At 54.1% G+C, this 57,671-nt stretch carries 44 protein-coding genes (2 of these 44 only partly in view); 18 read left to right on the forward strand and 26 right to left on the reverse strand.

Annotated features, from left to right (window positions below; translation table 11 throughout):
• The 3 genes from K0H81_RS08830 to K0H81_RS08840 form a co-directional block, all read right to left on the reverse strand.
• Positions 1-563: the 5' portion of a DUF938 domain-containing protein gene (locus K0H81_RS08830; protein WP_220060607.1), read on the reverse strand. 37 nt of this gene lie to the left of the window's left edge; only the first 563 of its 600 coding nucleotides appear in the window; its start codon is at positions 561-563; the stop codon falls past the left edge of the window.
• A 115-nt stretch (positions 564-678) separates the two neighbouring features.
• On the reverse strand, positions 679-2,757 hold the full coding sequence (locus tag K0H81_RS08835) for a bifunctional 2',3'-cyclic-nucleotide 2'-phosphodiesterase/3'-nucleotidase (protein ID WP_220060608.1): 2,079 nt from the start codon (positions 2,755-2,757) through the stop codon (positions 679-681).
• 311 nt (positions 2,758-3,068) lie between these two features.
• Positions 3,069-5,249, reverse strand: a complete 2,181-nt coding sequence (locus tag K0H81_RS08840) for a M3 family metallopeptidase (RefSeq protein ID WP_220060609.1) — start codon at positions 5,247-5,249, stop codon at positions 3,069-3,071.
• Positions 5,250-5,513: 264 nt separating this feature from the next.
• Here K0H81_RS08840 and K0H81_RS08845 point away from each other — a divergent pair, with 264 nt between their 5' ends.
• Together K0H81_RS08845 and K0H81_RS08850 are read left to right on the forward strand one after the other, a co-directional pair.
• Positions 5,514-7,229 (forward strand): dipeptidase, encoded by a 1,716-nt coding sequence (locus K0H81_RS08845; protein WP_220060610.1) that lies wholly within the window; start codon positions 5,514-5,516, stop codon positions 7,227-7,229.
• A gap of 120 nt (positions 7,230-7,349) precedes the next feature.
• Positions 7,350-8,921 (forward strand): methyl-accepting chemotaxis protein, encoded by a 1,572-nt coding sequence (locus K0H81_RS08850; RefSeq protein ID WP_220060611.1) that lies wholly within the window; start codon positions 7,350-7,352, stop codon positions 8,919-8,921.
• Between the two features lie 84 nt (positions 8,922-9,005).
• Here the strand turns inward: K0H81_RS08850 and ggt are convergent, their stop codons facing one another.
• Positions 9,006-10,736, reverse strand: a complete 1,731-nt coding sequence (ggt, locus tag K0H81_RS08855) for a gamma-glutamyltransferase (RefSeq protein WP_220060612.1) — start codon at positions 10,734-10,736, stop codon at positions 9,006-9,008.
• A gap of 168 nt (positions 10,737-10,904) precedes the next feature.
• Here ggt and K0H81_RS08860 point away from each other — a divergent pair, with 168 nt between their 5' ends.
• A complete protein-coding gene (locus tag K0H81_RS08860) occupies positions 10,905-12,233 on the forward strand; it encodes a GNAT family N-acetyltransferase (RefSeq protein WP_258406426.1) in 1,329 nt (442 codons plus the stop codon).
• Positions 12,234-12,271: 38 nt separating this feature from the next.
• Here the strand turns inward: K0H81_RS08860 and K0H81_RS08865 are convergent, their stop codons facing one another.
• From K0H81_RS08865 to K0H81_RS08875, 3 genes are all read right to left on the reverse strand, one after another.
• Entirely contained in the window at positions 12,272-12,889 is a 618-nt protein-coding gene (locus K0H81_RS08865) for a LysE family translocator (protein WP_011865954.1), read from the reverse strand.
• A 124-nt stretch (positions 12,890-13,013) separates the two neighbouring features.
• On the reverse strand, positions 13,014-14,054 hold the full coding sequence (gene hppD, locus K0H81_RS08870) for a 4-hydroxyphenylpyruvate dioxygenase (RefSeq protein ID WP_144203123.1): 1,041 nt from the start codon (positions 14,052-14,054) through the stop codon (positions 13,014-13,016).
• Between the two features lie 91 nt (positions 14,055-14,145).
• Positions 14,146-15,306, reverse strand: a complete 1,161-nt coding sequence (locus K0H81_RS08875; RefSeq protein WP_220060613.1) for a homogentisate 1,2-dioxygenase — start codon at positions 15,304-15,306, stop codon at positions 14,146-14,148.
• A gap of 154 nt (positions 15,307-15,460) precedes the next feature.
• Between K0H81_RS08875 and K0H81_RS08880 the strand changes: the two genes are divergently transcribed.
• A complete protein-coding gene (locus K0H81_RS08880) occupies positions 15,461-16,366 on the forward strand; it encodes a LysR family transcriptional regulator (protein ID WP_220060614.1) in 906 nt (301 codons plus the stop codon).
• Between the two features lie 89 nt (positions 16,367-16,455).
• On the opposite strand, the gene K0H81_RS08885 is transcribed toward K0H81_RS08880, so the two are convergent.
• Positions 16,456-16,800 carry a hypothetical protein gene (locus tag K0H81_RS08885; RefSeq protein WP_220060615.1) on the reverse strand — a complete coding sequence of 115 codons (345 nt, stop codon included), beginning with the start codon at positions 16,798-16,800 and terminating at the stop codon, positions 16,456-16,458.
• A 355-nt stretch (positions 16,801-17,155) separates the two neighbouring features.
• Here K0H81_RS08885 and K0H81_RS08890 point away from each other — a divergent pair, with 355 nt between their 5' ends.
• Positions 17,156-17,533: a DUF6508 domain-containing protein gene (locus K0H81_RS08890; RefSeq protein ID WP_220060616.1), complete on the forward strand. Its 378-nt coding sequence runs from the start codon at positions 17,156-17,158 to the stop codon at positions 17,531-17,533.
• A 117-nt stretch (positions 17,534-17,650) separates the two neighbouring features.
• Here K0H81_RS08890 and K0H81_RS08895 read toward each other — a convergent pair whose 3' ends face one another.
• Positions 17,651-17,878, reverse strand: coding sequence for a PGPGW domain-containing protein (locus K0H81_RS08895; protein WP_011865948.1), 228 nt, complete (start codon positions 17,876-17,878; stop codon positions 17,651-17,653).
• Positions 17,879-18,098: 220 nt separating this feature from the next.
• Between K0H81_RS08895 and K0H81_RS08900 the strand changes: the two genes are divergently transcribed.
• Positions 18,099-18,875, forward strand: coding sequence for a substrate-binding periplasmic protein (locus tag K0H81_RS08900; RefSeq protein WP_220060617.1), 777 nt, complete (start codon positions 18,099-18,101; stop codon positions 18,873-18,875).
• Between the two features lie 87 nt (positions 18,876-18,962).
• On the opposite strand, the gene K0H81_RS08905 is transcribed toward K0H81_RS08900, so the two are convergent.
• Positions 18,963-19,370: a YccF domain-containing protein gene (locus K0H81_RS08905; RefSeq protein WP_220060618.1), complete on the reverse strand. Its 408-nt coding sequence runs from the start codon at positions 19,368-19,370 to the stop codon at positions 18,963-18,965.
• A gap of 229 nt (positions 19,371-19,599) precedes the next feature.
• On the opposite strand from K0H81_RS08905, the gene K0H81_RS08910 reads away from it, so the two are divergent.
• Positions 19,600-20,526 carry a 1-aminocyclopropane-1-carboxylate deaminase/D-cysteine desulfhydrase gene (locus tag K0H81_RS08910; RefSeq protein ID WP_220060619.1) on the forward strand — a complete coding sequence of 309 codons (927 nt, stop codon included), beginning with the start codon at positions 19,600-19,602 and terminating at the stop codon, positions 20,524-20,526.
• 149 nt (positions 20,527-20,675) lie between these two features.
• On the opposite strand, the gene K0H81_RS08915 is transcribed toward K0H81_RS08910, so the two are convergent.
• The gene (locus K0H81_RS08915) at positions 20,676-20,849 is read right to left on the reverse strand and encodes a hypothetical protein (RefSeq protein ID WP_011865944.1); all 174 of its coding nucleotides are present in this window, start codon (positions 20,847-20,849) and stop codon (positions 20,676-20,678) included.
• A 491-nt stretch (positions 20,850-21,340) separates the two neighbouring features.
• Here K0H81_RS08915 and K0H81_RS08920 point away from each other — a divergent pair, with 491 nt between their 5' ends.
• Positions 21,341-22,954, forward strand: coding sequence for a mechanosensitive ion channel family protein (locus K0H81_RS08920; protein ID WP_220060620.1), 1,614 nt, complete (start codon positions 21,341-21,343; stop codon positions 22,952-22,954).
• 108 nt (positions 22,955-23,062) lie between these two features.
• A complete protein-coding gene (locus K0H81_RS08925) occupies positions 23,063-24,016 on the forward strand; it encodes a chemotaxis protein CheV (protein ID WP_220060621.1) in 954 nt (317 codons plus the stop codon).
• A gap of 54 nt (positions 24,017-24,070) precedes the next feature.
• On the opposite strand, the gene K0H81_RS08930 is transcribed toward K0H81_RS08925, so the two are convergent.
• Both K0H81_RS08930 and K0H81_RS08935 read right to left on the reverse strand, forming a co-directional pair.
• The gene (locus K0H81_RS08930) at positions 24,071-24,769 is read right to left on the reverse strand and encodes a hypothetical protein (protein WP_220060622.1); all 699 of its coding nucleotides are present in this window, start codon (positions 24,767-24,769) and stop codon (positions 24,071-24,073) included.
• A 57-nt stretch (positions 24,770-24,826) separates the two neighbouring features.
• Positions 24,827-25,201: a DUF2750 domain-containing protein gene (locus K0H81_RS08935; protein ID WP_409928975.1), complete on the reverse strand. Its 375-nt coding sequence runs from the start codon at positions 25,199-25,201 to the stop codon at positions 24,827-24,829.
• A gap of 254 nt (positions 25,202-25,455) precedes the next feature.
• On the opposite strand from K0H81_RS08935, the gene K0H81_RS08940 reads away from it, so the two are divergent.
• The 4 genes from K0H81_RS08940 to K0H81_RS08955 all read left to right on the forward strand — a co-directional run bounded on the left by K0H81_RS08940 (position 25,456) and on the right by K0H81_RS08955 (position 28,676).
• Complete coding sequence (locus K0H81_RS08940) at positions 25,456-26,643, forward strand: lytic murein transglycosylase (RefSeq protein WP_220060623.1); 1,188 nt, start codon at positions 25,456-25,458, stop codon at positions 26,641-26,643.
• Positions 26,644-26,926: 283 nt separating this feature from the next.
• Positions 26,927-27,799: a WYL domain-containing protein gene (locus K0H81_RS08945; RefSeq protein WP_220060624.1), complete on the forward strand. Its 873-nt coding sequence runs from the start codon at positions 26,927-26,929 to the stop codon at positions 27,797-27,799.
• A 74-nt stretch (positions 27,800-27,873) separates the two neighbouring features.
• The gene (locus K0H81_RS08950; RefSeq protein ID WP_220060625.1) at positions 27,874-28,356 is read left to right on the forward strand and encodes an FKBP-type peptidyl-prolyl cis-trans isomerase; all 483 of its coding nucleotides are present in this window, start codon (positions 27,874-27,876) and stop codon (positions 28,354-28,356) included.
• Positions 28,357-28,451: 95 nt separating this feature from the next.
• A complete protein-coding gene (locus tag K0H81_RS08955; RefSeq protein ID WP_220060626.1) occupies positions 28,452-28,676 on the forward strand; it encodes a DUF3389 family protein in 225 nt (74 codons plus the stop codon).
• A 151-nt stretch (positions 28,677-28,827) separates the two neighbouring features.
• Here the strand turns inward: K0H81_RS08955 and K0H81_RS08960 are convergent, their stop codons facing one another.
• Positions 28,828-29,835, reverse strand: coding sequence for a glutathione S-transferase family protein (locus tag K0H81_RS08960; RefSeq protein ID WP_220060627.1), 1,008 nt, complete (start codon positions 29,833-29,835; stop codon positions 28,828-28,830).
• 177 nt (positions 29,836-30,012) lie between these two features.
• Between K0H81_RS08960 and K0H81_RS08965 the strand changes: the two genes are divergently transcribed.
• The 3 genes from K0H81_RS08965 to K0H81_RS08975 all read left to right on the forward strand — a co-directional run bounded on the left by K0H81_RS08965 (position 30,013) and on the right by K0H81_RS08975 (position 33,833).
• Complete coding sequence (locus K0H81_RS08965) at positions 30,013-30,687, forward strand: alpha/beta hydrolase (protein ID WP_220060628.1); 675 nt, start codon at positions 30,013-30,015, stop codon at positions 30,685-30,687.
• Positions 30,688-31,291: 604 nt separating this feature from the next.
• Complete coding sequence (gene ushA, locus K0H81_RS08970) at positions 31,292-32,995, forward strand: bifunctional UDP-sugar hydrolase/5'-nucleotidase UshA (RefSeq protein ID WP_220060629.1); 1,704 nt, start codon at positions 31,292-31,294, stop codon at positions 32,993-32,995.
• A gap of 400 nt (positions 32,996-33,395) precedes the next feature.
• Positions 33,396-33,833: an Hsp20 family protein gene (locus tag K0H81_RS08975; RefSeq protein ID WP_011865932.1), complete on the forward strand. Its 438-nt coding sequence runs from the start codon at positions 33,396-33,398 to the stop codon at positions 33,831-33,833.
• A 361-nt stretch (positions 33,834-34,194) separates the two neighbouring features.
• On the opposite strand, the gene K0H81_RS08980 is transcribed toward K0H81_RS08975, so the two are convergent.
• The 10 genes from K0H81_RS08980 to rmuC all read right to left on the reverse strand — a co-directional run bounded on the left by K0H81_RS08980 (position 34,195) and on the right by rmuC (position 53,575).
• The gene (locus K0H81_RS08980) at positions 34,195-35,199 is read right to left on the reverse strand and encodes a D-alanine--D-alanine ligase (protein ID WP_220060630.1); all 1,005 of its coding nucleotides are present in this window, start codon (positions 35,197-35,199) and stop codon (positions 34,195-34,197) included.
• Positions 35,200-35,326: 127 nt separating this feature from the next.
• On the reverse strand, positions 35,327-36,265 hold the full coding sequence (locus K0H81_RS08985; protein ID WP_220060631.1) for a hypothetical protein: 939 nt from the start codon (positions 36,263-36,265) through the stop codon (positions 35,327-35,329).
• The gene (gene recD / locus K0H81_RS08990; RefSeq protein WP_220060632.1) at positions 36,262-38,322 is read right to left on the reverse strand and encodes an exodeoxyribonuclease V subunit alpha; all 2,061 of its coding nucleotides are present in this window, start codon (positions 38,320-38,322) and stop codon (positions 36,262-36,264) included. Before recD ends, K0H81_RS08985 begins: the two co-directional genes overlap by 4 nt.
• Entirely contained in the window at positions 38,319-41,978 is a 3,660-nt protein-coding gene (gene recB, locus K0H81_RS08995; protein ID WP_220060633.1) for an exodeoxyribonuclease V subunit beta, read from the reverse strand. The genes recD and recB overlap by 4 nt, the downstream gene beginning before the upstream one ends.
• A 1-nt stretch (position 41,979) precedes the next feature.
• Positions 41,980-45,582 carry an exodeoxyribonuclease V subunit gamma gene (gene recC, locus K0H81_RS09000; protein WP_220060634.1) on the reverse strand — a complete coding sequence of 1,201 codons (3,603 nt, stop codon included), beginning with the start codon at positions 45,580-45,582 and terminating at the stop codon, positions 41,980-41,982.
• 218 nt (positions 45,583-45,800) lie between these two features.
• Positions 45,801-47,843, reverse strand: coding sequence for a transglutaminase TgpA family protein (locus tag K0H81_RS09005; protein WP_220060635.1), 2,043 nt, complete (start codon positions 47,841-47,843; stop codon positions 45,801-45,803).
• Entirely contained in the window at positions 47,833-48,813 is a 981-nt protein-coding gene (locus tag K0H81_RS09010) for a DUF58 domain-containing protein (RefSeq protein WP_258406427.1), read from the reverse strand. Before K0H81_RS09010 ends, K0H81_RS09005 begins: the two co-directional genes overlap by 11 nt.
• A 27-nt stretch (positions 48,814-48,840) precedes the next feature.
• The gene (locus K0H81_RS09015) at positions 48,841-49,752 is read right to left on the reverse strand and encodes an AAA family ATPase (protein WP_220060637.1); all 912 of its coding nucleotides are present in this window, start codon (positions 49,750-49,752) and stop codon (positions 48,841-48,843) included.
• A gap of 318 nt (positions 49,753-50,070) precedes the next feature.
• Positions 50,071-52,008, reverse strand: a complete 1,938-nt coding sequence (locus K0H81_RS09020) for a transglycosylase SLT domain-containing protein (RefSeq protein WP_220060638.1) — start codon at positions 52,006-52,008, stop codon at positions 50,071-50,073.
• Between the two features lie 91 nt (positions 52,009-52,099).
• Complete coding sequence (gene rmuC, locus K0H81_RS09025) at positions 52,100-53,575, reverse strand: DNA recombination protein RmuC (RefSeq protein WP_220060639.1); 1,476 nt, start codon at positions 53,573-53,575, stop codon at positions 52,100-52,102.
• 181 nt (positions 53,576-53,756) lie between these two features.
• Between rmuC and msrP the strand changes: the two genes are divergently transcribed.
• A complete protein-coding gene (msrP, locus tag K0H81_RS09030) occupies positions 53,757-54,782 on the forward strand; it encodes a protein-methionine-sulfoxide reductase catalytic subunit MsrP (protein WP_220060640.1) in 1,026 nt (341 codons plus the stop codon).
• A 38-nt stretch (positions 54,783-54,820) separates the two neighbouring features.
• On the forward strand, positions 54,821-55,438 hold the full coding sequence (gene msrQ / locus K0H81_RS09035; RefSeq protein WP_220060641.1) for a protein-methionine-sulfoxide reductase heme-binding subunit MsrQ: 618 nt from the start codon (positions 54,821-54,823) through the stop codon (positions 55,436-55,438).
• Here the strand turns inward: msrQ and K0H81_RS09040 are convergent.
• Complete coding sequence (locus tag K0H81_RS09040; protein WP_220060642.1) at positions 55,435-56,793, reverse strand: GGDEF domain-containing protein; 1,359 nt, start codon at positions 56,791-56,793, stop codon at positions 55,435-55,437. The genes msrQ and K0H81_RS09040 overlap by 4 nt on opposite strands.
• Positions 56,794-56,807: 14 nt before the next feature.
• On the reverse strand, positions 56,808-57,671 hold the 3' portion of the coding sequence (locus K0H81_RS09045; protein ID WP_220060643.1) for an ABC transporter substrate-binding protein. 117 nt of this gene lie beyond the right edge of the window; the window shows 864 of its 981 coding nt (coding positions 118-981); its start codon lies beyond the right edge, outside the window — the gene reads right to left on this strand; it ends in the stop codon at positions 56,808-56,810.

Consider the following 57,671-nt stretch of genomic DNA (forward strand, 5'->3'; position numbering starts at 1 on the left):
ATCTCATGGTCGGCTAGCAGATTGAGGCCTGCAGCTTCGGCGAGTTCAGTTATCCATTCTATGTCACGGATGCCACTGTGGATGTTGCGATGCTTGAGCCAGATATCGAACTGGCGATTGCTATCGCTGGTGTATTGGTTGTTGTAGTTGAAGGGGCCGTAGACGCAGAGGCTGCCAGTATCGCTGAGGTGACGATCAACACCTCTGAAGAAATCGGTCACCATGGCCTCGCTCATAATGTGCAGTGTGTTGGCGCTAAAGATGCCGTCGACCTCTCCCTGTGCCAGTGGCCAGGGGGCGGTGACATCCAGGCTGACGGGCTTTGCGATGTTATCGCCGCCCTGCAGGGCGATTCGCTTCTCGAGTGGCTCGATAAATCGCGGCTGATCGCTTGGGCACCAGGTGAGATGGGGCAGGTGCGCCGCAAAGAATACCGCGTGTTGGCCCGTACCGCTGCCGACCTCAAGCACTCGCCGTGTGGTCCTAAAGCTCTGTTTCAGTACCGCCAGAATAGGCGCTTTGTTGTTTTCGCAGGATTGTGAGGGCAGTTGGCTGAGAGACATAATGCATGTTGATTGTGGGCAGTGAGTGTCAATCTACGATATTTCAGCGCCTGTTCGCAAGCCAATAAAAAAGCGCCCGCAGGCGCTTTTAACTATGAGGCTCTTTACAGCGTGATCATTTCGCGACGGGATCGTTGGTTAGATCGATGCGGTAGATGGCAAAGCCAAGGGCATCAGGCTCGGTCAGCTTTTCCATCTTGCGCAGCTGGTTGTCGCTGATGAACTTGTCGGCCTTGTCGCTGTTCTGAGTCTCGAAGCGGATGTCCAGCGCCACCTGAGTGTTGATGGTCTTGAAGTCCCAGTTGTAGTCGGCTCTTGGGTCGACCATGCCATCATAACCACCCTGATCGTTTGGCTTGGATTGCGCCGTGATATAGGCGGCCAGCGCCTCACGGTTGGTGTCTGGCAGCTCCATCACCACATACTCTGAGCCCGTACCGGCAAACTTGCCGCCAAAGGCGCGGTAGTTGTTAGAGGCTACGATAAACTCCTGGGCGCTAAGCGCATCACCTGTTAACACCTCGCCTGTTGGCGTGGTGTAGGCCAGATCGACGATACGCTGGGCGTTCTCGTTGCCAGCAATAACGGCGCAGTTACGGTCAAACTTGCTTGGCTGAGTGACATCTATCTTATAGGTCACGCCGTCGATCACATCGAAGTTGTAGGTCGGATGGCCATTCCAGTTGATCAGTGACTGAGGCTCGCTCGAGCTTGGATCTATTTGATTGAACTGGTTGGCACTACACTCTAACCAGTCTTTCAGCTCGACGCCTGTGATCTTCACCGCCACCATAGTATTAGGGTAGAGATAGAGATCGGCGGCGTTCTTAAAGGTCAGATCGCCGGCATCCACCTGCACGAACTGCGAGGCATCGGCCTCGGTGGCGTGACGCCCACCCGCCTTGAAGGGGGCCGCTGCCGAGAGGACTGGGATCCCCTGCAGCGATTCGGGTAGCTTGGCGCTCACCTGGGCAATCTGAGCATCCGAGACGATTTGTACCGTAGGATCATCCTGTACCAGAGTCAGGAAGCTATACATATCCGCCGCGGCGACCCCTATGGGTTGATCCACGAAGGCCAGGGTGCCTTGATGCTCAAGCTCGACCGCATCGTGAATATCTTTATCGGCGTCTACCAGGGCAACCTTGTTGGCGCCATCATAGATGGGACGCGCCTCAGTCTGGGCATCGGTTACCGACCAGGTGCCATCTTTGAGGGTCAGCTTAAGATCCACCACCCCTAAGTTGTCGCCCCAGCGGCCCGGCATGACGGCGGCCACACCGTTGAGTAGACCCTTCTCCACATCGGTATTGGGCAGATCGGCATAGTTGGCGTGTGGGAAGATAGAGTGGCTATGGCCGAACATGATGGCGTCAATGCCTTCGACATTGGTCAGGGCGAAGGTGGCGTTCTCGGCCATGGCATCGCCTGGGTTTTCCGTCGAGCCAATGCCAGAGTGGGGGATGGCGATGATCACATCGGCGCCCTCGGCCTTCATCTTAGGCACGAACAGCTTGGCTGTCTCTATGATATCTTTAGCTTCGACCTTACCGGTCAGATGCTGCTTGTCCCACAACATGATCTGTGGCGGCACGAAGCCTATGTAACCTATCTTGATGGTGTGTTCACGCCCCTGAGTGTCGATAACCACTTTTTCCTTGATCAGGTAAGGGGTAAACAGGTTGTCGCCTTTCTTGATGTCATTCCAGCAGTCATCGGCCGCGCAGTAGACGTTGGCGTTGATATAGGGGAACTCGGCGCCGCTGAGGGCCTTCTCTAGGAACTCCAGGCCGTAGTTAAACTCATGGTTACCTATGTTGGCCACCTCATAGTCTAAGGTGTTCATCGCCTTGTAGGCCGGGTGAACATCGCCTTCATTCAGGCCGATCTTGGCCATGTAGTCGCCCATGGGGCTTCCCTGAAGCAGGTCACCGTTATCCACTAGCACGAAGTTAGTTGCCTCTTTACGGGCGGCGTGGATCAGGCTGGCGGTGCGCGCCAGGCCTATGGTGGGATCGACCTTAGACTGGTAGTAGTCATAGTCCATGATGTTAGTGTGCAGATCTGTGGTTTCCAGTACCCTGAGCTCCACGTTTGCCGAGGTGATCGTATCCTCATCATCATCGTTCCAGCTACAGGCGGTGAGTCCGATACTCGATGCGATAACCACGGCTAATAGTTTTTTATTAAACATATCCATCAATCTCTATTAATTATTGTTTGACCCCGAAGCCGCTGTTAATTTCAGTTGGGCTTCATTTGTGCGGCAAGGCCTTGTTCAGGCTTATCTTTGGCCTGCTTAACCCCGAGTGCCGCTTGGCGAATTATAGAGAGATGAAATGTAAAAACTGTGACAGTAAGCGACTGTTTATGTGACAGTTTGTATCGACTTGCTATGGATTGGTGAATTCCTGAGCGAGTTGCGTGAAAAATGCGCAAGCTCGCGGTTTGATGGGATAAAAAAAGCACGCCGGAGCGTGCTTTTTTTAGATTGACGAGTGCTTCTTACTTGGCGAGAAGGCCACGACTGCGAAGCAGCGGCTCGATGCCCGCTTCCTTTCCGCGGAACTGCTTGTAGAGCAGCATAGGATCTTCGCTGCCACCTTGAGACAGTACGTTGTTTCTGAAGGCGTCGGCGGTTGCCTTGTCGAAGATACCGTTCTCTTTGAAGGCCTCGAAGGCATCGGCGCCCAGGATATCAGACCATAGGTAGCTGTAGTAACCGGCAGAGTAACCACCCGAGAAGATGTGTGAGAAGTAGGTGCTGCGATAGCGCGGCGCGATCTCCTCGATAAGGCCCATCTTGCTCAGGGAATCGGCTTCAAACTTGGCGGCATCCTTAGGCTCGAAGTCGCTCAGGGTGTGCCAGTCGAGATCCAGCTTGGTGGCCGCCATATATTCAACCGTGGCAAAGCCCTGGTTGAACTTGCTGGCCGCTTGGATCTTCTCAACCAGCGACTGAGGGATCACTTCGCCCGTCTTGTAGTGTTTGGCAAACTGCGCCAGTACTTCTGGTTGGGTCATCCAGTTTTCCATCACCTGTGATGGGAACTCTACATAGTCACGTGGCACTGAGGTGCCCGCCTGTGAGCGATACTCGACGTCCGACAACATGGCGTGCAGGGCATGACCAAATTCGTGGAATAGGGTGCTGGCCTCATCGAAGGTGAGCAGCGCCGGCTCGTCGCCCACAGGACGTGGGTAGTTGAGTACGTTGACGATAATTGGCTTAGACTCGACCCCATGCATTCTGTACTGCTTGCGATAGGCGTTGGCCCAGGCGCCACCACGTTTGCTGTCGCGCACATAGTAGTCGCCCAGGAAGATCGCCATCAGGGAGCCATCTTTGTCATACACTTCCCAGGTACGAACTTCGTCGTTGTACTTAGGCAGATCGGTGCGCTCTTTAACTGTGATGCCGTAGAGACGGTTGGCGGTGTAGAACACGCCTTTCAGGGTGTTTTCCAGCGAGAAGTAAGGACGGGTCTCCTGCTCGTTGAAGCTGTACTTGGCCACACGGATCTTGTCGGCATAGTACCACCAGTCCCAGGCCGCCAGCTTGAAGTTACCGCCTTCGGCGTCGATCAGCTCCTGCATAACGGCGACTTCTGCCTTGGCTTGACCAAGGGCTGCCGGCCAGACCTTGTCTAGCAGGCCGTAGACATTTTCAGGGGTCTTGGCGGTGCGCTCTTCTAGCACGAAGTGAGCGTGACTCTTATAACCCATCAACTGGGCGCGCTCGGCGCGCAGGGCAGCCATCTGAGCCAAGATCTTCTTGTTGTCGTGGGCGTTGTTATTGTTGCCACGCTCAACGTATCCCTTGTAGATCTTCTCACGCAGCTCGCGGTTGTCGGCGTAGGTGAGGAAAGGGGTGATAGATGGACGCTGAGTGGTGAATACCCATTTGCCCGGATGGCCTTTCTTCTCAGCGGTTTGCGCGGCGGTGTTGATCACATCCTGCGGCAGACCTTTGAGATCGGCGGCGTTGTCGATCACCAGCTCGAAGGCGTTGGTTTCGGCCAGCAGGTTATCGCCAAACTCCAGGCTAAGCTTGCCGATCTTCTCGTTCAGGGCTCTGAGTTTAACCTTGTCGGCATCGCTTAGGTTAGCGCCGCCGCGAGTGAATGACTTGTAGGTATCTTCCAGTAGCTTCTGCTGTGCGGTATTAAGCGCCAGGCTATCGCGCTGGTCATATACGGCCTTGACGCGCTTGAACAGCTGGTCGTTGAGTAGGATGTCGTCACCGGCGGCAGACAACATAGGCGAGATCTCTTTGGAGATCGCCTGTAGCTGCTCGTTGGTGTCGGCACTGGTCAGGTTATAGAAGACGCTGGCCACTTTAGTGGTGAGATCGCCGGCAAATTCCATGGCTTCGATGGTATTGGCGAAAGTAGGGGCCGCCGGGTTATCGATAATGGCCTGGATCTCAGCCTTGTGCTGGGCGATACCCGCCTTGAAGGCCGGCAGGTAGTGCTCTGGTTTGATCTTGTCGAAATCTGGCATACCCAGGAAGGTATCGTAGGGCTTGAAGAAGGGGTTGCTGGCGTTGTTGTCTATGATGTGCTGCGCGACCACGTTGGGTGCGACTTCCGCTTCCTGGCTGCTACCTTGCTGGGCGCTACAGCCGCCTAAGGCGATGGCGAGTGCCATGGCCGACACGATTGGCTTGAGGGTCAATCCCTTCATAGTTAAATTCCCCGATGATTGGCTTGTTTTAGGCCGCGATCTGGCGTCACGACTCGTTAAGCGGCCAAATTGACCGCAAATATCTGCACTTAAATTGGCTTAAGCGGCGACATTAAACTGCTCATTATCAGGTTTCTGACGGTTAAATCTATCGATTTTGTGTTTTGTTTGTAACAAATGTTTTGAGTTGGCTGTTTTTGCACCCTAGATGCACATAAATGTGGCAAAATGCGTCAATTCGACGTTAAAAATGATAATAACAAGATGACCCTTAAACTCTCCCTTAAAACCGCCGGCGCCATTAGTCTATTGCTGTGCAGCGGCTTAACTTTTGCCGCGTCTCAAGCCGATTCACAGCCTAGTGCCCAAGCCGATTCAGCTGTAAGTGCTAAAGCCCCTCTACAAGCCGCACCTAAGATCTCGTCCCTGGCCGACCGAGTGGCTCAATATGCGCTTAATACCTATGGCGATGAGACCATCTCCGCGCTGTCGACCCTGATCCCCTATAAGACGGTGGAAACAGAGGGGATGACTCCCTTGACCCATCCCGAATTTGTCGGTTTCAAGGCGCAGTTAAAGTCCCTGAGCCAGAGCCTGGGGCTGGATTACAGCGATCAAGGCTATGTGGTGCTCATCGGTCTGGGGGAAGGGGAGCAGAAACTTGGGGTGATCACCCACGGCGATGTGCAGCCCGCCGATGCCAGTTTCTGGCAGCAAGACCCCTTTACTCTGGACAGTCAGTCACAGCCAGGTTTTTTGATTGGCCGTGGCACCGAAGATGACAAGGGGCCCATAGTCACCGCCATGTACGCCATGAAGGCGATCAAGGACAAGGGGCTAGCTTTAAACAGGCGCATCGAGCTTCTGGTCTATCTGGCCGAAGAATCAGATTGGGCGCCGCTGAAGGCCTTTTTGACCGACTTTACCCCCGCCGATATCAATATCACCATAGACGCCGAGTACCCGGTGGTGACCGCCGAGAAGGGCTGGAGTGAAATTCGCCTGACTATTCCTAAGATGCCTAAGATGCCTAAGATGCGTAAGAATGGTGAAGCAGCCTCTGGCGCGTCGGCCAGCCTAGAGTGTTTTTCTGGCGGCGCCTTTGCCAGTCAGGTACCCCAGCAGGCGATGGCCAAGATCTCTGGGCTAGATAAGAAAACAATCGCTGCGCTAAAGGAGAAGGCCAGCAAACAGCCGGGGATGAAGTATCAATTTGAGCAGGCATCATCGGCGGGCCAGGATAGCGGACAGCTGACCATCACCGCCGAGGGCAAGTCTACCCACTCTTCTACGCCTGAGGCGGGGGTCAACGCCGTAACTCATCTGGCAGCGCTGTTAAAGGGGATTCATTTTTCGCGCAGCGAGGCGGCGTTGACGGCGCAGTTCATTCAGCAGATGGTTGGGTTAGGGCTCTATGGCGAACAGTTTGGTGATATCGCCTATGAAGATGATTTTATGGGGCCCATGACCCTGGCCGCGACCCTGGTGAAGCCAAATGATCAAGGCACAGAGATAGTGCTTAACTTGAGACGCCCCGTGGGTAAGACGCCCGAGCAGCTGGATCAAGAAACCCATCAGGCACTGGAGAGCTGGCAGGCGCAGCAAAGTGTGTCACTTAAGGGGGTCGAGACCTATTGGGGCGAGCCTAAATTGATGGACAAGGCGCCGCATCTGCAGACCCTGCTGTCGGTATTTGGTCACTTTACCGATACACCATCGCCAAGGCCTGTGGCCATCGGTGGCTCGACCAACAGCAAGCTGTTTCCCAATGCATTAAGTTTTGGCCCCGCCATGCCTGGCGTTGAATATACGGGGCACAGCGAGCACGAATTCATCACCAAGGAGCAGTTTATGCTCAATCTACAGATGTATACCGCCGCCTTCGTCGAGCTGGCCGCATCGACAGAGGAGTTATCCGAGCAGGCTAAGCAAGGGACTGGGCAAGCGACTAAGACTGGGGCGCAGCGTACTGGCGATTAAGGCTTGCAAAATAACCTGACAGTTTTTAAGGTAATTTAGTCTTTGTTGATAATTATCAATGACTTTTTAATTGTGTTAGATAAGCATTGCTAACGTCTTTGTACCCAGAAGAACAATAATATGAAAAATAACCAACCTGTCACCCAGAAAGAGAAGGTGTTTGCCGCCGACACTATCTTGTTGTCGACCACAGACCTTAAGGGCAAGATCAAATACGCTAATGCTGGTTTCACTCAGGTGTCTGAGTTTACTCAGGATGAACTCTACCGCCAGCCCCACAATATTGTGCGCCACCCTGACATGCCGCCGGCGGCCTTCGAATCCATGTGGTCTCGCCTCAAGCAGGGCAAGCCTTGGATTGGTATAGTGAAGAATCGCGCTAAGTCGGGAGATCACTACTGGGTCAACGCCTATGTGGCTCCTGTGTTCGAAGGCGGCCAGGTGCACGAATATCAATCGGTGCGCAGAAAGGCCACCCAGGCGCAGATAGATAACGCCCAGGCCCTCTATGGCGAGCTCAACGCCGGTAAACAGCCCCGCGCCTTAAAGGCGGCGCGCCTCGGCTTTGGTAAGCGTTTGGGCTTGGTCTTGCTGCTGAGCCTCGGCGTCGGCGTCGCGCTCGCCGGTTATTCGCCCCTGCTGGCACTGCTGTTGGCAGCGGGCCTGGGACTAGCCGGACTCTCTCTGATCCTCAAGCCCTTTAATGCCCTGGTAGAACAGGCGAGCGGCATCATAGACGATCCGCTGGCGACCGCCGTGTACTGTGGCCGTCAGGATGAGCTAGGTAAACTCAGCTTCGCCCTGCAGTATCTGCTGACAGAAACCGGCGGCGCCGTGGGACGCATGGCGGACTCGGCCGAGTCGATACAAGAACTCAGCGTCAGCCTGAATGAGACCATCAGCCATACCCGGGATCGCGCCGACAGTCAGAGCCAACAGACCAGTCAGGCGGCCACCGCGGTGGAGGAGATGAGCGCCAGCTTTAACGAGGTGAGCCAGAATATCCAGCATGCGGCCGAAGAGATGTCGATGAGTCATGAGGCGGCCGAGAAGGGCCACAAGCTGCTGGTCGAGGTGATCCAGGCCATCAAGGGGCTACATCAGGAGGTGAGCAACTTCTCCGCCGTGGTGGCCTCAATCGAGCAGGACAGTCAGGAGATCAACGAGGTGCTGGAGGTGATACGGGGTATCGCCGAGCAGACCAACCTGTTGGCCCTCAATGCCGCCATCGAGGCGGCCCGCGCGGGTGAGTCGGGTCGGGGCTTCGCCGTGGTGGCCGATGAGGTGCGCCAGCTCTCCAGCCGCACCAGCGAGTCGACCAGCCATATAGAGGCGATCGTCAGCAAGTTCAGAGACAGCACGTTAAAGGCGAGTCAGACCATGCAGGCGGGCCAGCGTCAGGCCCAGCACTCGGTAGGCTTGGCCCAGCAGGTGGATGCCTCCTTCGAGGAACTGCGCGCCTCTATCGATAAGATCAATCAGATGAGTGATGCCAACGCTGCTGCCATGAGCCAGCAGACGGCGGTGGCCAGTGAGATCAGCCAGTCGATTCAGTTGATCAATGAGCTAGCCCTGGCGAGCCTGAGTCAGACCCAGGCCGCGGCAGAACGAGGCGGTCAGGTGGCGCGGCTGTCGGCCAAGACTCATCACCTGTCACAGCAGTTCTGGCGTCAGAGTCTGCGCATTAAGTGATAAAACATTGAGTAGAAATATTGAGTAAAGAAAAAAGGGAAGCTTAGCTTCCCTTTTTTGTGGGTCATACTACTGCGAATGATACTAGTAACCCGTTGTCGCGCTGCCGGCGCGGCGAGGATCTGAGGCGCCAAACAGGCCCTCGTCGGTGATCATGATCGACTGGGTCGAGCCCATGGCATCTTTGACGCTGACCTTGTGGCCTCTAGCTTCCAATATCGAGATGGTGTCGCGATTGAGGCTCTTCTCCACTCTCAGCTCGTCGGGCAGCCATTGGTGATGCACCCGGCTAGCGTAGCTGGCTTCGGCGATATTGAGTCCATGATCGATCACATTCATGATGATCTGTAGTGTGGTGTTGATGATGCGTGAACCGCCTGGGCTGCCGGTGACGATGAAGGGTTTGCCGTCTTTCATCACTATGGTGGGGCTCATAGAGCTGAGGGGGCGCTTGCCGCCTTCGACCGCATTGGCATCGCCGCCGATCAGGCCATAGCCGTTGGGCACGCCGGGTTTGGCTGAGAAATCGTCCATCTCGTTGTTGAGCAGAATGCCCGTGCCTTCGGCCACCAGGCCCGAGCCATAGCTGAAGTTGAGGGTATAGGTGTTGGCCACCGCATTGCCCCACTTGTCGACCACTGAGTAGTGGGTGGTCTGTGGGCTCTCGTACCCTGCGAGCTTGCCCGGGCCAATTTCGCTGCTTGGGGTGACGCGGTTGATGGCGATCCCCTTGGCGCGCGACTTGGCGTACTCCTTACTGATGAGCGCTTTCACCGGCACCTCAACAAAATCGGGATCCCCCAGATATTCACTGCGATCGGCATAGGCGCGTTTCATCACCTCGGCCATTAAATGCAAGGTATCGGCCGTATTGTGGCCTAACTTGGCGATAGGATAAGGCTCAAGCATGTTGAGCATCTCGATAATATGTATGCCGCCGGATGAGGGGGGCGGCATGGAGATCACCTGGTAGCCGCGATACTCGCCCTGAACGGGTTGACGCTCGACTACACGATAGCCTTTAAGATCATCTAAGGTCATGATGCCGCCGGCCTGGGTGACGCTGGCGACTATCTTCTCGGCGGTCTCGCCCTCATAGAATCCCTTGCTGCCTTGGGCTTTGATCAGCTTGAGTGAGTGGGCCAGCGCCTTTTGGCTGAGGGTGTCGCCTATCTCGAAGTTGCTGCCATCTGGGCGATAGAAGATCGCCTTAGAGCTCGGCCACTGGGAGATGCGGCGTTTCAGCCCGGCAAGGGAGCTGGCGAGATCCGGTGTGACAGTGATGCCTTGTTCGGCAAGCTTGATGGCGGGCTCGATCACCTGGGCCATGGTCATGGTGCCATATTTCTTAAGGGCTAACTCCATTCCCATGACGGTGCCGGGTACGCCGACGGCCAGGCCATGTTCGCGGCTGAGCTTGGCGACCGCATCACCCTGCTCATTAAGAAAGATATCCTTGTGGGCGCGTTTGGGGGCAACCTCGCGATAATCTATGGCGACCGTCTTGTTGCCCTCGGCCAGATGCACCAGCATGAAACCGCCACCGCCTATGTTGCCGGCCCTTGGCAGGGTGACCGCCAGGGCAAAGCCGACGCCGACCGCCGCATCGACCGCGTTACCGCCTTGCTTGAGAATATCGACCCCCACTTGAGTGGCTACGGCTTCCTGGCTGGCCACCATGCCGTGCTTGGCCCAGATGGGTTGAACTGTGGCGCTGTGGCTATAGATGGAGGATTCGGTGGCCTGGGCAAACTGACCTGCGACGAGCGGCAGGCTGAGACTGATGGCAAAGAGTAAGGTTTTAATTGGACGCACACGGGTTCCTTAATGTTTAAAGTAATAAGAGTATTGCAATGAATACGCGCGTTAAGAGTAAGAAGAGTGATAAGAATATTAAGCGTGTTAAGCTACTGAGTCAGTTCTCTTGGTTTCAATGTGCCGATTATCACTGCTGAAATCAAGCCATCTTTTAAGGAGCAGGTCTTGGCGGCATCATATTCGATTCAGTGTGTTAGTCAAATCGCTATCCTGGGGGCGCCTCTGTGGAATGCCCTGATGGCGAGCGCGAACATGCAGGATCAGAACGGACCGGCTAACCCCTTTTGTCGTTATGAGTATCTACATGCTCTCGAGCTAAGCGGCTGTGTGGGGGAGCAGACGGGTTGGCGACCCATGCATCTAGTGGTCAGTGAGGCCGGGCAAATAGGGGATAATAATCAGGGCGATGAGAGTCAGCTTGATCCCAATAAGGTGCTCGCCGTGATGCCGCTCTATCTCAAGGGGCACTCCTATGGCGAGTATGTGTTCGATTGGGCCTGGGCCCAGGCCTATGAGCGCCACGGGCTCGAGTATTACCCTAAGCTGGTCAATGCTATCCCCTTTACCCCGGTGACGGGGTCGCGCATCGGCTTTAGAGCCGATCTGTCAGAGGCGCAAAAAGCGGGGCTTATCGGTACAATTGGCGAGCATCTGGATTTGCTCACCAAGGCCTGCTCGGCATCGAGCTGGCACAGCCTGTTTCTGTTAGAGCATGAGCGGCTGCCCTTGGTGAGTCAGGGGCATCTGCAGCGCCTCGGCACTCAGTTTCACTGGTTTAATAAAGGTTATCAAAGTTTCGATGACTTTCTCTCGAGGCTTACCAGCCGCAGACGGAAGTCGATCCTCAAAGAGCGCCGCGCCATCACAAAAGCTGGGTTGAAATTTCGTTTCATCGACGGAGTAGATATCACTGAAGATGAACTCACTCACTTTGTGCACTGCTATCAGCGCACCTATTACAAGCGCTCCGGCCATCAGGGCTATTTAAACGCCGCCTTCTTCAGCGCTATCGTCAAAAACATGGCCGATAAGGTGCGCCTCTTAATGGTAGAGCGCCCGCAAGCTAACAAGCTAGAATCTCGGGCAGGGAGTGAGGCAAGGAGTGGAGTCGGGAGCACGGCTGAGAAGAAGGCAAAGAGCGCGCAAGAAAGCGAGCCTATCGCGGCGGCGCTCTATTTCGTCGGTGGTGATTGCCTCTATGGCCGTTACTGGGGCGCCCTCGAAGAGATAGAGGGGCTGCATTTTGAGACCTGTTATTATCAGGGGATAGATTATGCTATCGCGCAGGGGTTGAAGAAGTTTGATGCCGGCGCCCAGGGAGAGCACAAGGTGCTCAGGGGCTTTGAGCCTATCCCTACCTATTCGGTGCATGAGATCTTACACGGCGATTTTCGCCGCGCCATTGCCGATTTCATCGAGCAGGAAGCGCAGGCGGTGAAGACCTATATGAGTGAGCTTGAGGCCATCTTGCCCTTTAAGCGTGAGGGAGACTAGCAAAGTAAGCAAAGCAAGCTAAGTTAACTTAAGTGTGCTTAGCCCAACGCCAGCCAGAAGCCGACCCCTATCATCAGGGAACCCGCGATGCGATTGAGCCACTTGATGTTATCGCCCTTCGCCAAAAACAACTTGAGCGACTTGCCGCCGCTGGCGTAGGCCAGCATGCTGACAAACTCTGTCATCATGATGATCATTAGTAGCAGGCTCAGCTGCGGCGCCACCGCGCGCTCTACATCGATGAAGGGGGGCAGCAGAGAGATCATAAAGGCCCAACCCTTGGGGTTAGCGATGGCGGTGACAAAGCCCTGTGAGATCAAGGCCTGGTTGCTGATCTGCGTGCTCTGATTGTCCAGGCTGGCCATCTTGCCCTTGGCGCGCCACATCTGTATGCCGATATAACCAAGATAGGCGCCGCCGACCCACTTGAGCACCTCGAAGATCTGCGGATAATTTAGCATCATGGCGGCGACTCCCATCACGGCGGCAACCGCCACTAGGGCCACACCGGCCAGCTCGCCTATCATCATCCACAAGGTGCGGCGCACCCCTATGCTCATGCCGAGGGTCATCGCCAGCGTCATGCACATCCCGGGTGTGATGGAGACGAAGAAGAAGGTGGGCAGAAAAACGGCAATAAGAATATGATCTGACATCTTGTGGTGCGATGAATGAGTGACTGGGCAGGCTAGTGTAGTGATTTATCGCCTTGCTGCAAAGTAAAAAAACCAGCCGATGAGGCTGGTTTTTAGTGTCACACTGCTCTATATGAGCGTGAGATTAGAGTACGCCGCGACGCACCTGGTCACGCTCGATCGATTCGAATAGCGCCTTGAAGTTACCCTCGCCGAAGCCCAGGTTGTTCTTACGCTGGATGATCTCGATGAAGATAGGACCAAACAGGTTCTTGGTGAAAATCTGTAGCAGGTAGCCGTCCTCGTCACCGTCCACCAGGATCTGGTGATGCTTGATGCGCTCTCTGTCTTCGGTCACCTGTGGCAGCTTGTCGAAGATGGTGTCGTAGTATTCAGGGATGATATCCAGGGTCTGAATCGAGCTACCTTCCATCGCATCCAGTGAGGCAACGATGTCACGGCTACGGAACGCCAGGTGTTGTACGCCTGGGCCGTCGTATTCTCTCAGGTATTCATCGATCTGGTTTCTGTCATCGCCTTTACCTTCGTTGATAGGGATACAGAAGCTGCCATCGGGTGAGCGCAGGGCATAGGAGATAAGTGCCGTCTGCGAGCCCTTGATGTCGAAGTAACGTACCTCGGTAAAGCCGAAGATATCTTTGTAGAAGTTTGACCAATGCTCCATGGTGCCTTTGTAGACGTTGTTGGTCAGGTGGTCGACTTCGATAAAGCCTTTCTCTTGTACGATTTCTGGGTTTTCAAGATCGACAAAGTCGGTGGCGTAGATGTTGTTGTCCGCGCCGAAGGTGTCGATAAAGTAGATCAGGCTATCGCCGATGCCGTAGATGGCCGGATAGGGCAGGTCTTTCACCTCGTCACTTGCAGGCTTGGCGCCACGGGCAACCGCACCCTCGAAGGCGAATTTGGCATCTTCAACGCGCCAGCCCATAGAGCTGATGGCAGCGCCGTGCTTCTTGGCAAACTCGGCAGAGAAGCCGCTCTTCTCGTTGTTTAGCAGGAAGTTGATGTCGTTTTGCTTGTAGTAAACGATATCTTTTTGCTTATGCTTCTTCAGCTTAGAAAAACCAAAGTCGATGAAGACCTTGTGCATAAAGTCGAGATCTGGGGTACAAAACTCGGTAAATTCGATGCCCAGTAATCCCAGTGGATTTTGTTCGCTTGCCATGTGAGTATCCTCGTTCAATTTGTTACAACCACAGTCACTCTTTGGTGACTTGTCTGGCTATTCATTGTGATTCGGTGTGTACCGAACGGTATTAGTCTTCTAACCAAGAGCGGTTGTAGTCTTTACTCATGCAACCTTGTACATGTTGGGTTAGCTGCAGTGGGGCGAAGGTGTCGACCATCACTGCGTATTCATAGGTCTCTTTCTTGCCTACCGAAGCCTCGGTGCGGCCAGGTTGTGGTCCGTGTGGTACCCCTTTCTGATGCAGCGTCATGTAGCCGGCCTCGATGCCGGTGCGGCTCATGAAGTCGCCGTCGACATAGTAGAGCACTTCGTCGCTGTCGATATTGTTGTGGTAGTAAGGCGCTGGAATCGACTGGGGATGGAAGTCGTACGGGCGCGGCACAAAGTTACAGATAACGAAGTTGTGGGCGGTAAACACCAGATGATCCGACGGCGGCAGGTGGATCTGACCTACCTTAGGGGCGTAATCCTGAATGTTGAAAGCCCAAGGGTAGACACAGCCGTCCCAGCCCACGAGATCGAAGGGATGCCACTCAAGCTGTGTCAGCTGATACTTGTCACCAAATTTACACACCAAGGGGAAGGCGCCTTTCTCGACCACGGCTTCTTGCAGGCTAGGAACGCGGATGTCGCGCTCACAATAGGGAGCGGATTCCAAAAGCTGTCCGTACTCGTTTCTAAAATGCTTAGGCACTTCAACCATTGAGAAGGCTTCGATAACAAATAGGCGAACCTGGCTGTAATCGTCAAACTTAAGCTGGTAGGTGGTGCCGCGCGGGATAACCAGGTAGTCCCACTTTTTCACCTCGAGTACACCATATTCGCTGTAGAGCTTGCCCTGGCCTTCGTGGACGAAGATCACCTCGTCGGCGTAGGCATTGCGGTAAAACTCTTCGGTCGCCTCGGTGACCTTGGCGCTGTACATGGCCACGTCGTTATTAAAGAAGATCTTGTTGCGCGCCGAGTAGAAGTTACCCTCGTGGTCGGCCAGCTTAGCGTCCAACTTGTAGTTCTGAATCAAGGTGTCTTGCCAGGTATGGCCGTGATTGACCTCGAACGGGCTCACCTCTAATGCCTTGGTTGGCATGTTGTGGTGATACTTGTTGGAGTAGATGTTGGAGAAGCCATGGGTGGAGAAGAGTTCTTCCCGGTAGAGTTCACCATTCGCTTTCTTGAAGGTGATGTGGCGTTTATGGGGGATCTCCCCCTGTCTTACATAAAATGGCATGGCTTCTTTCCTTGGGTGCTTTAGCGGGCACACTTATGTTTATGTGATCTAAGTAACAATTTAGTTGCTGGCATGAACAAAAAAAAGAATAATAAATAGCTTAACTCAATCTAAATTTTAGATGGTTGTCTTTTGTTTACGCCGAGGAAGTGAGATGAAGATCAATGTGGAAGCCTTTAGGGTGTTGTCGATTCTGGTGGAAGAGGGCAGTTTCTCCAAGGCTGCCGAGCGATTGCACAAGGCGCAGTCGGCGGTGAGCTATCAGGTAAAGAAACTGGAACAGCACCTGGGTGTAAAGCTTTTTTGTCGGGATCAGTATCGCGCCGAATTAACCCCAGAGGGTAAGGTGATCCTCGCCGAAGGTAAACGCTTGTTGCAATACCTTGGCAACATTGAACATTTAGCCAGCCGTTTCAGCGAAGGCTGGGAGCCTAAACTCGAGTTGGTGGTGGATGGCTCACTGCCCATGGAGCCCATCATGCGGGCGCTGAAGCGGGTGTCTGAGCATAAGATCCCTACCAAGATCCAGCTCAACATGGAGTTTCTCGGCGGGGTACAACACAGGTTCGAGCGGGATAATGCCGATCTCATGTTGGTGAAAGACTATCGTACCGGGCCCAACTATCGGCCGCAGCCACTGCCCGACATCAACAGCATACTGGTGGTGAGTCGCTCTCACCCCTTAGCCAAGGCTAAGGAGCTCAGCCTGTTTGAGCTGCTGCAACATGTGGAACTGACCATCGAGGATTCCTCCCCCGGCAAGATCCACAGCGATGAGCTGCAATTTGGCGGTGACAAGGTGTTTTACCTGTCTGGCTTTATCATGAAGAAGAATGCCCTGCTGATGGGACTGGGCTTTGGCTGGATGCCTGACTTTCTGATCAAAGAGGAGTTGGCAAGCGGTGAGTTACAGGAGCTGGATTTTCTCGGTGGCAGTCGTTACAGCTTTACGCCTCAGTTGGTGTCGACCATGGAGCGCCCCTTAGGGCGCGCCGGCCGGCTCTTTACCAGCTTGATCCTGGAAGAGTTTAACCTTTACCAAGCCCAGGCCAGTCGTTAAAGCGAGCGTTTTTAGATCTAAAAAGCGAGCCGTTAAGCTCGCTTTTTTAAAATGACCAGTATTAGGTGAAAGCTAGTCGTTAATAATAGCTAGTCGTTAATAATATCGAGGATACGACGTGTCTTGTCGTGTAGCTTAATAAAGGTGCCATCGACATCTATGGTGATGTTGCCGTCACGGTCGATAGGCACATGGATCTTGCCGCGATCATAATAGTCATCAGACAGGTAATCGCCCTTGTGCAGTTTCTTCTGCCAGCCCGGTGGTAGCGGCTCGCCGCGGGCTACCTTCTTCTGCAGTCCTGGTGGCAGGCTCTTTTCGTTATGGGCCTTGGCACCGTGTTCATGCTTATCGTTTTTGGCCAGGGTTAGCGGCGAAAAACCGATAGACAGTCCCAGTAGAATGAGGCTAACGCCTGTGGTGTATTTATTCATCTGAATTCTCCAGCGCAATCATTGCGTTCTCACTTAGCATATGGTCTCGCCCCGTTAATGTCCAGCCAGCCAAGACCTTAGCCATGTTCAGCTTGTATTCAGCATCTGCTCATTAACCTGGAGTTAAGTCATTGATAAAGCGCCGGGCGCACCAGGCTATTAGCCTCCTAGATAAGCTGTGGTACGGAGTATGCAGATTCTCTATGTAAGAGGCTTAGCGAATGTCTTCTTTTTAAGACTCAGCAAGCTTTTTATGAGATGTGAAGTCAGGTAAACGCCTAGAAAGTAAGGCGAAAGGCGTTAGGGCAATGGGGGCCGCTCAGGGCAACCTGCCCTTGGGACTAAGGAGTGCGATATGAAAAGTGTAATATCTTTGCAGATAGCAAATCTCTATTCTCAATATGCCACGCAGTTTGCCCGTGGCGATCAGGCCAGCAGTCAGCTGACGATGCAGGGCTTTGTCGAGCAGCTTGCTCAGCAGGGACTGTTACTTGATACCCTCAACTGGCAGGAGTGGTACCAAAATGCCCATCTGGTCGATAAGCCAGATTATATCCGCGAGGCGAGCTTCTATCAGTGCCGCTTGCTGTTAACCGCCATGAGCCGCTTGGAGCGCTTCAGCCGAGGCGTATTGGAAAACATGCGCAGGCGAGGGGTGTTGCTGGCGATTCTGGAGCGGCTCAACGTGCTTACCCACAAGAGCAGCGGGCCTGAGCTATTAGTGCTGGCCTAACTCTTTGTGCTGACCTAGCTTTTTGTTGGTTTGCCACCCTTTATCGGCTTAAGACGCCTTAGCGCCCAAGCCAACATTGGTGGGAAATAAGCCCTATTGGAGCATATAAGCCGCGTATTAGCGGCTGTAACGCCAATCGCGCACCTTGGCGTCTAGCCAGGCGGCGCTGCGGGTCATCTGTTTCTGGCTTTTCTTTAGCCAGCCTCTGGCCCAGTGATACTCCAGGCTTAATACAGCAAGTCCTATGGGCAGCAGTAACCAGGCCGGGCCTGGCAAGATAACCAGCGCCAACCCGAGTAGGCAAAGTGCGCCGCCGATGACGGTGATCAAGGTTTTTCTCAGCATAAATACCTCATTTGACCTTCTCTCCTATACTTGTATTGCATCATCTTGTTTATCCATGCCAGTGAAAATGTGTAACAAAAGGACATTCATGACGCGATGGAGTGTGGCAAAACAGTGATTTGGGGGAAGGGTGTTGATGAGACCAGGCGGCTTTAACTTAAGCATAAATAGCGCTAATAGGCAGGCCTTGCTCTCTACGCCGCTATTGCCAGCACCGCTAATGCCAGTAAAGCTATGGCCAGGGGCGCTACGACGCTTCCATTTTCTGCTTGTTTCCATCTTCATCGCTACCTTGTTGTGTGTTGCTTCGGCCCCGAAGGCCGAGACCCTCAAGCTCTCCTCATTAAATTGGCCACCCTATTCGGGGCCGACTCTCAAGGAGGGCGGCGCCTGTGTGGTGGTGGCCAGAGCCGCACTTGCCGCCATGGGCCATGAGCTTCAGGTGGACTATTTCCCCTGGAGTCGCACAGTGCGAGTGGTGACCCGGGACGATTCTGGCTATCAGGGCTATTTCCCCGAATATCATCACCCAACCGATAAATTCATCTTCTCCGACTCCATGGGACAGAGTCCTCTGGGGATCTTGGAGCAGAGCCAGCACCCCATTACCTGGTCGAGGGTGCAGGATCTCAATGCCTACACCTTGGGCGTGGTCAGAGACTATGTAAATACCCAGGCGCTCGATGAGATGATTGCCATTGGTGCTCAGCCGGTAGAGCTTGTGAGCTCAGATGAACACAATATCCGCAAGGTGGCTACCGGCCGGGTGCAGGGCGCCGTCATGGATCTCTATGTCTATCAGTTTCTCATCGAGCAGCCACACCTGACCGAACTCAAGAGCAGGCTGCAATTTAACAAGCAGTTGCTGGAGTCGAAACAGCTCTATATCGCCTTTAGAAACACCCCTGAGGGGCGCAGGTGGCGAGAGATCTATAACGCCGGCCTGGCCCGTATCCAAGTCGAGCAGATCCTCAAAGATTACCTGCAAAGCCTCTAGTTCGCCGTCCCGTAGTAATCCTGATTCGCTTCTGCTGTCGACGTTCGCGAACTCCCCTCCAGCCCCTAAATCAAGCCTTTAATGCTCTTAAGCCTTGGCCGTGATCGTTTGACCTATAGGGGTCAGACTCAGCAGCGCCAGTTTCAGATGCTGAATACCAAAAGGGATCCCTATAATGGTGATGAAACAGGCCAGCGCGTGGGTGATATGGCCGATGGCGAGCCAGATCCCAAATAGCAGGAACCAGACTATGTTACCTACCATGCCAAGGGGACCCGTGCCGATATCATCGACCCCTTGCAGCGCGCGGCGATTGACATTTTGCTGACCAAAGGGCCAGAAGGCCATCTCTCCGATAACGAAACAGGCGCGGCCGAAGGGGATACCTATGATGCTGATGAAGCAGAGCAGGCCCGCGAGCCACCAGGCCAGTCCCATTACGAAGCCGCCTAAAATAAACCATGCAATATTAAAGATTAAGCGCAGTAGTGCCATGAAGAGCTCCTTGTTGTAGTGCTTTTATCGTTGTTAAGACATAGGCCTTAAATTGGATCTACTTCGGAATAAGCGAAAACCATGCCATGTTATATCTGTATGTTTTTATTGATTATTGTGTTGGTATGCTTCTGGGGTGTTGACATAATATGCCAAAAGTCGGTCAAATTACGCATTTGCCGTTAAAGGGTGTACACTCTGGCGCGTCATTTCATTCAGGCTCGATAATATGAAGCTTAGCCACACGCCCGTAGAGAGCGTCTACCTTGGGGAGCACCAGGTCTATGTGAAGCGCGACGATCTGCTGCATCCTGAGTTTTCCGGTAATAAGGCGCGCAAGTTCGCCTATTTTCTCGAGAACGACTTTCCCTCTGTGAGGCAGCTGATTGGCTATGGCTCGCCTCAGGCTAACTCCCTCTATTCGCTCTCGGCCCTGGCTAAGCTCAAGGGGTGGCAGCTGGATTTCTACGTGGACCATCTCCCCAGTTATCTGACGGAGCACCCCTGCGGCAACTACCTAGGCGCGTTAAATAATGGCGCCAATGTCATAGATCTCTCCAGCAAGAGCGACAGAGATGGCCTGAATAGCGATGCTTATATAAGGCAAAGGGTGTTGACGGGCAGCGATGAGCAGCTGTTTGTGCCAGAAGGGGGACGCTGCGCCTTTGCCGAGCCAGGCGTGGCCCAGCTAGCCGAGGAGATTGTTAGTTGGAAAAGCGCAGAGCATATTAGTGAGCTAGTGGTGTTTCTGCCATCGGGCACAGGCACCACTGCGCTCTATCTGCAAAAACAGTTCTTAACCCTAGATCCCAGCATTGACGTCATGACCTGCGCCGTGGTGGGGGGCGATGATTATCTTAGGACGCAATTTTTAGAGCTTGAGCAGGATGCAGCGCTGCATCCTCAGATTGTCCCGGCAGCTAAGCGCTACCACTTTGGCAAGCTGTACCCTGAGTTCTATCAGATGTGGCATGAACTTAAGTCGACGGGAATAGCGTTTGAGCTACTCTACGATCCTCTTGGCTGGCTGTGCCTCAAGCATCTCTGGCAACAGGGGTTAGATGTGCCCGTGCTCTATCTACACCAAGGGGGCCTGCTGGGAAATCAATCTATGCTGCCAAGGTATAGGCGAAAATTCGGTGAGCTAGAGAGATAAATGTCATTTGGCCAGGTCGGTACCTGTGAAAGGGGTACAACCTGAGCCAAATGTTACCTGCTGAGTCGTTGACGAATGGGGTCAATCCTACTTGTTGCCTGGGCAACCTTCGATACGTGTGAGAGGAGGTGTATCGAATAGCGTGGGGGTTATTTGTTGCTTGAGAGCAACCATTTCATAAATTGCAGGGCGTCGGTGCGCTTAGCAAATGTTTGTTTGTTTTTTCCAAGACTATCGGTAAAAGCGATAGATGATTTGTTGACTGAAATTGAGTCCACCGGGAAGTTTACCGTGATCTCATGACCGTTAACTTTGTACGACATAGGCCATACTCCTTATTACTGTGACTGCCTTGTGGCAGTAAAAATTTAACAAATAATAGATCCTTAGCTGTTGCGAAAGATGAATTAAATCCTTCCTGAGACTACCCAGCCTAATTTAAATAATCAAGTGATCTGCCTCGAGAAAGCCGTTGCTTGGGCCCTAAATGGGGGCTTTTCACCGGATTGGACACAGTAAATCATTAATAAATGACAATAGTGTGACGAGATAACTGCGAGTTGTTGAAGCGATGACTATGTAATGACTTAGAGTCTAGCGATGCAAAACTTGTAGGCAGAAAAACTAACAGCAGGGTACTGCAGAAGGTAGGCATTATAAGCTTGGATGCGAACTTGTCAATATTTAATCAATTCTGTCGCTTTGAGCTCGCCCATGGCGATGAAAAGGCCCATTCCTGCCTAGCTTTCTACTGTGCAATTTAGGAATAAATGCTAATATTTCTAGGCGCTTGTTAACAATTAAGGGGACTGGGATGCGCTTTGTTGTTTGGCAGTTTATGGTGGTGATGAGCTTGTTTGTCGGCAGTGCTTGGAGCGCTGCGCCAAATAGTCTGGTGGGGGCCTTAAGTGATGCCGCCGCCGATAGTAGCCAGAGCCAATTTGTGCGCTCGGTTGACCACTATGATTACAAGGATAGCCTGCAGCGTGATACCCCTAGGGGCACGGTAGAAGGCTTTATGGCGGCGGCTTACGAGCAGGATTATGAGAAGGCGGCAGAATATCTGGATCTGCGCTACCTGCCCGAGGGGATGTCGGCAAAGAAAGGCGCCGAATATGCCAAGCAGCTGCAGCTGATCATAGAGCGTAATCTCTGGCTCGACCTGGGACAGCTTAACGATACTCCACTTGGGCAGGATAACGATCAGCTTCCCGCCTATCGGGATCTCTTTGGTCGGGTAGCGCTGCAAAGCGATCAGATAGCCCTCTATCTACAGCGGGTGCCCAGTGAAGGCGGCACTATTTGGAAAGTCTCTAATGCCACCGTGGCTAAGGTGCCTCAGCTCTATCAAAATCTGGGCTATGGGCCTGTGGCAGAATGGTTTGTTAATCATATCCCCGACGGACGCTGGTTTAATGTCAACCTGTGGGAATGGAGCCTGCTGCTGGCGTATCTGATCACCGCATTTCTGGTGATGGTGCCCATTACCTGGATCATCAAGCGCGTGATCTTGCTAACCCAATATGAGCTTAAAGAGGAGCTGGCCTATATCGTCGCCGGGCCATTGCGTTTGCTGGCGGCCGTGCTATTGGTCAGAGCCTGGGTGTCTCACAGCAGCATCTCACCGGCGGCAATTGAGATGATAGATACCGGCTTTCTGTTGGTGTCGGCCATCATCTGGTTTGGCTGGAGCGCCATGGGGATCTTCCAGCAGGGCCTGAAGAAACGCTGGAAAGAGCAGGGTAAAGATCAGGCCGCCTCCCTGCTGCGGCCGCTGACTAATTTCCTGCGGGTGATCTTCGTGATCATGGCGGTGCTGTTATGGCTAGAACACCTGGGCTTTAACGCCAGCGCCATCATCGCCGGTATGGGCATAGGGGGCATCGCCATCGCGCTCGCCTCCAAGCAGTCGATTGAGAACTTTATCGGCACAATTACCCTCTATTCGGCGGCGCCGATTAAGGTGGGCAACCTGTGTAAATTTGGTAGCATTAGCGGCACGGTCGAGGAGATTGGCCTGCGCTGCACTCAGATCCGCACTCTGGACAGGACGCTTATTCATGTGCCCAACGCCAAGTTAGTGGAGATGGAGATCGAAAACATCTCCCAGCGCGAGAAGATCCGTTTCAAGGCGGATATTCGCCTCGATTATGCAGTGACCACCTCGGAGCAGCTTAAGGCGATTGTCGCCGAGATTAAAGCCATGCTCGAAGAGCATGAGCTGGTGCTCAAAGAGCCCCTCAGGGTCACCTTTAAGGGCTTCGGTCTCCATGGTCTACAGGTTAATGTGCTGGCCTATATCGGCACTAAGAGTTTTCCCACCTTCCAGTTGGCATCGGAAGAGTTACATTTAAAAATCATGGATATAGTGGTGAAGAATGGCTCTCGCATCGTGCCGGTGGCACCTGTTGCCCTGAATAATGGCTAAATGTTAAAGCTGTGATCTCTGGGTCTTGATGTTGGCTCGAAATCCGGGGATCATGGCTATAATTAATGGCGTATCGCGTCCATCACATCATGACGTAGTGAGAATTGTATGGCTAAAGTGCTAGAGAGTGTCGATCAACGTACCCAGTTGGTTGGCGAAAACCGTCTCGAGCTGCTGCTGTTTCGTATCAATGCGACGCAGCTTTTTGCGATCAATGTGTTTAAGGTCAAAGAGGTGGTCAAGCTGCCTAAACTGAGCGCTTTGCCCGGTAGTCATCCTAGCATCAAGGGGGTCGCCAACATTCGTGGCACCTCGATCCCCGTCATCGATCTTCGCGCCGCTATCGGCTTTCAGCCCATGAATAGCGATCAGGAAGCTAACCTTATCATCACCGAATATAACCGCAGCGTGCAGGGCTTTATGGTGGGCAAGGTCGACCATATCATCAATATGACCTGGAGCGACATCATGCCGCCGCCAAAGAGCACCGGCAGTCACAACTATCTGACCGCCATCACTAAGGTGGAGGTGGATGGTGCGACGCGTTTGGTCTCCATTATCGATGTGGAGAAGGTGCTGGCGGAAATCGTTCACTATGATATCGCCATCTCGGATGGGGTGTTAGATGAGGCCTTGGTGGACAAGATGATAGGGCGCAAGATCTTGATCGCCGATGACTCGGCCACGGCTCGCCGTCAGGTGAAAGACACGCTAGCGCCACTGGGTATCGAGGTGATTGAGACCTCCGATGGTCTGCAGGCGCTTAAGCTGTTGAAGCGCTGGTGCGATGAGGGCCGCGATATCAACCAAGAGATACTCATGCTGATCACCGACGCCGAGATGCCCGAGATGGACGGCTATCGTCTCACCTATGAGGTACGCAAAGACAAGCGTATGGCCAATCTCTTTATTACCCTCAACACCTCACTGAGTGGCAGCTTTAATAATGCCATGGTGGAGAAGGTGGGGTGCGATCGCTTTATCTCAAAATTCCAGCCGGATCTGCTGGTGGATGTGGTGCAGGAGCGTCTACGTACTCAGTTGCCCGAACAGGTAAATTAAGCGGAAAGCTTTTAGTACTATTAGCTTTTCATCGCCTAGTTATTCAAGGTCCAACTATTCATCGTCTAGCGAATCATTGTCTATCGAATCATTGCCTATAGAGTCATGGTTGAGTGTCTGCTCGGCAAGGATATCTCGCAATACCTGACGCTTGACCACGGCGGTGGAGACGATATTGATCCTGGCGATGCGCACCGCGTAACCGAAACGGTCGCGGCCGACGGCAGCCAGCAATTGATGCAGGAAGGCCTTATCCAGCCCCAGCATCTTGGCGTAATGTTCGACTGCCTTGGCCAGAGAGGAAAATTGCACGCCATCGAACTCAAAACCGCCGCCAAAACCTGCGGTGTCGAGTGGGATCCCCTTGAGGCTGAGAGGCCAGGGCGCAACGCTCACCCGCTCTTTGGCGACTTGATACATAAACCAGGCGCTCTTCTTAAAGCCTTCGAACACCTTACAGCTAAAGTCCGACTCTTCGAGCTCCTCTTGGGTCCAGTTTTCGCCTATGGCCAAGTGTTTAGCGTAGCGGCGCATTAACTCGTCTTTAACTGCGCTGTGGCAGTCCCAGATGGAGCTGAGAGGGGCCTTTTCGGCGATCTGCAGGCATTCTTTACAGGCGGGAACCGCTAGCGAGGGGTGAGGGCAATGGCCCAAGGCGTGATAGTCAAACTGATGAGCACAGGGCTCAGCGCAGAACCAGCAGGTATGGCGTCTGTCGAAAGGGATGTCGACCAGGGGTAGGCTTGCAGACAAGGGCTATCCCCTGTCTGCTAACTGGCTTAAGCGCATATTACAGCGCAACCTCAGGGCTTACTCTTGCTCTATGTCGACCAGGCTCTTGGCCAGTGTGATAGGGTCGAGCTCCAGGCATTCCTGCTCGGCGACCCAGTCGATACCCACTAATACGCCGTCATCGTGCAGGTCTTGAATCCAATATTCCAGCAGCTCTTCCAGTGGAATGGGAGCTGGCTGATAATCCTGCCATTCTTCAGTGCAGTGTACCTTGGCCTGTGCTTCGCTAGACCATAGCGGCATCACATCCGTCTCTTCATATTCTGACGAGTCACACACGACCCAACCTTCGCCGGTTTCATCTTGCAGGCCCCAAACGGCTTGCTGCTCTTTTACGTTGTCGATAAAGCTTGCTAAAACGGGACTATTGTCTGTCATTTGAGTGTCTGTCATGTGAGTTCTCTTAGAGTGAGTAAAATCGAGCCCATTATACGCGATGTGGCTAACGAGCCAAGCGCTAGGTGAAGTGATCAGCCCACTATTTATTCGCTCATGGGACAAACTGGTCTTAGTTCGAATAATTAATCATAAATCATTTAGTATAAGTGCCTCGAGTCGTTATCATGTCTGGGGAAGGTCTGGTTTCTCACCGGTTGCAGATCATTAAGTTTCTTATTTTTTAGCCGTTTTCTCTTGGAGTCTCTATTTTGAAAAAATTGCTCACCTTTGCATCCCTGATCCTGGCAACCGGCTTGCCAAGCCTTAGCGTGCTCGCCCAAGATTTCGATACCTGTGTCAGCGCACTCAAACAGAAGGCACTCGCCGCCGGAGTGTCGAGCAAGACGGTAGAAGAGGGTCTGGGTCAGGTGAAGTTTGTGACCAGGGTGATTGAGCTGGATAAGAAGCAGCCGGAATTTAGTCAGACCTTCGATAACTATTTCTCCAAGCGGGTTACCGACTGGCGGGTTCAGGAGGGGAGGCGTCTGCTTAAGCAGCATGGCCCGCTGCTGCATAAGTTGCAGCAAGAATATGGCATACCGCCTCAGTATCTGGTGGCCTTCTGGGGACTTGAGACCAATTTCGGCTCCTATAAAGGCAAGATGCCGGTGATAGACTCGCTGACAACCCTTGCTTGCGATCCGAGACGTAGCGACTATTTTACCGGCGAATTGATTCAGGCCTTGAAGCTCAAAGAGGCCTACCAATTTGATAACGCCCAGATGCAAGGCTCTTGGGCCGGCGCCATGGGGCACACTCAATTTATGCCCTCGGCCTATGCAAAGTATGCGGTGGACGCCGACGGTGACGGCAAGGCAGATCTGTTTAACAGCACTGAGGATGCTTTATCCTCGGCGGCTAACTTCTTGAATAATCTGGGTTGGATGCGCAACGAGCGTTGGGGCCGCGAGGTCTCGCTGCCAAAGGATTATGATTTTCGCCACCTTGGGCGTAACGATAAACAAAGTTTAACGACCTGGGCCGGTTTGGGGATCACTCAGGCCAACGGCCACGCGCTGTCGACTCCCGACATGCAAGCCGCCCTCTATCTTCCGGCTGGGCATACTGGGCCAGCATTCTTAGGTTATGGCAACTTCGATGTGATCATGCGCTGGAACCGCTCAGAGTTTTACGCCATCGCCGTCGGGCATCTGGCCGATCGCATCAATGGTGGTGCTCGCCTGCATGTGGCGCCGCCGAAACATGACAACATTAGCCGCGACAAGCTTAAGCAGTTGCAGGCCAAACTCAACGAGAAGGGCTATGAGGTGGGTAAGCCTGATGGCGTGCTTGGGGTCAACTCCCGCGCTGGCCTACAGGCCTTTCAGCGCAGTGTTGGTCTGGTGGCCGACGGATTTCCAAGCGATGAGACCTTCAGCGCCCTGGGCATCAAATAGTGCTAACCATTATGATTGCATCTCGATAAAAATTACATTAGCTTAAGACGTTGGCCGGGCAGTTTGCTCGGCCATTTGTTAATGACAACATTTTTATACCAATCGTAGTAAATAACTGATCATGCTAGCTTGTTAAAACGTCCGATAACGGTGTTATTATTTTTGATTGTAGAATAACTACTTATCAAAAAATTCTGCCTTGTTCTCGGCTGTTTTTCCTGCGCTATTTCTGATCACTTACTTACCGTGATTGGTATGACGAGTGGCAATAAAAGGTAGCAATATGGATGCGATGGAGAGTTTGTCCTTTGCCCAGCGGCAACGTCTGGCGTTTATCGACTTTAGTTTGCAGTATTTCGGCCAGGTATCGCGCCAGGACTTGATCGCCAAATTCGCCACAGGCCTGGCGGCGGCGACCCGGGATTTCGCCAGCTATCGCGATCTGGCGCCCCACAACATGGAGTTGGTGCATCAGACCAAACGCTATCACAGGCGCGCCGAATTTACCCCCCTGTTTGACCATGATCCCGAGGCGATCCTCCATGGATTGGCCAATGGCTTCGGCGATGGGCTATCCCATCCGGTGACGCCAAGTAGTGTCTGTCTGGATGCGGTGCAGCTCATTCATCCCGATACCAATATTATCGCCGCCGTGATGCGCGCTATCGCCCACAAGCAGGCGATATCCGTGACCTATGTGTCCGTGTCATCGGGGGAAACTCAAAGAGAGCTGGTGCCGCACACCCTGGTGAATAACGGACAGCGCTGGCATGTGCGCTGTTTCGATCGCACCCATCAGGTGTTTACCGACTTTGTGGTGACCCGTTTTAAGGCGGTAAGCCAGAGCGCCACCGAGCCTTTCGACCATGAGCTGCAAGATAAGGATAGCTACTGGCAGAAGTTGGTTTCTCTGGTGTTGATCCCCCATCCCAGCCTGAAGCATCCCGAGGCGATTGCGCTGGACTATCAGATGAGCGAGGGGGAATTGGTGCTCAGTTGCCGCGCCGCCTTAGCCGGTTATCTGCTGCGCCAGTGGAGCGTCGACTGCTCGGTCCAGCATCAGATCCGCAGCGGCGTCTGTCAGCTGGCGCTTAAGAATCACGCCATCTTAAGCGAGATAGAGCATCTGGCCATAGTGCCGGGCGCCAAGGCATAACAGGCGTAGCGCCTCGGAGGAAGTTTTGCTAAGCTTCGCCCACTTGATGAAAAGAGACTAACTAAGGACGCTTGATGAGCATTAAAGACGATATGGTCGTGCAGTTTAACTACACCTTACGCGATGAAGCAGGTGAAGTGCTCGAAACCAACGAAGGATTAGATCCTATTGCCTACTTACATGGGCATGACAACATGATGCTTGGCGTCGAGAAGGCGATGGAAGGTAAGGCTGTGGGTGAGAAGTTTTCTGTGACCCTGCCACCGGAAGAAACCTATGGCGTGCGTAACGAAAACGGCGAGCAGCGCGTGTCTATTAAGCATCTGCAAGGCGCAAAAGTGTGGAAGCCTGGTATGCGCGCCATCATCAGCACTGACCAGGGCCAGCGCCAGGTGACAGTACTCAAGGTGGGCAAGTTTATGGCGACCGTGGATATCAACCATCCACTGGCTGGCCGCGAGCTGACTTTCGATCTTGAGGTTGTCGACGCGCGCGAGGCGACTGCAGAAGAGATCGCCCACGGTCACGCCCATGGCGTCGGCGGTCACCACCACTAGAATGGTCACGGCCACTAGACTAGTGGCGAGTACCTGAATAACCATAGAGACCCGGGCTTTCCTGGGTCTTTGCATATCTAACGGGGAAGTAAGCTGTGGTCATTGAATTTTCAGGGGGGCGGATAATCGTCTCGCCCCAAGAGGTGCTGGTAAAACTCACCACAGGTGTCAGCCTCTTTGCCATGGCCGATGATCTACGCCTGCTCAGCGCGGGCAACATCATGGTGGCCGATGCGGGCGCGGTGCGTTGGCACCTTAGCTTAGACGATGCAAATCAGCTAGGTGATATCGCCGAGAGTCTCGGTATCGATATCGCCTAGGCAAGATTGACTTCTACTTCATCAGTTGCTGCCGATGCCGCCCGTTAACGGCCATGTTTGTGGCGAATAAGCTAGTGGCGAATAAGCTAGTTGCGGCTAAGCAAGTCTCGTCTAGGCATGTCGCGTCTATGCAAGTCGGGTCTAAGCACGGCTAGTTTTGGCTAAGCTTGTCACGGCCGTGGGGCGAGTCGAGATCTAACCTGGGGCCCTTGGGAACCACGCGCGTCGGGTTGATCTGGCCATGGCTGAAGTAGTAGTGCTGCTTGATATGCTCAAAGTTGACCGTCTTGGCAACCCCAGGGTGTTGGTATAACTCCTTCAGGTAGGCTTGGATTGCGGGCATGTCCGTGATGCGATTGCGATTGGTCTTGAAGTGACCCACATAGACGGCATCGAAACGCACGAGTGTGGTAAACAAGCGCCAGTCGGCTTCGGTAATTTGGTCACCCACCAGATAGCGCTGCTGGCTAAGACGTGTCTCTAAGCTATCTAAGGCGTCAAACAGTTCATCGAAAGCCTCCCCATAGGCCGCCTGTGTGGTGGCAAAACCTGCTTTGTACACACCATTATTGATCTTGTTGTAGACCCAGTGATTGATCTCGTCTATCTCCTCGCTATGGGCGGCGGGGTAGAAGTCGAGATGATTGCCAGTGATCTCGTTAAAGGCGCTATTAAACATGCGGATGATCTCCGCCGACTCGTTGCTGACTATGGTTCGGCGCTGCTTGTCCCACAGCACTGGTACAGTCACCCGACCGCTATAGTCTGGCTTGGCCAGTTGGTAGATCTGGTAGAGATAATCTTTGCCGTTAAGCCTGTCGATCTCGCTGCCCTCTATGTGCTGGGCGATCTCGCTCTGCTTGGGGCCACTAAACTCCCAGCCGTTGCTCAGCATATGGGGCTCGACGACCGTGACGCCGATATGGGCCTGCAACGACTTCAGCTCGCGAAAGATCAGGGTTCTGTGGGCCCAGGGACAGGCAAGAGAGACATAGAGATGGTAGCGACCCGACTCGGCTTTAAACTCGGGCTCAGACTCATCTGCGCTTGGCGCCTTTATCCAGCGGCGAAAGGCAGCGTTTTCCCTTACAAACGCACCCTTGCTCTTGTCTGTGTCATACCATTTATCGACCCATTGGCCACCTTGAAGTAATCCCATCTGTGTCTGCCTCGCTTATCTCACTCATTAAGTGCAGTGTAACAGTCGACTAAGCGGATAAAAAACGCGAAAACTGGCATTTTTTGTTCGACTTTATCGAATAGTTGGGCGGGCCAAGGCTTCCTGATATGATCGGCCACACCTAAACAGCTAATGAAGAGTAATAAAGGAAACCCTATGTCTCAACAGCCGTTAGAGCGGATCACCATAGAACCTCAATCCCAGTGCCGCGCCTGCGTGATCTGGTTGCATGGCCTTGGCGATTCCGGCGCCGGTTTTGCCCCTGTGGTGCCACTTCTGGGTCTGCCCGATGAACTCGGTGTGCGCTTCATCTTCCCCCATGCGCCAAGCATACCGGTGACCATCAACCAGGGGTATGTGATGCCCGCTTGGTATGACATCAAGGGGATGGATGTAGACAATCGCGCCGACATGGCTGGTGTCTTGGCCTCTGAGGTGGCGATTTCAGCGCTTATTGAGGAGCAGATCGCCTCTGGCGTGCCGAGCGATAAGATAGTCCTGGCCGGTTTCAGCCAAGGCGGGGTGATGAGCCTGTTTACCGGCTTGCGTTTTCCTAAGCGTCTGGCGGGGATCATGGCACTATGTTGCTATCTGCCCACCGGCCATGCCATGCCCGATAACTTGAGTGAGGCCAATCGTCATACGCCGCTGCTGCAACAACACGGTGAGCAGGATGAGGTGGTGCCACTGGCTCTTGGCCGCGCGGCATATGATCTGATTTCAAAGGCGGGCTATTCCAGCGAGTGGCATACCTACCCTATGGGCCATAGCGTGTTGCCAAATCAGCTTCAGGAGATAGGTCTGTGGCTTAAGGCGCGTCTGAGCGAATAGACTGCCTGTTTACCTGCCTGTTATCTGCATGAATTGGAACAGGATTATTAAAATAAGCGAGGGGCGCCAGTTGGCGCCTCTTTTTTATGCTTGTAAGAGTGTGATGGATATCACGTCAATCAATTGGCGGGCACAGCCTGGTCATTTCTCTGTAACCATAAGTTAACAATCGCCCATAAATGGCGACCTTTGCGACTAAAAAAACATCAATCTGTGCTGTATTACGTTTTACTGCTTTAGATAAAGTTGATCTAGTGTGAAATTTTTACCGGTTTTGTGATCTAGGTACGTTAGAGCTTGTTTGTTTAAAGGGAGTATCCTTATTTTTTGGAAAATAAGTGCAAGTTAATAAAATAGATGGGAAATCGATATCTATTGCCGTTTTAATTTATCGATAGGCCTCGCAATTCATTTTTACCTTGTTCTGCTGGTGAAACAATGAAAGGCGTAAAACGCTTTTAAAATAAACATTTGCCCTATGTTTATTCATAAAAATGCCACATTTCCTAGATATTGTTTGCTATTATATTTCGCGGCGAGATTATGACGTTCGCTATCAAAAATTATGATGGTTAATAAAAAAGATAATCTAGGGGTTGATGTAATGACAAATAAGCTTTTAAAAGGATTAGTCGCTACCGCTGTATTAGCAGCACTTGCTGGTTGTAATAGCAGCGATGACGACAAGGCGCCAACAACATGTGCTGAAGCTGGCACTGCTTGCACCAAATTTACCGTACTGCACACCAATGATAACCATGGTCGTTTCTGGGAAAACAAAGACGGCGAATATGGTATGGCGGCACGTAAGACGCTGATCGAAAAGATCCGCGCTGAAGTGGCGGCCAATGGCGGCGAAACTCTGCTACTTTCTGGTGGTGATATCAACACAGGTGTACCTGAGTCTGATCTGCAAGACGCACTGCCAGATTTCCTTGGCATGAACGATATCGGTTATGACGCTATGGCGGTCGGTAACCACGAATTTGATAATCCATTGGCAGTACTGGATTCACAGCGTTCTATCGCTAACTTCCCTATGCTGGCGGCTAACATCTACAAAGAAGATGGCACTCGCTACTTCGAAGCCTACAAGGTATTCGATGTTAACGGCATCAAGATTGCTGTTATCGGTCTAACCACCGAAGACACGGCTAAGCTGGGTAACCCAGAATTTATCTCAGGTCTTAAGTTCACCGATCCTAAAGAAGAGATCGTTAAGGTGATCAAAGAGATCAAAGACGCTAAGGCAGCCGATCTTATTTTTGCAACGACTCACATGGGTCACTATGCGAACGGCGAACACGGCAGCAACGCGCCTGGCGACGTGGCTCTGGCTAAGGCACTTGAGCAAGGCCAACTTCAGGCTGTGATCGGTGGTCACTCACAAAACCCAGTTTGTATGGAAGGCGGCGAATATGCTGACTTCGCACCGGGCGACGAGTGTACACCTGATCAGCAAAACGGTACCTACATCATGCAAGCCCACGAGTGGGGTAAGTATGTTGGCCGCGCCGATTTCGAATACTTTAACGGTGAACTGCACCTGGCTAACTACAAGCTGGTTCCTGTTAACCTAGTGAAGAAAGTAAAAGATGAGCAAGGTAACGAGACTAAAGTTCTGGTAGGTGAAGCCATCGAGGCAGATGCTGCACTGAAAGAGATGCTTTCTTATTACCAAGAGCGTGGCCAAGGCCAACTGGACGAGGTGATTGCTTCTACCGATGGCTTGCTAGACGGTGAGCGTGCAAACGTACGTTTCATGCAGACTAACCTGGGTCGTCTGATCGCCGATGCGCAGCGTACCAAGGTTGCGGCCGATGTAGGCGTAATGAACTCTGGTGGTGTTCGTGCGTCAATCGCAGCGGGTGACATCTCTTACCGCGACGTACTGACCGTACAGCCTTTCGGTAACATGGTGACCCTAAGCACTATGACAGGTGAAGAGCTTAGTGCTTATCTGGGTGAAGTGGCTAGCCTACAGATTGGTGCAGGCGCTTACGCTCAGATCACTGGCGTTAAGATGACTGTTGACTGTGCGGCTAAGACAGTGGCTATCAGCGAAGTTAACGGTAAAGAGTACAGCGCGACTGGCTCTTACACCATGACAGTTCCTAGCTACAACGCGGCAGGTGGTGACGGCTATCCTAAGCTAAACCCAGTACAAACAGGTTATGTTGATGCCGAAGTACTGTACACCTTCTTCAAGGATGCTGGCACTATCGTAGCGGCCGACTACAACCCAGTAGGCGATATCGTTTACGAAAACTCTGAAAGTGTTGAAGGTTGTAAGATCACTGCTCAATAAGCAGGATTAAGTTACACAAAGGGCAGCCTCAGGGCTGCCTTTTTTATGCCCGAGATTTCACATTCATCTAAGTCGGATCAAGCAAGTTTACGAGAGGATTTAGCTGGCTCATTCTCTGGTTCAAATTCTGGATCATCAACTTTTGTACAAGTCCATTCAAACGGCGCCGGAAAATTTTTTTAAATTTCTTCCTTGAAATCATAAATGCCTAGCCACATATAGTGAGTATGGGGCGCTCATCGAGGCCCCTGATGTTACCCAAGATGTTGATCTTGTTATGGCAGTGCCTTTGGGCTGCCCGGTAATGTCACTAAAAGGCGCGGCGCAATTTATTCGAAACATATCGTGTGAATTATTGTCGGCCACTAACCACTATATTGCTTAATACAAGGATATACTTATGCGTAATTATGATTTGACCCCTCTATACCGTAGTGCCATTGGATTCGATCGTTTAGCCCAGCTTGCCGAGCATGCTGCATCGAACAAGGGGAATTCGGGTTATCCCCCTTATAACATCGAGCTGCTGAGCGAGAATCGCTATCGCATCACCATGGCGGTGGCCGGCTTTGCGATGGAAGAATTAGATATCACCAGCGAAGGCGACAAGCTAGTGGTAAAAGGCACCAAGGCGGAGCAGGAGAGCGAGCGCAAATACCTGTATCAGGGTATCGCTGAGCGCGGTTTCGAGCGCACCTTCCAGCTGGCCGACTATGTGACTGTAATTGGCGCCGATCTGGAAAACGGCCTGCTCAATATCGATCTGCAGCGTGAGATCCCCGAGGCCCTAAAGCCGCGCAAGATTGAGATCTCAACTTCGAGGCTACTAGACGCCTAAATGAATGGCTAAGTGCAGCGCTTTAGAGCACAGCATCGAATAAAAAAGGGAGTCTAGGCTCCCTTTTTTGATGGCTAAATGCTAGGGCCTGTTGACCTTTTGAGAACAAATTTTGTTCTAATTGAGTTCGTTCAAATCGCGACATGAGGCTTGGAGTATAGTTATTCTATATAAAAGCCGAGTAACAAAGAGTTGAACGTGCTCAAGACGAACCCTGCGGGCAGCGTCTGTATCATTTTTCTACTGCGTTATCGCTCATTGATGTAGCACATTACATTACAATCGCTCTGCCTTGTATAAAATCGATACAGAATGCTGCAAAACTGAACGCGAAAGATAAACAGGCCCTAGTTTTTCAGATTTAGCGATTAAGTCCAGTCAGAATGGCTTCATTCAGGTATTGGCTAAAGTCATCGCCATGGTTGGCCAGCATCTTAGGGAACATAGATATCGGCGTCAGGCCCGGGAAGGTGTTGATCTCGTTGAGTAAGATCTCGCCCTCTGGCGTGAGGAAGAAATCGATTCGCGACAGATGTCTGAGCTTCATGCCATCGAATACCTTCACCGCATAGGCGCGGATCTGCTGTGCTATCTCATCGCTTACCTCGGCCACGACCCGAGTGGTGGCCTTACTGTCGGCAGCATACTTTTCATCATAGGTGTAGAAGGTGCCACCGGCGCAGATCACCTCGCCAGGCAGGGTGGCGACCGTCTCGCCGCGATATTGATAGACGGCGACTTCCAGCTCCCGCGCCTGAATGGTCTTCTCCACCACCACATAAGGAGAATAGCGAAACGCATCGGCCAGAATGGCCGGGATCTGCGCCGCGTCATCGACCCGGTAACAGCCGACCGATGAGCCTTGTGAGGCGGCCTTTACGAATACTGAGCCCCACTTGGCCAGGGCATCTGTGGTTTGGGCGATTGCCTGCTCGTCCGGTTGATTCAGGAAGAGGTAAGGGGTGTTCGGGATCCCCAGGGCGCTAAACCACATCTTGGCGGTGATCTTGTTGAAACAGTTGCGTGAGCCCTCGGCGTCACAGCCGAAATAGGGCAGGTTAATGAGTTCGAAATAGGACTGAATGTCGCCGGTCTCGCCAGGGTAGCCGTGAATACAGGGGATCACATAATCCACCGGCCAGGGCGCCAGGCTTTCATCTTCGAAGCGGATCTCGCGGCGATTGGTCAGCTCACAGCGCTCACCTGAATTGGTCTGATATTGCCCCTTGGCATCGAGTTCGACCCGCAGCACATTCAGGTGGGGAAGTTTCGCCAGCGAGGTCTCGAAGTAGTTGGCCGACAGCAGGGAGATGGCGTGTTCATCGCCGCCGCCACCGCATAAAAGTAAAAGGTTGATCGGATTCATCGGGTCTCCGTATTCGACTCTGTATCGTTTTCCATGCTCACTATGACGTGCTGATTTTTTTATGCAAGTCCTGGATGCAGCTTAAAGAAAGCTTAATGTCTGACCGGGCAATTTGTGGCCGAAATCATTATCTATAGCCGCCTTTACGCTCGGCCCAGGGCGCCTCATAGAGTGCCTCATAATCGGTCTGTGGCAGCACAGTCACGCCTACCGCCTCAAGAAACAGCGCTTGTCCCTGGGAAATAGGCTCACCGGCGTAAATATAGTAGGCCGCGCGCCTGCGCTCGGGAAAGGCCTTATACAGCTTGGCGCGCTCGATAAGCAACCAGCGCAGAAAGATCTCGTTACTCTCAAGGCCTAGTCCGATAAACACCAGTTCGTTATGCAGCAAGATATTGAGCCAGGTGCTGTTGCCGCGCCAATGCTCCTTTAGCGCATTTTTAAAGCCGCCACCCAGATGGCCCTGATGCAGAATATCCCTGGCTCTGTCTACCGCCCCCATGTAATGACTCAGTCCCAAGCGCACGCTGCGGGCATACCTCTGCATGCCGTTGATGTGCCAGATGGCAAACTCCTCTGTGGGCGAGGTGATGGGCGACTTGGCAAAGTAGCTGGACCAGGGGTAGAAGTCGGTAAAATGTTTGGCCTGCAGGTGATGTAGCTTAAGTTGGTGACTTTTCGCCAGGGTCTGTTCGAAGTTAGTGGTCAGCACTGGCGTGTTGTTCGCCGCTGCCCAGGCTATCAGTCGTTGGTGTTGACGCTGGGGTTGCCAGCTGGCCATCAGGCTACAGAACTCCTTTTGCAGCTGCTTGTTGGGCTGACTACTGATGAGATCCAGCGCATCATAAAACTCGGTGAGGGCGATGCCTACTGGGATGCTGGCCACCTCATCGCCCTGGTGGGCACGCCAAAGGCTGAGGAGCATCTCATCCCAGGCGTTGATGCTGGTTACTTGCTCGTCACGTTGACTGCTAGGGCGATAGCGATTGATGCCGTTACCCACCACTAACGCCCTCGGATGGGCACTCGGGCGCTGGTTGAGCAGCTGGGACAAGGTTTGACTCATGCTGGCCATAACCTATGTGCCAGACCAGAGGCCCTAAGGGTTGCCTGACAGCATGCCGCTTCGAACACCGCCTGGCTGCCAAGACAACTAAAGTGTCCCTTGGCGCGGGTGATGGCGGTGTAGACCAACTCCTTGGTGAGCAACTGGCGCTGGGCCACGCTGGGCCTTGGCGGCAAGACGAAGGCGACCTGCTGAAACTCGCTGCCCTGGCTCTTATGTACCGTCATGGCGTAACAGGTCTCGTGGCTCGGCAGGCGGGCGGGCAGTACCTTGAGTAGGCTGCCATCGGCCTGAACGAAATAGGCCATCAGGCGGTGGCTGGGGCCGTGCCCTGGCAAGATCACCCCGATATCGCCGTTAAACAGCCCAAGGTTATAGTCGTTACTCTGAATGATGATGGGACGTCCGGCGTAAAATTCGCTGGATGGCTGGATCAGCTGGGCATCTTTCAGTGCCTGGGTGACCGCCCCATTGATCCCCTCGACGCCATATTCGCCGGCGCGCATGGCGCAGAGGATACGGAAGTCGTTGAAGCGAGTGATGATCTGGTTGGCGATTTCGTCTAGATCTAGATGTTGAGCTGCTTCTGCTGCTAACTTTTCATCTAGCTGTCCATTGACCTCGCCAGCCGGCGCCTTATTGGCCAGGCGATTGACCAAGGTCAGGTAGGAACGATATTTGTCGACGCTCTGGGCCATCAAGGCCGTGAGCCCGGCGTTGCCCTGGGGCGTGAGTTGATGCTCAAGCCAGCTAAGTTCGTCGTATCCTTTCTGCCAGACACTTAATATCTCTGCCAGATCGCGGCGGTTGACGGCGCCAGCCAGTTGGCCTATGCCGGCATCGCCCTTAAATCTGTGGCTGTGCATCAGCATGGCCAGGCTATCGCCCAGTGCCGGGCGAGTATCTATAAAGGCGCTGAGATCTTCATTGGTCAGTTGACTGAGGAGTGCTGCCTTAGCTTTTGAGTAGCGCATGCGCCAGCCATTTGCTTGCTGATTGTCAATGTTCTGAGAGCCAATGTTAAGAGAGCCAATGCTCTGAGCTTCTGCTTGCTTGAGCCCGGCGCAGATATCAGCCAGCACGGCGCCAGCCTCCACCGAGGCGAGTTGGTCCTGATCGCCAAGCAGAATAAGCCTGGCGTGTTCGGGTAGCGCGGCCAGCAACTTGTGCATCATGGGCAGATCCACCATGGAAGCCTCATCGAGGATCAAGAGATCCAGTCTGAGAGGATTGTCCTTGTGGTGCCTGAATCTGTGGGAGCCGGGGATCACCCCCAGCAGACGGTGCAGGGTGGCTGCCTCTTCGGGCACCTGCTTAAGCTGCTCAAGATCCAACTCGTCACCATAGGGCGCCAGCTCCTGGGCCAGCCTCGCCTTGGAGGTCTTGATCGATTCGCTCAGGCGCGCGGCCGCCTTACCCGTTGGCGCCACCAACTTGATGGTGAGTTGCTGCTCCAGACAGAGCAGCAGTAACAGCTTAGTCACAGTGGTTGTCTTGCCCGTGCCAGGTCCGCCGGTGATCACCGCCAGCTTCTGACTAAAGGCGGTGGCGGTGGCTACCCTCTGCCAATCGGGCTTCTCGGCCTGACCGGCAAACAGAATATTCAGTATGCTGGCTACCTTGTCCGGCGCGGCAACTCTGATGGGCTGATTGAGGCGCGTAAGACGCTCGGCTACCTGAGTCTCAAACTGGTAGTAACGCTGCAGGTAGAGCCTGTCGCCATCGAGGATCAAGGGGGTGTTTAGCTCACCATCGGCCGGGCTAACGGCTTGATATTGCGTCAACTGCTCGGCCAGCGCCTGTGGGGTCAGCTCAAGTTGACATTGGGGCAGCTGTTCATGCAGCGGGTTATTCCTGTCTATCTGAGTCAGGGGCAGACAGGTGTGTTGCTGGGATAGCTGACGGCTGAGTAGGGCGCAGATCAGGGTAAAGAGATCGTCGCCATCGCTATGTAGGGCTTGCATCTGCAGGGCAAAGTGGCGATCCAATGGGGTCAGCAGTCCCTCCTGCTGCCAGTGCTTAAGCAGCTGGCTAAGTGGCTGTGCTAGCTGGATCATAGGTCTAGCTCTCCTTGTGCTGGGCCTGATTGCATGTCAGATTGCCTGTCTGTTGGCGAGTGCGGCTGAGACTCAGCTTGAGACTCTGCCTGTGACTTAGCGTGAGATTCATTGGCATTAGCCTCGCTAAGCAGGGTGTCCAGAGCCTGGATCAGCCCAAGGGGGGGCTTGTCGTAGTAGACGCCGGTACTCGGTGATTTGGCCGACATGCCCCTAAGGAAGAGGTAGTAGCAGCCGCCCACATGCTGCTCATACTGGTAGCCGGGCAGGCGCAGCTTGAGGTAGCGATGTAGCGCCAGGCTATAGATGATGTACTGCAGGTCATAGTGATGACCGGCGATGGCCCGTTGCATGGCGGGCTTTTCATAATGGCTCAGATGATCTCCCAGATGGTTGGACTTATAGTCGGCGATATAGAACTTGCCCTGGTATTCGAAGGTTAAGTCGATAAAGCCCTTGAGCATCCCCTCTAGGGTCTCGAAGCTCAGGGCGGCGCTATAGCCATACTGACTCAGCAGCTGATTAAGCCCAGGTGCATCGAGCTTGCCTATAGGCATATAAAACTCCATCTCCACCAGTTTCTGCGCCTGGCTTAGGCTCGCCAGACACAGCTCATCACCATCGAGCGGCACGTGCAGCAGATCCAGATACCAGGCATGCAGCATCTCTTGCCACTCGCTATCGATACCGAAGCGCTCCATCGCCTTGGGCAGCTCATCGCCTAGGCTGGTATTGGCCTGGGTAAAGTCAATCTGCTCCAGCACCCAGTGGAGGAAACTCCCCGCGTTGGCGCCGCGCTCGAAGCTGAATCGTGACATCTGCTCGCTGTCGGGAGCTAACTGCTCAAGCTCGGGGAAGGCCTCATCGCCCATGCCTGGGCTGACCTGTTCGTGAGCCGAATGTTTCACCAGGCCTGAGTAGCTGCCCACCCGCCAGGGGATCTCGCGCCTGCGGCTAAGTGGCCGCGGCGCCAGCTTGACGGCATCGGCAGTGTCGATAGGGTCAAAGTCTAACTTGGGCGCATCGCTTTCCACCAAATCGACCGAGATCGCCTCGCTCGCCAGCGCCTGGGCGGCGGCCTGAATGTCGGCAAACTCACAGGCCTTGGTCTCTATGCCCAAAAGGTAGCCAATGGCGGTCTCGAACAACTGGCTGCTGATCCCGTCACGCTTGGTGAAGCGCGAATGGTTGGCGACATAGCAGTAGCAGGCCAGCACCGGGCGGGTGAGCGCCACATAGAGCAGGCGCAGATCTTCGGCGAGATTTTCCGCCTTGTATTTGGCCCAGCCTTCGTCGCTCTGGTCGATATCCCACACCAGGGCATCTTGCTCGTGGTAGAGCATAGGTGCAGGCTTGCGGCGATTGTCTCTGGCCAGGCTGACGAAGGGCAGGAAACAGATGGGATATTCCAGACCCTTACTCTTGTGTATGGTGACGATTTGTACCAGATTCTGCTCGCTCTCCAGCCTTAGCTGGGCCTCTTCCGTGCTGCTCACCTCGATCAGCGTCTGCTGATACCAGTTGAGCAGAGCGCTGATGCCGTCGAGCTCCATCGCTTTTTGCTGTAGCAGTTCGCCAAGGTGCCTGAAATCGGTCAGGCGGCGCTGCCCCTCATCCGCAGTCAATAGACGCTCGATGAGGTGGGTATCTGCCGCCAAGGCCATCATACAGGGTATGATCCCGCGCTTGAGCCAGGTTTGATGCAGGTTGTCGAAGGCCTCGAGCTGCTGCTGACGCACATCTTCATCCAGATTAAAGGCATGGATCGCCTGGGCATCATAGCCCAGCAGGGCGGTGGCCATGGCGCTGCGCAGCGCGCGCTCATCCTTGGGATTGGCGATGGCCAGTAGCACCTGGGCGAGTTCCTTGGCCACCAGAGTATCGAATACGCTGTCGCGGCTGAGAAAGACGGCGCCTATCCCCCGGCTACTCAGCGCCGATTTGATATAGGCGGCCTCGTTGCGATCCCTGACAAGCACCGCGATATCTTTTGCCTTGAGCGGCTTATTCTGCTTCAAGCACTCGCCGCGCTGAGCCTCGTTGAGCAGCCTGGCTATCTCGTTGGCGGCATCTTCGGCCAACTGGCTGCGGGCGCTGGCCTTATTGAGTCCGGCGTTAGGGTCTTCGCCGAGCAGCTTAAGCCGCAGCGCGCTCGTTTGGGGGACCTTCTCGACCAAGCGTTTCTCTGCCGCCATGGGTGAGGGCTTGATGAGTTCAAAGGGGATCGCCTGGCTGATGAAGGGATCGTCGCTTCTCGAGAACAGCTGATTGACCGCCTCGACCATGGCCTGGCTGGAGCGGTAGTTGGTGTCCAGGCTGTAATGGTTTTCCGTCTGGCCCCTGGCATGGATATAGGTGTGGATATCGGCGCCGCGAAAGGCGTAGATCGCCTGTTTGGGGTCACCAATCATCAAGAGGCCGAGGTCGCTGTCTGTTGAGACCTGCTGGCCTTGATAGATACTGCTGAAGATCTGATATTGCAGCGGATCTGTGTCCTGAAACTCATCGATAAGGGCGATGGGGAAACGCTTGGCGATGGCGCGGGCCAGGGCCTGCTCCTGGTCGGTCTCCTCGCTCAGGGCATCGGCCAGGGCGATCAGCAGATCGTCCGGTGTGCGCAGATTCTTAAGCTGTTTCTGCGCCGCAAAACGGGCCTTTATCCCATCGCGGGCGCCGTAGAGGAAGCTGGGCACTAAGGTGTCTATTGTCTCTGTGACGCGCTCGATATGGGCAAGTAGCGGCGCCTGCTCCGGCGTTGGGATCTCGCCGCCCTTGTTGAGCTTTAAGCCGCCTAAGGCCAGCGCCCCCAGCACCTTGCTGTCGGGCAGGGAGAGCGGCTGAGCCGCCCAGTTATCCATGGTGGCGAACAGGGTCTCGAGCTTGGGATAGCCCTGATCTTTCTTGCCAAAGCGGGTGCCGTTGAGCGGCAGCGCCTTGAGCAGCTCAAGGGTGACATCGCGCTCGCGCGGCCAGATAAGCTTGAGTCTCGAAAGGCTCTGACTCAGGCGATCCGCCACCTGACTGAAGGCTTCGGGTGTCGGCGAGACGCTGGCCTGATTGGCTCCGAGTAGCGGCCTTAGCTGCTTGGTCAGGCCATCGGGATCGCTAAACTTATTGCTGATGATCTGCGCCAGATAACCGGGCAGCGGATAGCAGGCCTCTCGCCAGAAGTCGCGCACCGCATGGTGCAGATACTGGCTGTCATCCAGGGTAAATTCTGACTCAAACAGCAGGGATGATTCGAACGCCATGTCCGACAAAATACGCTGACAGAAACCATGTATGGTAAAAATAGCTGCCTCATCCAGCGACTTGAGGGCGAGATCCAGCCGCTTCAGCGCCTGGCTACGGGCCTCGGGCTCCGCCTCTGAATAGAGTGTGTTGATCAGGGGATCGTCCACTTCCATGCCGAGAAAGGCGCGGTAGGCCAGCTGGATCTTCTTGCGGATACGATCCCTAAGCTCCTGAGTGGCGGCGTTGGTAAAAGTCACCACCAGGATCTGCTCGCAGCTTAGCGGCGCGCGCTGGCTATCGCCCAATAATAAGCGCACATAGAGTCCGGCGATGGTGTAGGTCTTGCCGGTACCCGCGCTGGCCTCGATGAGGCGAGTGCCCGACAGCGGCAGGCTTAAGGGATCCAGTGTCTGTGTCGCCATCTTATTGGCCCTCCACGAAATCGGCCAACTCGCTCAGCGGCGCCTTGTGATAAAGACTCAGCATGGGTGAGAGCAGCGTGCTGGCTATGGTGCCAAAGCCTGCCTCGCTAAAATCATCAGGGAAAGTAAATAACCGCTGATAGTGAGCTTCCTGGCCTTCACCCAGGTTAGATTGTTCATCGAGCCATTGTGGCTGGGCGGCGATCAGCTTCTCAATATGATCTCCCTCGGCTTCGACATAGGCAAAGGCGGTTCTTGGCATGAAGGGCAGGGGCTGGCTCTGCCCCTGATGATAGCGCTCGGCCCAGAGTGAGAGCTGATTGAGCGCCTGCTCTGGCGTTATCGGCGCAAAGGCGTGGAAATGGCCGATATCGAGCAGATAGCTGTGGCGCTGCCAGGGTGTGCCCTCATGGATTTCCACGTCGCTATTTTCGCTGACGCTGGCGTTAAGACTGGTGTTAAGACTGGTGTTAAGACTAGCGTTAAGGCACAGGTGACGCAGATAAACGCGGATCAGATCCCGCGCGTTCGCCGTCCCCGGACGGTAGTTGACCAGCCCCTTGGCGCTGACGCCGTCGATTCGCCCCACTAAAGCCGTGGCGGCGCTATCGCCCAGGAGAAGATTGATATCCTGGGTATGGCAGCTCTCACCCTGCAGATAGAGGGTGCGACCGACCAGGGCGCGAATATCGTGCTGATACTGTTTAAGCAGGAGATCGTCAAATGGGGCCAGGGGCAGTTGACCCGAGAGCCGCAAGCGCTCTAGTAGCTTACTCGATGGCCGCTCATCGCCTGACTTGACCGCATCTTCTATCAGGGTCGATTGCAGCTGATAGCGAGACAGGGGATTGAGGGCGAAGGGCTCATCGTTTTCATCCGCTTGTATGCTGAGATTAAGATCCAGCTTGAGGGTGCGATTGAAAAAATACTGCGCCGGATTACGGTAGAAACGGATCAGCGCCGAGAGCTCAAGCGGCTCGCCCTTATCTTCATCGGCGACCAGAGTCAGCGGCGCCTCGATGAAATGACTAGCACTTGCTGGCTTGTCATCGAGGCGCTTATCCTGCTCAGCAAGGGCGCTAGGGCACCACTGCTCGCTATAGCTCTGGCGAAGACGTCTTGGCTCACTCTTTGCGCCTTCACACTCTGCGCCTTCAGACTCGTCTGCCAGATAGAGGCGTTCATCGAAAGGCTGCAGCGGCATGGTGATGATTAGCTGGTCTAAGATGGCCTGCTCGATTTTGGCGATATCTACCGTGTTTGTGTCATCTTCACTAGCTGTATTAAGCAGGTGGGCACAATTTTCTGGCAAATAGCAGAGCTGGCAGTATTCGATAAGCTCCGACACTAACATAGAGGGGATGCGCTCACTGTTATCCCGCTCGCTATGGCCGATATAGCTGATGTAGAGCTGCTTTCTGGCAGAGAGCAGCGCCTCAAGGAACAGGTATCTGTCATCCAGCCTGCGGGAACGGTCTCCCTTACGTGGCCCTTCCTGCGCTACCAGGTCGAAGCCTACCGGGTGCTGTACCCTGGGGTAAACACCATCGTTCATGCCCAGCAGACAGACCAGCTTAAAGGGGATGGAGCGCATCGGCATCAGGGTACAGAAGTTGACGCTACCGGCCAGGTAGCGCTGTCCCACCCGGGACTCGGTGAGGTGACGGGTAAACCAGTTCTGCATCACTTCGAGTTCGAGTTCGCTCTGATACTGTGTAGCAGTGAGCTCTTCACTCAGACGGGTGATCGCCTGTAAAAGCTCCTGTTTCTGACTCAGCTCCTCATCGACGCAGTCGTAGAAGGTCTCTACCAGGGTCTGCAGTTGAGTAATGCGCACGCTTAAGGGGCAATGCTCGCCAAGCGCTAGATTAAACTCGTCGATCGCCTCGATAAAGTTGAGCAGCTTACCCAGTGCCTGGGCCGATTGCCCTTCGACGCCTGGGAGCGCCAGGCTGTCATGATAGATAGGTGCCTCATCGCTGAAGCTATAGCCCAAGATCAGCCGCTTGATGCCAAAGGCCCAGGAGTTGTGTTCGAAGGCGGGCAACTGCTGCGCCTGACGGCTGTGCTGATCCCGTCCCCAGCGCACGCCCGCCTGTTCAAGCCAGCGGCGGATAAGCAGGAGATCATCATCGTCCAGATCGAAGCGGCGCATCACGGCGGGCACCTCGAGTATGCCTAAGATGTCCGTCAGGGCGAAGCGGCTCTTGTTGAGATCTAGCAGGTGCAGGAAGCTGTTGATCAGAGGTGATTCCTGTGCCGCGCCGCGATCGGCGATAGCGTAAGGGATAAAATGATCGCCGCGTTTGGAGGCAAATACCGCATCTATGTAGGGTGCGTAGGCCGCCACATCTGGCATCATCACTACGATATCTTTGGGGGCGAGACCATCCGATTGCGACAACTGCTCCAGCAGATGATCGTGCAGTGTCTCAAGTTCCCGTAGTGGGCTGTGACAGCTCCTGAGGGTCAGGGAATCATCGTCATTCTTAAGTACTCGTCTGCCGTTGGTGGTGAGATAGAGTTCGGCGTCCGGTCCTAGGGTTTCGCCGCGGGTGCAAAGCTCTAGGATATCTTGCTGCACGCCGTGGAGCAGGGTGTTTGAGCCCGGATCTTGATAGCACTCGAAGTTGAAGTTGGTGTCGTTTTCCGGTAGTTCCAGGATAAGGTCTAACAGCTCGCGGCCCATCTTACCGTTGTTGGCCAGCAGGGGATTGCCTACCTCGAGCTTACTCTCCCAATCGATGGCGAGTTGCTGCTTGTCGCCATATTGCAGCGCCATTCGCGCCCTGAGCTTAGGATCTACTATGTCGCCCCAATAGTGTTGGCAGGGGCTTAGGTTGAGCATCACCACATCGATCCGTTTGGCCAAAAAGTAGAGCACTTCCAGGGTCTGCGGCGCCATGGAGGAGATACCAAAGACAAACAGGCGCGGCGGCAACTTGCTAAGATCGCACTGGGGATCGCTTAAGGCATCAAACAGCGCCTGGTGCAGGTTCGCCCTGTGATAGCGGCTCTGGTTCAGCGTGTGATGATTGTAGTGAATAAGTTCGCGCCAGAGCAGGCTTTGCCACTGCTGGTTGGCCGCTAGCGGGCGCTCCTTGGGGGGAAGTCGATCCTCACCCTGTTCCCAAGCCAAGATCCAGTCGGGGCGATAGACCAGGTATTGGTCGAAGATGTCGGCTATCTGGCTGCAAAGCTGAAACAGTTTTAATGAGTGCGGCGCCGCGCTGTCTGTGAGTATGGCATCGTCTTTCAGATAGTTTGCCAGCGGGGCGAACACCTCCAGAGACAAGAGGTCTGGCAGCAGCTCCATCAGCTTCCAGGTCATGGCCGGTTTGGTAAAGGCGTTCTCCTTGGGGACATCCGGTAGCAGCTGGTGGCAGAGTTGCCAGATAAAGCTCGACGGCAAGGGGAACTCTAGCGCCGCCGCGACCTGGTTTTGTTTGGCGATGGCGAGCCTGAGCCAGGTGGACATGCCGGGACTCTGGACCAAGATCTGCTCATTGCTCAGCGGCGACTGACCCGGCAGGGGCGTCTGTAGCTCGTTGGCGAGCAGCTCTGCCAAAGCCTCCATTCGATTCGATTGCACCAAATACAGCATGAGATCACTTATCCATTTCGTTGTTCTGTGGCCATTCTAGGGCATCTGGGTTTTCCGGCCAATGCTCGTCGTACAATATCGGCGTAATTCGATATGTTAGCTCAGTTTATGCTTGTTTTTCACACATTTTCAATGGCTTTGCTTGAGGATTAGCCTGCATCAACAACGCTTGAATGAGTATCCTGACGCTTTCGATCTAATTTGTATTTATGTGGCCACTAATCTGTGGTTTCGCTGGTATCCAAGCGGCCCTTGAGCTTGAGGATAGCGAGGCGCAGGCGGCGCAGATCCTGTTTCAGCTGGCGCTTAAGCTGTTTGCTGGCCTTTGGTGAGGGGGCGCGATATTTAAGGGTCATATAACTTGTGGTGTAGCGCGTCATTGGCTCGCTAAGCTCGGGCGCGGCAGCGAGTACCCGTGTTTGATAGGCATCGACCGACTCACCCTGAGCACGGGGCAGGCCGCGTTTGGCCAGCATGGCGCCTATCTGCTCAAACCCCGCAACGACAGGATCTGGGTGGCGAGTAAAGCGCAGCAGGCCGACGCTGTAGGCGATAAACAGGGCGATGACGCTGAAGGAGGCGATGATGAAGATCGCCAGCTTGGTGGCGTTGATCTCGCCAAGTAGTTCCTTGAGCAGTTGGCTTTGTCTCTCTTCATCGAAGCCCAGTACCCACTTGCTCCAGTAGTAATCTATGCTGGCCAGGGACATGCGCAAATTATTGAGCAGGGGATACTGACGCAGCCTCAGGCTGCTAAAGGGGTTGTTGATCAGATAGCTCTGCTCGGGGGAGAACATGGCATCGAAGCCTGCCTCGACCCGCTCGGGAGCGATCATGGCGGTGGGGTCGTAGCGGGTCCAGCCCTTACCATCGAGCCAGACCTCTACCCAGGCGTGGGCCATATATTGATAGACGCTGAGGTAACCGCCGGCCTGATTCCACTCGCCGCCCTGGTATCCCGTGACCATGCGGGCTGGCAGGCCTGACTGGCGGGCGAGGAATACCATGGCACTGGCGTAGTGGGCGCAGAAACCGGCGCGATTCTCAAACAGAAAGTCATCGATCTGTTGTGGGCCCACCCTAGGCGGCTCCAGGGTATAGAAATAGGGCGACTTATTAAACAGCGTCATGATGGCGTTAAGGCGCCGCTCGGGTTCCGGGTAGTCGCGTTTCAACTCAAGCCCTAGTGCCCGGGATCTTGGATTGGAATCTTGCGGTAACTTTAGGTTGCGGCGTCTAAGCTCAGGTGACAGACGAGGATCCAGTTTCGCCTCTGGATAGGACGTGACCCGATACTGGTATTTCTGACTCAGGGGCGTCTTGGCGTAGAGGCGGCCATCGGGCAGCTCTAGGATCTCCCGGGTATTGGTGTAGGCGAGATCCAGGCCGAAGAGCCAGTTTTGGTAACTGGGCTCGGCGATCACCTCATAGTTTATCGAGGTGCCTTTGGGGCTTGGGCGAGCGTTTGTCACCGTGCGCTGGCGCTGCAGCGTCTTGATGCCGGGGTCTTGGGTCCAGGTCTTGCCATCATAGTGATCTAGCACTAGAGCGCGCCAATAGAGCTGATTGTTGGCAGGACGGCTGTTATCGAAGGTGACGCGATAGGCCAGGGCGCTTGAGCGGGTCAGCTTGCCGATATCGCCGAAGGAGAGCTCGTCGCTGAGCCCTGTGGTGGCATTCTTGGGATTTGGCAGCAGCCAGAGTGGCGGCAGTCTTGGCAGCACCATAAACAATACAATCGCCAATGGCAGGCTTTGCAGCATTATCTTGGCGCCAAGCTTGGCAGTGCGGCGAATTGAGCTGGCATCAAGATAGAGACTGACCAGCACACAGATGTTAATGATGGCGACCAGGGTCAGTTGCAGGGTAAACCAGAGACTCTGCTTCTCGATTAGCGTGACTGCGATGAGGAAGAAGCCCACCAGTACCACGGCGCGCACGTCGCGTCTGTCGCGCATCTCGATATATTTAAGGGCATAGCCCAAGATCAGCAAATTGATCAAACCGTTAAGCAGACCTATCTGCGCCGTGACTAAGGCCAGAGTGACGGCGGAGGCTATCGCCAGTGTGGTGACCAGGTATCTCGGCGGCTTGGCGACTTTACCGGCAAAGATCCCCACCCGCCAGAGGAGACAGATGGTGCAGATGGCCATGCTCCAGGGGGTCATCTTGTCGTAGAGGGGCGCCAGCACGCTGAGGTTGATCAGTAGCAACCAGAGCAGGCTTTGGCGGCCGATGTTTTCGCTCTTGCTATCGGCCATGGAGACTCTCCAGATGCTCAGGATAGACGGCGAGGGTGGCGAGCACTAAACGTCTGTGTTGCTCGCCGCTGGCGGGCGCTAAGGTTTTGTTCGGTAGCTTGAGGCCGAAGACCTGTCCCTTGGCAGCAAGCCTATCTGCCGCCCAGGTTAGCAGGCTAAGTTGCTCCTCTAACGGTGCGTTTGTGTCTAAGGTCAGCCATTGTGGTGCACTCTGGGGCTGCTCAAACTCTTTGGTGAGCATGCCGCGGCCCTGGGCCAGCTGTTTCCAGGCGATCTGATTGAGCGATTCGCCGGTCACGAAGGGCTTGAGGCCGCGAAACTCCTCGACGCCTATGACGCTCTTCCCCATATCTTTCGCCTGATGATCGTCGCCTTGCTGCTCGGCGTTAAGCTCATATTGGCCAGCCTTGGGCTGCGCAAAGGCGATCTGCGCATTGGCGAGATCCACATGGGACCAGGCCCGGCAAAGCCCCAGCGGATAGCGGCTTTCTACCTTGAGGCGGCCGGGATCGATCCAGCCTCGCTGGTTGTTGCTCAGGGGGATCAGCGCTTCTTGGGGCTTATCATCTACCCTGTCTATAGTCTGCACCTGGGTCTTGTCATAGCTGAGTTCCACCTGATGTTGCACCTGTTTGGCATGGAGGGAGATGCCATAGAGCAGGGTCTCGCCGGCATAGACCTCGGGTCCGGCTTTCGCCTCTAATGCCATGCCCGCAAGATTACGATAGCTGTAGATGATGCAGGTGTTGAACAGGCTAAGCAGCAAGATAGAAAGCCCGATCACCAAATTATTCTGATAGTTGGTGCCAAAAAGAAACAGCAAGACCACAAACAGCAGCCAGAAGAGGCCAAATCCAGTCGGCAGGATAAAGATGCTGCGGTGCGCCAGGGTCACCTTATTGCTGGCGGGCAGGCGTCTGGCGATCCAGGCCTGCCACCATGCTGTTAATCTACTGCTCTTCGTCTTCATCCTGGCCATGGGCTTAATAAGTGAGGCTTATAATATGGGATTGGTGCTGGCGAGCAGGCGCTGGGAGAGGGCCTCGCCCTGTTGCTGGCTGGTGTGTCTTAGCCTGTGTTCGGCCACGGCGGCAAACACCGCCTGCACATCGTCGGGCACCAGATAGTTGCGTCCCTGAATGAAGGCCCAGGCCTTGGCGGCATTGAGCAGCGCCTTGCTGGCCCTGGGCGATAGCCCGTAACCTTCGTTGAGCTGGCGTGAGCCTTTTATCAGGGCGAGAATATAGTTGAGCAGCGCCTCAGAGGCCTTAACCTTAGTCACCTGAGACTGCAGCTCAATCAGGGTGAGCGGATCGATACAGGCGGGCAGGTGTTGCAGCTGCGGCGAGATATCTTCCCCCTTCAGCATGGCCAACTCGGCGGTTTCGTCGGGATAGCCGATGGAAATCCGCATCATGAAGCGGTCGAGCTGGGATTCCGGCAGGGGAAAGGTACCGGACTGCTCGCTGGGGTTCTGGGTGGCGATCACGAAAAAAGGGCTGGGCAGGGCGTGGGTAACGCCGTCGACCGTGATCTGCTGCTCGGCCATGGCCTCGAGCAGCGCGCTCTGGGTCTTGGGGCTGGCACGATTGATCTCATCGGCCAGGATCATCTGCTTGAAGATGGGACCTGGATGGAACACAAACTGGGACTGTTCCTTGTCGAAGATGGAGACGCCGAGAATATCCGCTGGCAGCATATCGCTGGTAAATTGAATGCGTTGGTGGCTCAGCCCCAGACTCTGAGCCATCCCCTGGGAGAGGCTGGTCTTGCCCATGCCGGGCAGATCTTCGATCAATAGGTGTCCCTTGGCGAGGATACAGGTGAGGGCTAATTTAATCTGATGGGGTTTACCCAACAGCACGCGTTGCAGCTGGTTTAAGATCGCCGTGATACTTGAATGAGACATGGAACTCCTTAATGGCGAGCAGGTATTAATCAAAGATATAGTCAAAAACCATCATGATGATGACACTTAACTATGAGGTAGAAGTCTATGATTGGCCAGCTTTTTTCATCTTTTTATTAAGAGATATATTGCTCGGAATGTTGCCAGAATTTTGACATATCCTCGGGTTTATTACGGGGGGATTGTGGAGGCTGGTTGCGAGTGGCGAGGTGAGGTAAAGGTGTCATAAAAGCGTCAGCCTCTTGACGGCCAGTTGACGCAATCAAGAGGCTAACTAAGCTGTTAACTAAGCAGCGAATAAAGCGGTTATTGCAGGCGTTAATATTCAAACGCTAGCTCCTCGGCGGAGAAGAGGGCGACCGGCTTTTGTTGTCTCGCCTGGTAGATGGCGCGATAACTTAATACCGCCTGTACATACTCGCGGGTCTCGGTGAAGGGGATAGACTCGATAAAAGCATACACATCCAGCTTGCCCTGGCTCTGCTCCAGCCAGCGGGTCACCCTGTGGGGGCCGGCATTATAGGCGGCGGTAGCCAACACGCGGTTACCGTCGAACTTGTCCAGTAGCGACTTGTAGTAGCGACTCCCGAGCGCAGTGTTGAGGGAGACATCGTAGAGACTCTTGCTGCCGCTGTATTTCATACCGTGTTTGCGGGCGGTTTCTTTTGCCGTAGCCGGCATCAGCTGCATCAAGCCGCGTGCGCCCACGCCAGAGGTGGCGTAGGGATAGAAGGCGGACTCTCTGCGGGCGATGGCGCGGATCTCATCGATATCGACTTTGGCACTCTTGCTGGCGGCCTTGAAGGCCTCGTCGGCGGCGTAGGGAAAGCGCAGCGTCATGTCGTTCCACAGCTGGCCCTGAATACTGGCCTGTACGGTCAGATCGTGCCACTGGTTGCGTTGAGCCAGCAGGGCATACTGCGCCTGTTTGTTCTGTGGATGGCGGCCAAGCAGCAACACCCATTCGGCGCGGGCATCGATTTTTTTATCCAGCGCCAACAGCTCTTCGACGCGGGCAAGGCCTGGGTCTTGGGCGAGCTGTGGCGTCAGGCTCTCGTCGAGCTTTGTGTCTATCTGTGCCAGGTTTATCGAGGTCGATACCAGATCGGCCGCGGTAAAGCCGTAGAAGTTGCGTTGTTTACTTAAGCTCGGCAGCGCGGTCTCGGCCAGCTTTGCACCTGTCTCCATCTGACGCCTGGCTATCCAATACTGCCAGCGGGCCTTCTCTCGCTTAGCCTCGCTTAGCAGGGGCAGGTAGTTGTCGAGGCTCTGATTGTCAGCCTCTCGGATCGCCCAGCGCAGGCGCAGCACCTTAAGATCGTCGCTGTCCGTCTTGGGCAGGCGGCTATCGACGAAGGCTTTGAGCTCTGTCTCCTGGGAAACTAGAGCGCGTTTCATCAGGTAGCGCGCCAGTTTCTGCCCCTGATAGTCGCTGAAGCGATGGGCCTTTTCATACTTAGTAAACAGGCTGACCGCCTTAACAAGATCTTTTCGCGCCAGACGTCTGAGGCCGGCATCGACGATATCGCCATAGATGGCGGCCTTAACCTTGAAGCGTTTGGTGTGTCTTAGGCTGCGGGGATCTTGATAGACGGCCAGGAGTTGCTTGGCCTCTTTCTGGTGGGCGGTAACCTTACTGGCAAGATACTTGAGCAGGCCATACTCGCCACCGTTGAAGGCCAGTAACATGCGCGACCACAGCAGAGATTGGCTACGATGTCCGGCCTTTTCCCAGGCGTTAAACAGGGGATCACACTCCTTGGGGCGCGAATGGCCGTGGAGCCAGAGCTTCTCGGCGCCGTCGAAGGCTGCGGCCTTGTCGCCCTGGCTTAGCTGGGCGCGGTAGTAATAGCACTGTAAGTTGATGCTGCGGGGCAGCTCAGGGCTCATGGCGAGAAAATCGTGCCAATGTTTTTGCTTACCGGCATTTTCCAGATAGCGGTGACGGGCGCTGTTATAAAGAGGTGTGCCATCGAAGCGTGTCATAGCCTCCAGTGCCTTAGCACCCGGTGCTTCAAGAATGCTATCTATCTCGGCGTGGTAGTCGAGATATGGGGTGAGGGGATAGCCATTGAGCTGTTTTCTCAGCGCCTGATAGCTGTCTAGTTGGCCCTTATCCAGGGCCTCTCTGGCATCCAGGTAGCGCTGCTGGGTTGGGGTTAAGCCGGCGGCCGACAGTGTCATAGGGATGAGCGCCCCTAAGCCTAAGAGGAGATAACGTTTTGCCTGAAAAAGTGTGCCTAACCGCTTTGGCATTGTCTTCCTATCCTTGTTTTCCTGCTGTGCTCGATTCGTCCAATGACGCAGATTTACCCGTTTACTTGCCCATCTATAGTGTAATGCCGGATCAATTCAGTTTTATGTCATGCTCCAGGTGGTCACTGAGGGCCTTGTCGAGCAACTGGTTATCCAGCTGCTTGTTGGTGGTGACGCCCATCTGCTGCATCTGATGGGCCTGGCGGATCAGGTTGCCCTTACCCGTGCTCAGCTTGCCCATGGCAGCCTGGTAGTGCTTGTCCAGCGACTCCACCGCGCGGCCTATCTTTTCCATGTCTTCGAGATAGCCGCATAACTTGTCGTAAATCTTACCCGCCTGCTTGGCAATCAGCTGGGCGTTTTGGTTCTGATATTCATAGCGCCAGATGTTGTTGATGGTACGCAGCGCCACCAGCAAGTTTGTTGGACTCACCAGCATGATGTTGTTCTCCAGCGCATAGTTGATCAGGCTGGGCTCATGCTCGAGTGCCAACAGGAACGCGGGCTCCAATGGAATAAACATTAGCACATAATCCAGGCTTGTTAAGCCGTGAAGCGCTTGATAATCCTTTTGACTGAGGCCCTTTATGTGGTTGCGGATCGACAGGCAGTGCTCCTTGATGGCGGCCGCCTTGACGGTCTCATCTTCGCTGTTGAAGTAACGCTCGTAGGCCACCAGCGACATCTTGGCATCGATCACCACATCTTTGTTTTCCGGCAGATGTACGATCACATCCGGCTTGAAGCGTTTACCGTTGTCGTGTTTGAGATCCTGCTGGGTCTCATACTCGTGGCCCTCTCTGAGACCACTCTCTTGCAGTACGCGCTCGAGGATCACTTCCCCCCAATTGCCTTGCTGCTTGTTGTCTCCCTTAAGCGCCTTGGTGAGGTTGATGGCATCCTGACTCATCTGCAGGTTTAGCGCCTTGAGAGATTCCAGCTGATGCTTGAGGGCGCTACGTTCATTCTGCTCAACCGTGTAAGATTCCTGAACCTGCTTTCTAAAACCTTCAAGCTGCTGTTTAAAGGGAGAAAGGACGTTAGATAGCTGTTGTTCGCTCTCATGCTGTAAACGCTGTGCCTTGGCATCAAAAATTTTGTTGGCGAGATTTTCAAACTGTTGAGTCAGGCGGGTCTCAGATTCATGCAGGTGCTTAATCTTGTCTTCCAGTGCCTGCTGCTCTGTCTCAAACTTTACCGTCAGGGTCTGTTGAATAGCATTAGACTTGGACAGGGCCAGTTGCGTCTCCATCTGTTTACGTTGGCTCTGCTGGAGCTGCTGCTCGAGATCGTCTGCGCGAAGGGCTTGGGCCTGGCTCATACCGAGTAGATTAATCTGGTGTTCAAGCTTCTGGTTGAGCTGGGCGATATCGCTGCGCTTCTCTTCCAGTGAGGCTTCCAGTAGCGCGATGGCTGTGGTGTGCTCCTGGACGAGTTCCTCTCTGACCCTCTGCCATTTACTGCGGGTGAGTCGCTGGTTGAGTAGGGCACCGATCAGCAGTGCTAACATGGCCACCGCGCCTAAGACGATGATTTGTGGGAGAGATAAAGGAAGTTCTGTCAACATAGTCGATACCCGTTATAAGCTTGGTGTTAAGCCTCTCATGAGGCCAGTGCAGGTTCAAGGGGAGATAGGGCAAATGACGAACACTTGTTCGTTAAATATTATTTAGGTGAAATTTTTTAAGGGTTTTGACTATCTAATTAAGCATGGGCTGAAACGCAATGGATAAAAGGTGGTAACAGATATGGCGAAGGGCATCAGGGCAATAGGAAGAAAGGCTTGGCAAGAGAAGAGTGCGCATGTCACGCCAGAGGCGGTATTTAACGATAGACGCAACATCATCAAGGCGCTCGGCCTCGGCGCACTGGGGGCAAGCATACCTGGCCAGGTGCAGGCAGGGCTGTTTGATCTGTTCGGTAAGTCTGAACCCCACGCCCCCTTTGTGACGCATCCGTTAGCCTTTAGCGGCAACAAGGCTTACGGCCAACAGGAGAGCCTCACCCCCGAGAAGAAGGTGACCACCCATAATAACTACTACGAGTTTGGTACCAGCAAGACAGATCCCTTCGAGAATGCTCAAGGCTTTAAGGTGGATCCCTGGACGCTGAGGGTAGAGGGCATGGTAGACAACCCGCTGACACTTGATCTGGATGACCTGACTAAGTTGATTCCGCTGGAAGAACGCATCTATCGTCTGCGCTGCGTCGAGGCCTGGTCTATGGTGATCCCTTGGGTGGGCTTTCCCCTGAAGGCGCTGCTGGCTAAGGCCGGGGTCAAGACGGGTGCGACCCACGTTGCCTTTGAGACCCTGTTCGATCCTGACCAGATGCCGGGGCAGAAGAGCCGTTTGATGGGCGGCGGTATACATTACCCCTATGTCGAAGGGCTAAGGCTGGATGAGGCGACGAATGAGCTGGCCTTCATGGCCGTTGGTCTTTATGGCAAGACGCTACCACCGCAAAACGGCGCGCCTATTCGTCTGGTGGTGCCATGGAAATATGGTTTCAAGAGCATCAAGTCGGTGGTGCGGATCCGTGTGATGGACAAGCAGCCACCCACCAGCTGGAATCAGTTGGCGCCTCACGAATATGGCTTCTTTGCTAATGTGAACCCCGAGGTGGATCATCCAAGGTGGTCCCAGGCGACGGAGCGTCGTATAGGTGAGGGTGGGATCTTCTCGGCCCAGCGTATCGCAACCTTGCCCTTTAATGGTTATGGCGAGCAGGTCGCCCATCTCTATAAGGGGATGAACCTGCGCCAATACTATTAAGCCGCCATATATTAAAGTGACCCAGTAAGGAGAAGCCTTTGTTTCGATTGCAAGCCAGGCATCTGTTGCCCTTAAAGATAGCATTTCATCTCATCGCGCTGGTGCCCTTGGTAGTGCTGGTGTGGCGCGTATTAAATGACCAGCTTGGGGGCGATCCCGTCCAATACATCATCCACTATACCGGAATGGGGGCGATCAATTCGCTGATCGCCGTACTGCTCATTTCGCCGGTGGCGAAATACTTTAAGCTAGGGCTCTTGATGCAAACTCGCCGTTTAGTGGGCCTGTATGTGTTTGCCTATGCTAGCTTGCATATCTTGGCCTTCTTAAGCCTGGATCTGCTGTTCGCCTGGCAACTGCTGCTGAGTGAGATTGTTAAGCGGCCCTATATTCTGGTAGGCGCCACCGCCTATGTCATCTTGTTGCTGCTGGCGATCACCTCCTTTGCCAGAGTCAAACGTGCCATGGGGCGTCGCTGGCAACAGCTGCATAACTGGGTCTATCTGGTGGCCTTACTGGCGCCTATCCATTTTTATTGGTCGGTGAAATCTGAGGTGATTGAGCCGAGTCTCTATCTTATCGGATTGATATGCTTGCTACTTATCCGGGTTAACTTCAAGCAGTTGCAGCGGCGTCTGTCACTGCGAGCTAGTTAGCCCACCTGGCTTTCATCTGTCTGGCTTTCGCCTACCAGCTTTTTGTCAACCTGGCGGGCGATCTGTTCGGTAAAGCGGTGGCTGTTCCCCTTCACCTGTTTGGCCTGGTACATGTTGTCGTCGGCGACTTTGATCAGGCTGAGGCGGGTCAGTTCGTCCCCCGGATACATGGCTACGCCTATGCTGACGGTGAGTGAAACCGTGGTGCGGCCACAGACGATAGGCGGTGAGATCTGACGTATGATCTTATCGATCACTATGGTCACCTCTTCGATGTCGTTGATGGGCTCGAGCCAGACCACGAATTCATCTCCCCCCAGACGGCCGCAGATGTCTGAGCTGCGCACCGCACTCTGGATACGCCTCGCCGCCGTCGATAGCACCTTGTCGCCATTATCATGGCCCAGGCTGTCATTAACCTGTTTAAATTTGTCCAGATCGATGAATAACATGGCGGCGTGCATCTGGGTGCGCTGACAGCGGGCGATGGCGGTATCTATCTGGCGCTCGAAGGCGCTACGGGAATAGAGGCCGGTGAGGTCGTCGTGTTCCGCCACATACTTGAGCTTTTGAGTCTGGCGCTTGAGCTGTTTTGTCTGCGCCGCCACTTCGCCCTGGAGCGCTTCCTTGCGTATGGTTGTCTCCTTGAGCTTGTGGGTCATGGCGTTAAATTTCTGCGCCAGTATCGCCAGCTCATTCTGGTGGACGATCTCGATGTGACTGTCCAGATCCCCTTGACTGAGCTTGCTGATCCCCATCTTCATGCGGTGCAGGCTCTCTCTGAACGCCTTGAGGGTCGAGATGGTGACCAGTAGCGAGATGATTGAGCCCGCCAATAGGAACAGAATAGTGGTCGAGAGGATCTGTGATTGCTGCACGGCCAGACTATCGATCACCAGGCGTTGCAGACTGGTGAGATCTTCACTCATCGACTGTATCGTGATGTTAAACCGGGTGGTTAACATGCCGCGGGCGGAGATGATGCCCCGCTGCGGCGGTGAGCTCATATGCTGCTGGGTGAGTTTGAGCAGTGCGGCCAAGCTATCAGCCTGACGATTTAAATTGGTGGTTAATACTTTAGTCGCGGGCGCTAAGAACTGCGCCTCGGCAAGCTTGGCTTTGAGCTGTTGATGGGCGTTGAGGGTCTGGATCAATACCTCCTCATCCTGAAACTCCTGCAGGGCCCAGAGCCGGCTCCTGAGCACGTCTATGCTGCTCTCCAGCTGCATGATATGGGAAAGCTGCTGCAGATTTTCCTGCTGTATGTGTCTCAGCCCGGCAAAGGTTAACAGTATGGTAGTTGTCAGAAAAAGGCTGATGAAGAGCAATAATTTTAACCGGGTATTGATCATCATTTGCTGTTAACGTCCTAGTTATCGAGCGCCTGCTTGAGTGCTGAATCATCCAGAAGCAGCCTAAAATCCGGGGGTGTTTTTGCATCGATGGCGCCGCTGGCTATCGCCCAGCGTGCCTGTGCATGCAAATTTGAGATCAGTGAGTTATTTAAAGATAGCCGAAATACGTAATCATTCCACGCCCACTCCAGCTCGGACAGTGAGATATCCAGATAGTCACTGATGATCTGCTTGGCACTTTGAGGGTGCTGATTAATAAAGTGTTGCGCACTCTTTAACGCCCGCAGAATATCGGCGTGTTGTTTTTCATGCAGCCTGGCGTTGGCAGCCGAGGTGACCAGATTGAAGGAAAGGTTATAGATCCCTTTACCCGGATATTGATAGATGGCATCGCCATGCTCTTCGATCAGCTTGTAGCCAAAGGGTTCCCATACCGAGATGGCGTCGACGTCACCGGCCAGCAGCGCTGGCCCTAACGCCTGGGGGGACATGAATACCTTCTCAAAATCCTGCTGTTGATGACCACTGATGATCAGGAAAGCATCGGCAAAGAATTCGCTTGAGCTGGCTTTGACCATGCCTATCTTCTTATCGCTGAGCTGGATGATGCTCTTGGGTTGTTCATCGTTGAGGGTGAGTAGCTTGAGATCGTTATCCGACTCGACGAAGCTTGCCAGCAGACGAAAGTCGCTGCGCTGAAAGCCGTTGAACATGATCACACTTTCCGAGCTGGTCGCCAGATCCGCAACGCCCTGGATCATCGCCTGAAAACAGAGGTGACCACCGCGCAGGGGGATAAGTTCGATATCCAAATTGTAGGGCTTAAACAGCTCTAATTCTCTGGCGATGATCAGGGGCGCACTCAGTGGCGTGGTAGA

This window comes from Shewanella halotolerans, from assembly GCF_019457535.1.
GTDB lineage: Bacteria > Pseudomonadota > Gammaproteobacteria > Enterobacterales > Shewanellaceae > Shewanella > Shewanella halotolerans.

Bases quoted from the DNA above. Each gene is read 5' to 3' on its own strand.
- K0H81_RS08835 (WP_220060608.1), bottom strand. From the start codon at position 2,757: ATGTTTAATAAAAAACTATTAGCCGTGGTTATCGCATCGAGTATCGGA.
- K0H81_RS08840 (WP_220060609.1), bottom strand. From the start codon at position 5,249: ATGAAGGGATTGACCCTCAAGCCAATCGTGTCGGCCATGGCACTCGCC.
- K0H81_RS08845 (WP_220060610.1), top strand. From the start codon at position 5,514: ATGACCCTTAAACTCTCCCTTAAAACCGCCGGCGCCATTAGTCTATTG.
- K0H81_RS08850 (WP_220060611.1), top strand. From the start codon at position 7,350: ATGAAAAATAACCAACCTGTCACCCAGAAAGAGAAGGTGTTTGCCGCC.
- K0H81_RS08865 (WP_011865954.1), bottom strand. From the start codon at position 12,889: ATGTCAGATCATATTCTTATTGCCGTTTTTCTGCCCACCTTCTTCTTC.
- hppD (WP_144203123.1), bottom strand. From the start codon at position 14,054: ATGGCAAGCGAACAAAATCCACTGGGATTACTGGGCATCGAATTTACC.
- K0H81_RS08875 (WP_220060613.1), bottom strand. From the start codon at position 15,306: ATGCCATTTTATGTAAGACAGGGGGAGATCCCCCATAAACGCCACATC.
- K0H81_RS08880 (WP_220060614.1), top strand. From the start codon at position 15,461: ATGAAGATCAATGTGGAAGCCTTTAGGGTGTTGTCGATTCTGGTGGAA.
- K0H81_RS08885 (WP_220060615.1), bottom strand. From the start codon at position 16,800: ATGAATAAATACACCACAGGCGTTAGCCTCATTCTACTGGGACTGTCT.
- K0H81_RS08890 (WP_220060616.1), top strand. From the start codon at position 17,156: ATGAAAAGTGTAATATCTTTGCAGATAGCAAATCTCTATTCTCAATAT.
- K0H81_RS08895 (WP_011865948.1), bottom strand. From the start codon at position 17,878: ATGCTGAGAAAAACCTTGATCACCGTCATCGGCGGCGCACTTTGCCTA.
- K0H81_RS08900 (WP_220060617.1), top strand. From the start codon at position 18,099: ATGCCAGTAAAGCTATGGCCAGGGGCGCTACGACGCTTCCATTTTCTG.
- K0H81_RS08905 (WP_220060618.1), bottom strand. From the start codon at position 19,370: ATGGCACTACTGCGCTTAATCTTTAATATTGCATGGTTTATTTTAGGC.
- K0H81_RS08910 (WP_220060619.1), top strand. From the start codon at position 19,600: ATGAAGCTTAGCCACACGCCCGTAGAGAGCGTCTACCTTGGGGAGCAC.
- K0H81_RS08915 (WP_011865944.1), bottom strand. From the start codon at position 20,849: ATGTCGTACAAAGTTAACGGTCATGAGATCACGGTAAACTTCCCGGTG.
- K0H81_RS08920 (WP_220060620.1), top strand. From the start codon at position 21,341: ATGCGCTTTGTTGTTTGGCAGTTTATGGTGGTGATGAGCTTGTTTGTC.
- K0H81_RS08925 (WP_220060621.1), top strand. From the start codon at position 23,063: ATGGCTAAAGTGCTAGAGAGTGTCGATCAACGTACCCAGTTGGTTGGC.
- K0H81_RS08935 (WP_409928975.1), bottom strand. From the start codon at position 25,201: ATGACAGACACTCAAATGACAGACAATAGTCCCGTTTTAGCAAGCTTT.
- K0H81_RS08945 (WP_220060624.1), top strand. From the start codon at position 26,927: ATGGATGCGATGGAGAGTTTGTCCTTTGCCCAGCGGCAACGTCTGGCG.
- K0H81_RS08950 (WP_220060625.1), top strand. From the start codon at position 27,874: ATGAGCATTAAAGACGATATGGTCGTGCAGTTTAACTACACCTTACGC.
- K0H81_RS08960 (WP_220060627.1), bottom strand. From the start codon at position 29,835: ATGGGATTACTTCAAGGTGGCCAATGGGTCGATAAATGGTATGACACA.
- K0H81_RS08965 (WP_220060628.1), top strand. From the start codon at position 30,013: ATGTCTCAACAGCCGTTAGAGCGGATCACCATAGAACCTCAATCCCAG.
- ushA (WP_220060629.1), top strand. From the start codon at position 31,292: ATGACAAATAAGCTTTTAAAAGGATTAGTCGCTACCGCTGTATTAGCA.
- K0H81_RS08975 (WP_011865932.1), top strand. From the start codon at position 33,396: ATGCGTAATTATGATTTGACCCCTCTATACCGTAGTGCCATTGGATTC.
- K0H81_RS08980 (WP_220060630.1), bottom strand. From the start codon at position 35,199: ATGAATCCGATCAACCTTTTACTTTTATGCGGTGGCGGCGGCGATGAA.
- K0H81_RS08985 (WP_220060631.1), bottom strand. From the start codon at position 36,265: ATGAGTCAAACCTTGTCCCAGCTGCTCAACCAGCGCCCGAGTGCCCAT.
- recD (WP_220060632.1), bottom strand. From the start codon at position 38,322: ATGATCCAGCTAGCACAGCCACTTAGCCAGCTGCTTAAGCACTGGCAG.
- recB (WP_220060633.1), bottom strand. From the start codon at position 41,978: ATGGCGACACAGACACTGGATCCCTTAAGCCTGCCGCTGTCGGGCACT.
- recC (WP_220060634.1), bottom strand. From the start codon at position 45,582: ATGCTGTATTTGGTGCAATCGAATCGAATGGAGGCTTTGGCAGAGCTG.
- K0H81_RS09005 (WP_220060635.1), bottom strand. From the start codon at position 47,843: ATGGCCGATAGCAAGAGCGAAAACATCGGCCGCCAAAGCCTGCTCTGG.
- K0H81_RS09010 (WP_258406427.1), bottom strand. From the start codon at position 48,813: ATGAAGACGAAGAGCAGTAGATTAACAGCATGGTGGCAGGCCTGGATC.
- K0H81_RS09015 (WP_220060637.1), bottom strand. From the start codon at position 49,752: ATGTCTCATTCAAGTATCACGGCGATCTTAAACCAGCTGCAACGCGTG.
- K0H81_RS09020 (WP_220060638.1), bottom strand. From the start codon at position 52,008: ATGCCAAAGCGGTTAGGCACACTTTTTCAGGCAAAACGTTATCTCCTC.
- rmuC (WP_220060639.1), bottom strand. From the start codon at position 53,575: ATGTTGACAGAACTTCCTTTATCTCTCCCACAAATCATCGTCTTAGGC.
- msrP (WP_220060640.1), top strand. From the start codon at position 53,757: ATGGCGAAGGGCATCAGGGCAATAGGAAGAAAGGCTTGGCAAGAGAAG.
- K0H81_RS09040 (WP_220060642.1), bottom strand. From the start codon at position 56,793: ATGATGATCAATACCCGGTTAAAATTATTGCTCTTCATCAGCCTTTTT.